Source organism: Bifidobacterium sp. UTBIF-68 (assembly GCF_006408855.1).
Lineage (GTDB): Bacteria > Actinomycetota > Actinomycetes > Actinomycetales > Bifidobacteriaceae > Bifidobacterium > Bifidobacterium reuteri.
The window spans coordinates 173,015-214,602 of the sequence record NZ_JFAN01000004.1; the positions used below are offsets into that span (position 1 = coordinate 173,015).

30 protein-coding genes and 1 pseudogene (1 of these 31 cut by a window edge) are annotated in these 41,588 nt (G+C 60.7%); 19 read left to right on the forward strand and 12 right to left on the reverse strand.

What is annotated here, in order from left to right; all coding sequences use genetic code 11:
* Together gap and ybaK are read left to right on the forward strand one after the other, a co-directional pair.
* On the forward strand, positions 1-901 hold the 3' portion of the coding sequence (gene gap, locus BW14_RS01895; protein WP_140464920.1) for a type I glyceraldehyde-3-phosphate dehydrogenase. The gene continues 158 nt to the left of window position 1, outside the view; 901 of the gene's 1,059 nt are visible here — the last part of the coding sequence; its start codon lies off the left edge, out of view; its stop codon occupies positions 899-901.
* A gap of 136 nt (positions 902-1,037) precedes the next feature.
* Positions 1,038-1,547 carry a Cys-tRNA(Pro) deacylase gene (gene ybaK, locus BW14_RS01900; RefSeq protein WP_140489166.1) on the forward strand — a complete coding sequence of 170 codons (510 nt, stop codon included), beginning with the start codon at positions 1,038-1,040 and terminating at the stop codon, positions 1,545-1,547.
* A 100-nt stretch (positions 1,548-1,647) separates the two neighbouring features.
* Here the strand turns inward: ybaK and BW14_RS01905 are convergent, their stop codons facing one another.
* Positions 1,648-2,652 (reverse strand): 4-hydroxy-3-methylbut-2-enyl diphosphate reductase, encoded by a 1,005-nt coding sequence (locus BW14_RS01905; protein WP_044088813.1) that lies wholly within the window; start codon positions 2,650-2,652, stop codon positions 1,648-1,650.
* Positions 2,653-2,927: 275 nt separating this feature from the next.
* On the opposite strand from BW14_RS01905, the gene BW14_RS01910 reads away from it, so the two are divergent.
* From BW14_RS01910 to BW14_RS12475, 3 genes are all read left to right on the forward strand, one after another.
* Positions 2,928-3,884: an aldose 1-epimerase family protein gene (locus BW14_RS01910; RefSeq protein ID WP_044088812.1), complete on the forward strand. Its 957-nt coding sequence runs from the start codon at positions 2,928-2,930 to the stop codon at positions 3,882-3,884.
* 209 nt (positions 3,885-4,093) lie between these two features.
* A complete protein-coding gene (locus BW14_RS01915) occupies positions 4,094-5,038 on the forward strand; it encodes an aldose 1-epimerase family protein (RefSeq protein WP_140489167.1) in 945 nt (314 codons plus the stop codon).
* 127 nt (positions 5,039-5,165) lie between these two features.
* Positions 5,166-5,240 (forward strand): 50S ribosomal protein bL37, encoded by a 75-nt coding sequence (locus BW14_RS12475; RefSeq protein WP_099327425.1) that lies wholly within the window; start codon positions 5,166-5,168, stop codon positions 5,238-5,240.
* A gap of 128 nt (positions 5,241-5,368) precedes the next feature.
* On the opposite strand, the gene BW14_RS01920 is transcribed toward BW14_RS12475, so the two are convergent.
* Entirely contained in the window at positions 5,369-5,743 is a 375-nt protein-coding gene (locus BW14_RS01920; protein WP_044088810.1) for a hypothetical protein, read from the reverse strand.
* Positions 5,743-6,408 (reverse strand): sigma-70 family RNA polymerase sigma factor, encoded by a 666-nt coding sequence (locus BW14_RS01925; RefSeq protein WP_044088809.1) that lies wholly within the window; start codon positions 6,406-6,408, stop codon positions 5,743-5,745. Before BW14_RS01925 ends, BW14_RS01920 begins: the two co-directional genes overlap by 1 nt.
* Positions 6,409-6,620: 212 nt before the next feature.
* Between BW14_RS01925 and BW14_RS01930 the strand changes: the two genes are divergently transcribed.
* From BW14_RS01930 to BW14_RS01940, 3 genes are all read left to right on the forward strand, one after another.
* Entirely contained in the window at positions 6,621-8,174 is a 1,554-nt protein-coding gene (locus BW14_RS01930; RefSeq protein WP_044088808.1) for a UDP-N-acetylmuramoyl-L-alanyl-D-glutamate--2,6-diaminopimelate ligase, read from the forward strand.
* Positions 8,175-8,238: 64 nt separating this feature from the next.
* Positions 8,239-9,243: a GNAT family N-acetyltransferase gene (locus tag BW14_RS01935; RefSeq protein ID WP_044088807.1), complete on the forward strand. Its 1,005-nt coding sequence runs from the start codon at positions 8,239-8,241 to the stop codon at positions 9,241-9,243.
* Positions 9,244-9,390: 147 nt separating this feature from the next.
* Entirely contained in the window at positions 9,391-10,392 is a 1,002-nt protein-coding gene (locus tag BW14_RS01940; protein WP_140489168.1) for a GNAT family N-acetyltransferase, read from the forward strand.
* Positions 10,393-10,431: 39 nt separating this feature from the next.
* Here BW14_RS01940 and smc read toward each other — a convergent pair whose 3' ends face one another.
* Together smc and BW14_RS01950 are read right to left on the reverse strand one after the other, a co-directional pair.
* Positions 10,432-14,064 carry a chromosome segregation protein SMC gene (smc, locus tag BW14_RS01945; protein WP_044088805.1) on the reverse strand — a complete coding sequence of 1,211 codons (3,633 nt, stop codon included), beginning with the start codon at positions 14,062-14,064 and terminating at the stop codon, positions 10,432-10,434.
* Positions 14,065-14,116: 52 nt separating this feature from the next.
* The gene (locus tag BW14_RS01950; RefSeq protein WP_181162265.1) at positions 14,117-15,760 is read right to left on the reverse strand and encodes a folylpolyglutamate synthase/dihydrofolate synthase family protein; all 1,644 of its coding nucleotides are present in this window, start codon (positions 15,758-15,760) and stop codon (positions 14,117-14,119) included.
* Between the two features lie 191 nt (positions 15,761-15,951).
* Between BW14_RS01950 and BW14_RS11840 the strand changes: the two genes are divergently transcribed.
* Positions 15,952-16,221, forward strand: a complete 270-nt coding sequence (locus BW14_RS11840) for a hypothetical protein (RefSeq protein WP_181162266.1) — start codon at positions 15,952-15,954, stop codon at positions 16,219-16,221.
* Between the two features lie 782 nt (positions 16,222-17,003).
* Positions 17,004-18,104, forward strand: a complete 1,101-nt coding sequence (locus BW14_RS01955) for a hypothetical protein (RefSeq protein WP_258186024.1) — start codon at positions 17,004-17,006, stop codon at positions 18,102-18,104.
* Between the two features lie 97 nt (positions 18,105-18,201).
* On the opposite strand, the gene BW14_RS01960 is transcribed toward BW14_RS01955, so the two are convergent.
* A complete protein-coding gene (locus tag BW14_RS01960) occupies positions 18,202-19,611 on the reverse strand; it encodes a TrkH family potassium uptake protein (protein WP_258186025.1) in 1,410 nt (469 codons plus the stop codon).
* A 165-nt stretch (positions 19,612-19,776) separates the two neighbouring features.
* Here BW14_RS01960 and BW14_RS01965 point away from each other — a divergent pair, with 165 nt between their 5' ends.
* Positions 19,777-21,372 (forward strand): aminopeptidase P family protein, encoded by a 1,596-nt coding sequence (locus BW14_RS01965; RefSeq protein ID WP_140489170.1) that lies wholly within the window; start codon positions 19,777-19,779, stop codon positions 21,370-21,372.
* A gap of 330 nt (positions 21,373-21,702) precedes the next feature.
* Positions 21,703-22,224, forward strand: coding sequence for an NUDIX domain-containing protein (locus tag BW14_RS01970; RefSeq protein WP_140489171.1), 522 nt, complete (start codon positions 21,703-21,705; stop codon positions 22,222-22,224).
* 146 nt (positions 22,225-22,370) lie between these two features.
* On the opposite strand, the gene BW14_RS01975 is transcribed toward BW14_RS01970, so the two are convergent.
* Positions 22,371-23,642 (reverse strand): N-acetylglucosamine-6-phosphate deacetylase, encoded by a 1,272-nt coding sequence (locus BW14_RS01975; protein WP_044088799.1) that lies wholly within the window; start codon positions 23,640-23,642, stop codon positions 22,371-22,373.
* Positions 23,643-24,014: 372 nt separating this feature from the next.
* On the opposite strand from BW14_RS01975, the gene BW14_RS01980 reads away from it, so the two are divergent.
* A complete protein-coding gene (locus BW14_RS01980) occupies positions 24,015-25,139 on the forward strand; it encodes an ROK family protein (RefSeq protein WP_044088798.1) in 1,125 nt (374 codons plus the stop codon).
* Between the two features lie 70 nt (positions 25,140-25,209).
* On the opposite strand, the gene BW14_RS01985 is transcribed toward BW14_RS01980, so the two are convergent.
* Positions 25,210-26,130: an ROK family protein gene (locus tag BW14_RS01985; protein ID WP_044088797.1), complete on the reverse strand. Its 921-nt coding sequence runs from the start codon at positions 26,128-26,130 to the stop codon at positions 25,210-25,212.
* A 273-nt stretch (positions 26,131-26,403) separates the two neighbouring features.
* Here BW14_RS01985 and BW14_RS01990 point away from each other — a divergent pair, with 273 nt between their 5' ends.
* The 6 genes from BW14_RS01990 to BW14_RS02015 all read left to right on the forward strand — a co-directional run bounded on the left by BW14_RS01990 (position 26,404) and on the right by BW14_RS02015 (position 33,609).
* A complete protein-coding gene (locus BW14_RS01990) occupies positions 26,404-27,618 on the forward strand; it encodes an ROK family transcriptional regulator (RefSeq protein WP_140489172.1) in 1,215 nt (404 codons plus the stop codon).
* A gap of 76 nt (positions 27,619-27,694) precedes the next feature.
* The gene (locus BW14_RS01995) at positions 27,695-28,591 is read left to right on the forward strand and encodes a carbohydrate kinase (protein WP_140489173.1); all 897 of its coding nucleotides are present in this window, start codon (positions 27,695-27,697) and stop codon (positions 28,589-28,591) included.
* Positions 28,592-28,795: 204 nt separating this feature from the next.
* Entirely contained in the window at positions 28,796-29,185 is a 390-nt protein-coding gene (locus tag BW14_RS02000) for a VOC family protein (protein ID WP_044088794.1), read from the forward strand.
* Between the two features lie 180 nt (positions 29,186-29,365).
* Positions 29,366-30,748 carry an L-fucose:H+ symporter permease gene (fucP, locus tag BW14_RS02005; protein ID WP_140489174.1) on the forward strand — a complete coding sequence of 461 codons (1,383 nt, stop codon included), beginning with the start codon at positions 29,366-29,368 and terminating at the stop codon, positions 30,746-30,748.
* 268 nt (positions 30,749-31,016) lie between these two features.
* A complete protein-coding gene (locus BW14_RS02010) occupies positions 31,017-32,315 on the forward strand; it encodes a glycoside hydrolase family 125 protein (RefSeq protein ID WP_044088793.1) in 1,299 nt (432 codons plus the stop codon).
* 58 nt (positions 32,316-32,373) lie between these two features.
* A complete protein-coding gene (locus tag BW14_RS02015) occupies positions 32,374-33,609 on the forward strand; it encodes an AGE family epimerase/isomerase (protein ID WP_140462389.1) in 1,236 nt (411 codons plus the stop codon).
* Between the two features lie 134 nt (positions 33,610-33,743).
* Here the strand turns inward: BW14_RS02015 and BW14_RS02020 are convergent, their stop codons facing one another.
* From BW14_RS02020 to BW14_RS02035, 4 genes and pseudogenes are all read right to left on the reverse strand, one after another.
* Entirely contained in the window at positions 33,744-34,871 is a 1,128-nt protein-coding gene (locus BW14_RS02020) for a LacI family DNA-binding transcriptional regulator (protein WP_044088791.1), read from the reverse strand.
* Positions 34,872-35,195: 324 nt separating this feature from the next.
* Positions 35,196-38,459 carry an Ig-like domain-containing protein gene (locus BW14_RS02025; protein WP_140489186.1) on the reverse strand — a complete coding sequence of 1,088 codons (3,264 nt, stop codon included), beginning with the start codon at positions 38,457-38,459 and terminating at the stop codon, positions 35,196-35,198.
* Between the two features lie 238 nt (positions 38,460-38,697).
* Positions 38,698-40,977: a glycoside hydrolase family 3 N-terminal domain-containing protein gene (locus tag BW14_RS02030; protein WP_223847929.1), complete on the reverse strand. Its 2,280-nt coding sequence runs from the start codon at positions 40,975-40,977 to the stop codon at positions 38,698-38,700.
* Positions 40,978-41,128: 151 nt separating this feature from the next.
* A pseudogene (locus tag BW14_RS02035) lies at positions 41,129-41,588 on the reverse strand (glycosyl hydrolase); the annotation flags it as partial.

A 41,588-nucleotide genomic window follows, 5' to 3' on the forward strand; every position in this document is an offset into this window, starting at 1 on the left:
GTACGATTCCACCCACGGCACCTTCCGTCACGACGACGGCACCCCGGTCGACGTCAAGGCCACCGAGGACTCCATCGTGGTGGACGGCAAGGAATACAAGGTGTACGCCGAGAAGGACGCCAACAACATCCCGTGGGTCAAGAACGACGGTGTCGAGTTCGTGCTCGAGTGCACCGGCTTCTACACCTCCGCCGAGAAGTCCCAGGCCCACCTGAACGCCGGCGCCAAGAAGGTTCTGATCTCCGCCCCGGCCAAGGATGACACCACCCCGACCGTCGTGTTCGGCGTGAACCACGACATCCTCAAGGCCTCCGACAACATCGTGTCCGCAGGCTCCTGCACCACCAACTCCATGGCCGCCATGGTCAAGCTGCTGGATGAGAAGTTCGGCATCCGCGCTGGCTTCATGACCACCATCCACGCCTACACCGGCACCCAGATGCTGCTGGATGGCCCGCGTGGCACCAAGTCCGGCCGCAACCTGCGCGCCGCCGGCATCAACACCATCGCCCACTCCACCGGCGCTGCCAAGGCCATCGGCAAGGTCGTTCCGTCCGTGAACGGCAAGCTGCAGGGCCACGCCCAGCGTGTCCAGGTTCCGGATGGCTCCGTCACCGAGCTGACCACCGTCCTGAACAAGGAAGTCACCGCCGACGAGATCAACGCCGCCTTCAAGGAAGCCTTCTCCGACACCGATTACTACGGCTACAACGATGAGGGCATCGTGTCCTCCGACATCCTCGGCGACACCCACGGTGGCGTGTTCGATCCGACTCAGACCGACGTGAACAACATCGACGGCCTGACCCTGGCTCGCACCGTCTCCTTCTACGACAACGAGTACGGCTTCACCTCCAACATGATCCGTACCCTGCTGTACTTCGCCGAGATCTCCGAGTGAATCATCGCGGTTGACGCCGCATAGGTTCGCAAGAGAACTTGCGTAGTGAAGCCCCCGCTTCGAGCGGGGGCTTTTTCGTATGAGCATTCGCAATAAAACACTTCGTAGTAGGACACTTCGTAGTAGAACAGGAACCATGGCAAAGAAGAACAAACATGACAAGGGCACGGGTTCCACCCCGGCGACCGTGCAGCTGGAAAAGGCCGGCGTGGCGTTCCAGCTCTACGAATACGAGCATTCCAATGATCATATGGACGATGGCTATGGCGTGGAAGCGGCCACCAAACTCGGTTTCGACGAACATCAGGTGTTCAAGACGCTGATGGCGGACACGGGCACCGAACGGGTGATAGGCGTGGTGCCGGTCAGCGGGCATATGGACCTGAAGGCCCTGGCTGCCGCCGCCGGCGCCAAGAAAGCCACCATGGCCGACCCGAAGGTGGCCATGCGTGAATCCGGCTATGTGGTCGGCGGGATTTCGCCGTTAGGACAGAAAACACATCACAAGACCGTGCTGGATGAGAGCGCGCTGCAATTCGACACCATTCTGGTCTCAGGAGGCAAACGCGGACTGTCCGTAGGCGTGAACCCGCATGATCTGCTCAAGGTCCTCAACGGTATCGCCGCCCCGATCGGCACGTGGTAGGCGCTACCGCGACCGTGAAGGCTTCCGGCCGCGAAGCTCGGACGACTGAGCCGTCAAACAGAGAGTCCAGTGGACTCTCTGTAGGCGAAGTGAGCGGGCGCTACCGCGACCGCGAAGATTGCCGTCTGAGTTCAGACGGCAATACAAAATGCATATTCTCCTTGATGGTCTCCACTGATTTCACGCCGGTGAAACCCAAATCACGTAATGCATCGATGACGCCGGACACCAGCTCTTCAGGTACTGAAGCACCGGAGGAAACACCCACGTTCTCCACATCCTGGAACCATCGGGCATCAAGTTCACCAGCATCGTCCACACGGTAGGCTCTGCCTCGACTTCCCAACCCTTCCTGGGCGACCTCCATCAACCGCACGGAATTCGAGGAATTGGCAGACCCGACGATCACCACGCAATCGGACTGCTGGGCCACGAGTTTCACCGCGGCCTGACGGTTCGATGTGGCGTAGCATATGTCGGAACTCGGCGGCTCCTCGATCCACGGGAAACGCGCTTTCAACGCCGCGATGGTATCGGCGGTCTCATCCACGCTGAGCGTGGTCTGGGAGAGCAGCACCAGCTTCGTGCCAGGCGTGAAATCCAATGATGCCACGTCATCGGCATGTTCAATGAGATGCACATGCTCCGGGCTCTCCCCTACCACACCGACCGCCTCATCGTGGCCCTTGTGACCGATATAGATGATCTCATAGCCTTCGCGCACGAACCGCAGCACCTCGCGATGCACCTTGCCCACCAGCGGGCAGGTGGCGTCCACGATGTGCATGCCGCGTTGTCTGGCTTCCGCCACGACCTCGGGCGACACGCCATGCGCGGAGAACACCACCGGAATACCCGCCGCCGCAGCTTCGTCGGGAATCTCCGCGAGCTCCTGCACGAACACCGCACCCTGGCCGGCGAGGTCCTCGACCACATGCCTGTTGTGCACAATCTGCCGGCGCACGTACACGGGAGGCAGCCCATCATCGCGGTGCAGTTTCCCCGATGACTCCGCGGCCTTGAGTATGGTCTGCACGGTCAGGATCGCACGATCCACGCCGGCGCAGAATCCACGCGGGTCGGCAAGCACCACACTTCTGGACATAATGGGGAACCTCCTGAACGTCATTACCGACTCCCAGTGTACGGCACACTCGGCGCACTCCTTCCCTGCTCTGGCATCCTGAAGGTGTCCCGCATCGCAGTTTTCCGAACCGAAGCACCGATCTTGCGCGCAATGTGATGCTCGCCACTGGCATCAGCCACGCATCAGCCACGGCAGGAACAGTTGCCGCACCGATACAGCGCAAGGATTAGACTGAACCCAGCGGTGACGAACGCCGCCGGAACAAGCCGTATCTCACTATGGGAGTGATTCCTATGACAAGCAAAACGCCACGCACGGGCAATCAGTATTCAATTCACTATGGCGACTACAGCGCCGTGATCTGTGAGCTTGGAGCGAAAATCCGTCGATTCGACTATCAGGGCACGGAGATCTTCTGCCCGTTCGGCGTGAACGACCTGACCCCCACCTGCAACGGCTACATCTTGGCGCCCTGGCCCAACCGCATCGAGAACGGCGAATACGATTTCAACGGCAAGCATTACTGCGCACCGGTCAACGAATACCATCCGGCGCCCCGCAACAACGCGAACCACGGATACGCCTACCACTACATGTGGAAGCTCGAGTCGCTGACCGACAACGCCGTGACGCTGTCGCTGCGTTTCCCGAACTTGGATGGTTACCCGTTCGATGTGACTGTCACCGTGACCTACGAGCTCGGTGAGGAAGGCCTGACCGTTGCCGTCACCGCGCGCAATGACGGCGACGAGCCAGCCCCTTGGGCCCTTGGCCTGCATCCTTGGTTGGCCAATGGAAAGCAGGGTACCACCTCGGCTGAACGTGACGCCGATTCCGCCGCATGCCGTCTGCAGATCAAGGCCGCAAGCCATGTGACGGTGAACGAGGCGCTGATCCCCACCGGCACCGAACCGGTTTCCGGCATCTACGATCTCAATGACGCCCCCACGCTCGAAGGCCGCGCCTTCGACGACGCCTGGGTGGACGTGGAACGTGCCGCGGACGGTACGACCACCACCACGTTCAGCCGTCCGGACGGCATCGAGGTGAAGCTTATCGGCGACGACACCATCAACGCCTGGCAGTGCTATACCGCCACCGGTGCACCATTCGCCGAACACCCGTATGGCATCGCCGTGGAGCCGATGACCGCCCCCGCCAACGCCTTCCGCACCGGCGACCATCTGGTGACGCTCGCCCCCGACAGCGAATACACCACTGTGGTCCGCTACGAGGTGACTCGGAAGTAGTCCGGCACGGGATTCCTCTGTAACGGCTACGGCCATGATTCCGGGGAGCCCATGAACGAACCTGTGATGCCTCCTTCCCGCAAAGAGGCAAGGAGGCATCACAAGCACACCCGTTTATCGAAATGAGACGCTTCCCCGCCGCGCCTCACAGCATGGGTGCGGTACGATTGTGAGCGGTAACAATCCACTTTCACAAAGGAGTGTGCATTATGGCTTTGAAGCCTCGCACTGGTAACCAATATGCCATCTCGTCCGGCGATTGGAGCGCCGTCGTCACGGAACTGGGCGCGAGTCTGCGTGAGCTGAAGTGGAAGGGCACGGACATCATCGTCCCCTTTGATCCGAACAAGGTCATCCCGTGCTGCAACGGCTGGGTGCTGGCCCCCTACCCGAACCGCGTGACCAATGGACAGTACACGTTCGACGGCGAGGACTACCAGATGCCGATCGACGAATTCGACCGTCAGTCCTCCTTGCACGGCTACGCCTACCGGTACATGTGGGAGCTCGAGGACCTGCAGGAATCCCACGTGACGCTCTCCTGGCGTTCCCCCGACATCGCCGGATACCCGTTCGACATCACCATCACCGCCACCTATGCGCTGGACGAGAACGGACTCACGGAGACCTTCACCGTCCACAACAATGACAACGTCAAGGCCCCGTGGGCCTTCGGCATCCACCCGTGGCTCGCCAACGGCAAGAACGCCACCGGCCCGGCGATCACCGCCGACAACGAACCGTGCCGCCTCGAACTCCACTGCGATACGCATGTCACCGTAGACGAGCACCTGCTGCCCACCGGTGAAGAACCGGTGTCCGGCATCTTCGACCTGCGCGACAACCCCACGCTGGAGGGCCGCGGCTTCGATGACGCATGGACCGATATCACCAACCGTGGCGCGGACGGCAGCACCTCCGCCGTCTTCACCCGTCCTGACGGCATCAAGGTGACCTTGACCGGCGACAAGACCATCAATTCCTGGCAGGTGTGCACCGGCAACGAAATCGGCGTGAAGCAGCGTCAGCCCGGCGTTGCCGTCGAACCGATGACCGCCTATGCCGACGCCTTCCGCACCGGCAAGGATCTGGTCGTGCTCGACCCCGGCAGCGACTACACCACAGTAATCACCTTCCAGGCCGAGCAGATCTGAGTTCGTTCGACCAAACCAGGGCACACATCGACCCTTCGGTAGACGCCACATGGACGCGCGGTTGAGAACGTCGCGCTCATGTGGCATAATTCCGTAGGCTTATTGATTTTCAGTAAAGGAGTCCATCATGGGCATGCGCGGACGTAAGCGCAGGGATCGTCGCAAGAAGGCCGCCAACCACGGCAAGCGTCCTAACACCTGATCCTTCGCGTTTCTCATAAACGCCGAAAGCCCATCTGAGCAATCAGATGGGCTTTCTTGTTATATATCGCACCAGCTATGCGTAATGCCGTCCTAACTAGCAGGCAGTTCCTTCGATGGCATCGCCAATCACCGGTCTTCGCCGCAGCAATGATCAAGCGTGGCCTTGAGCTTGGCCATCAGGCATTCCGGAGCCACATCGGGGCGCAGATAAGCGCGCAGCGCGGCGATCAGCGCCTGTTCACGGGCATCGCAGCACGTGGCCGGGTCGAAGCACTCCCCCGCAACCTGATCGGCATACGGTTCACCCGTCTGCTGGGCGGCGGATCGCTGGGATACGGTGTCCGCCGAGCATGCGCAACCGGAGGCATGGTCCCCCGAGCAGCATTGGCTCGTGGTGATATGCACTTCCGTCCTGCTGACCACTCCGTCCGAAGCACTGGTGATGGAGATATGACTGGTTTCCACATCCGGCATGACACGCCGCAGATTCCGATCGTTCATCACATCTCCTTTCCTTGTACTCCATTATGGACCGTATCCGCATGGGCATGCGGTTGTTCAGGCAACTTCGCGGATGGTGAACTTGAGCCTTTCCCCGTATCGTCCTCCACGTACCCGCGCTCACGCGCATATTCCGCCAATTCGCGTTTGAGCTGCGTACGCGCACGATTGAGTCGGCTCATAACCGTGCCGATCTTCACGCCTTGCTCATCCGCCACCTGCTGATAGGATTTGCCGTCGATAGCCGCATCGATGAACACCTGGCGGCGTTCCGGCGACAGCTTGGCGAGCGCCGCCATGATCTCCTCGGGCGCGAATGCATCCAGATACTCCTCCTCGGCGGATTTCAGCCCATCCGACGAGTGTTCGGCGGCGTCATAGATGTCCCAGTCGTCGTATTCGCCGGTGGAGTCGTTGGCCCGCTGGGGTCTGCGCTTGGATTTGGCGTATTGGTTGAAATAGGCGTTGCGTTCGATGGTGGTCATCCACGCCTCGAAGTTCGATCCCGGCTGGAAGGTGTCGAACGCCTTGAACCCTCGTTCGAAGGTGTCCTGGACAAGATCCTGAGCATCATCGGGATTGTTCGTGAGCCGCATGGCCTGACGGTATAGGGCGTTGACCGCAGGCATCGCGAGCCGTTCGAATCTGGCGCGCCTGTCCGCCATGGATTCCCCTGCGGCATGGCCTTCGGCCGTACCATGCGGCAGGCGTTGTTCCCCTTGCTTCCGAGGTGTTGCAGATGCTTGCTTCGTGCTTGTCACGATTGCTCATTGTAACCAAATCATGTGCCCATATCGTGGTTGATACTCGGTGGGTCGCCTCACACGGCGGACCGCCTGTAGAATGACTATTCGGTTAGAAACAGGGAGAACATGTTATGGCATTGACTTTGGCCACGGCCGCCGCATTGCTCGACGAGCACCATCTGCTGCGGGAGATCATCCAAACGAACCAGTGGACTGACAACGCCGAGGACATCGCCGGCGCCAGCGAACCGTTCAGCGCAATCACGTACGATACGCGCAAGGTGGCCGAGGGAACACTCCTGTGCTGCAAGGGCCGCTTCAAGGCCGAGTATCTGGCCGGCGTTGACGACGCAGGACTCGCCGCCTATGTGGCCGAAACCGAGTACTCTACCGCGACCCATGCCCCCGGGCTGATCGTCAACGATGTCCGCAAGGCGATGAGCCTGCTGTCCGCAGCGTTCTACGGCCGTCCGCAGGATGAGCTGACCGTGATTGGCATCACCGGCACCAAGGGCAAGACCACCACCGCATACTTCGTCCAGGCGGTGCTCAACGCGTATTCCGATGGCAGATGTGCATTGTTCTCATCCGTCGACAATTGCCTAGACGGCCACACCTATGTGGAATCCGATCTGACCACGCCCGAATCGATGGATGCCTTCCGCATGATGCGTGAGGCGGTCGGTAACGGCATGAAGTACCTGGTGATGGAGGTGTCCTCCCAAGCGTACAAGGTGGAACGTGTCTATGGGCTGACATTCGACGCTGGCGCGTTCCTCAACATCTCTCCCGATCACATCAGTCCAATCGAACACCCCACGTTCGAGGATTACTTCTATTGCAAGCGTCAGATCACGCGCCACTGCCACACGTTGGTGCTCGGCGCGGACTGCGCACATGCCGACCTGATTCGTCAGGACGCCTCGGCCGCCGGTGTTCCGGTCACCACATTCGCCACGCACGATATCGACGATCAGGGCACAGCAGCCGATATCACGGCACTGCCTGACACGAGCACAGGCTCCGGATATCTGGTCCGCGAACACGGGACACAGGTCGGCGATTTCTCATTGGAGCTGGAGGGCGAGTTCAATGCCGCCAATGCAGCAGCCGCCATCGCACTGACTCGGGCAGTCGGCGTGCCCGCCGATGCCAAAGCGTTCGCCGCGTTGGAACATGTACGAATCTCGGGACGTATGGAGCATTATGAGTCCGGCAATATGGTGGCGTACGTCGACTATGCACATAATTACGTGAGCACGAAGACCTTGGTCGAATTCGTCGCGAACAAGTACCATGACCGCAATCCCCGTATCGTCCTGGTCACCGGCTCGGTGGGAGACAAGGCCGTCGACCGGCGCGAAGGCATCATCAAGGGCGCGCAGGATCGTGTGGATCGGATCATCCTCACCTCGGAGGACACCGTGCACGAATCCATGACCGACATCCTCAATGAGATGAAAGGATACATTACGAATCCGCATGTCGAGTGCAGCATCGAACTCGACCGTGCCAAAGCCATCGAGGATGCCGTGGTTGATGCACGCTCCCATGCCGACAAGCTGACCGTACTGCTGGTCATCGGCAAAGGCGAGGAGCGTTGGATCAAGGTCGATGGCAGGCATGCGCCATACGAAGGCGACGATCATGTGGTCAAACGACTGTTCGGCTTGATACAGGACTGATTCAGGGACTGAGTACAGAACAATACAAGGCATACAGAGTATCCATAGAGAGAAGGAGCGACCGTTGATCGCATTGGAACACGTCACACTTGCAGCCATGGAACACGCAGCGGCACAGGCCGGCATCATCCTGCCCATCGAGCAGACTGAGGCATGGGGCAAGTATCAGGCCAAAGTTCCGGGACGCCACCCGTGGGGCGCATTCCTGATCCGCCGCGACAATGAGCTCATCGCCGTCATCTCCCTGATCGACTACGAGACCCACGGATATCATTATCTGCGTTCCCTGCACGGGCCGGCGTGGAAGACCAAGCCCAGCCAGGATGAAGAACGCGAAGTGGTGGACGCATTGGCGAAGGCTGTACATGCCAAGGATCACAAAGTGGCGTTCCTGCGCGTGGATACCTGGTTCGAGGACGGGTATTACCGCGTGCTGTCTACAGTGCCATACGATCAGACCGTCATCGTCGACCTGACCGGCGGCGACGACCAGATCCTAGCCCGCATGCGCGCCCGCGGACGCCAGAACGTGCGCAAGGCGTTGCGGGAAAGCCCCGCCGTCTGCGCCGATGAGACCGAGCAGGCCTCCCACTCATTCGACGAATACTATGACGTGATGGTCGATACCGCCAAGCGCGATGGATTCGCACCGGCACCGAAGCAGGACTACGAGGACATGCTTCAGGAACTCGGCCCCGAGCATTGCCGCCTGTTCGTCAGCCGTATCGACGGCAAGGTGGTCAATTGGTGCCTCGTCACCCTCAACGACAATCGTGCAGTGTATTACTACGGCTGCATGAGTACCGCCGTACGTCGTCTGCGTGTGCCGGACAAGATGTTCTACCATATCTTCTGCACGTTGGGCGCACAGGGCGTCCAAAGTCTCGACATGATGGGCATCGGTTCGGATTTCGCGCCATCGCTCAAGGGTTTGAACCAGTTCAAGACCAAATTCGCACCGGATATCACACCGGTGGCCGCCGGCCATGACATCCCGATCAAGCGCGGTTTCTACGGTCTGTTGCGCTTCATCCAGAAGCTGCGCAAACGCGGCAATGCCGAACACTGAGCATCGCGGATCACCAATCTGCATTCAGGCCACGTTCAGGATAGTCCCAGTGATATAGGAGACAAATCGAACCTCATACCTATGCTGGTTCTGCACAATACTGCACGGTTACATGAAACCTGCTAGGTGGTGAAGGGGTGAAGAATCATGCTCACTGTGGTCGCAACGTCATTCCAGGACATCCACGAGGAGACCGAAGGGTGCGACATCACGCTGCCCATCGAACAGACCGAGACCTGGGCCCGATATCAGGACACGATCGACGGACGCCGCTTCTGGAACGCACTGATGATCATGGATGGGGGGAACGCGCCGGTGGCCATGCTTTCCCTGATCGAATACAGGACGCATGGCTACCGGTATCTACGATCCACGCACGGTCCGGTCTGGACGGTTCTGCCTAATCCTGCACTGGAGCGCACAGTGATCAACGCGCTTGTCGAATATGTGCATCATGAGGATCCAGAAGTGGTGTTCCTGCGCATCGACACATGGACGACGGCAGGCACCAAACCGGTGCTGTCCACTGTGCCATATGACCGAACCGTCATCGTCGACCTGACCGGCGGCGACGATCAGATCCTGGCCCGCATGAAAAAGCGAGGCCGCCGCGACGTGCGCAAGGCGTTGCGAGAAAGCAGGGCGGTATGCAGGGACGAGACCACTGAGGCACTCACCGATTTCAAGGATTATTACGATGCGATGGTCGAGACTGCGCAACGTGACGGATTCACCCCAGCACCGATGAGCGATTACACGGATATGCTCAAGGCATTGGGTCCCGATCATTGCCGGCTGTTCGCCGCGCGGATCGACGGACGTGTCGTGGCATGGGCTATCGTCACCATCAATCACGATCATGCCGTGTACTACTATGCCTGCTCCCGTACTGAAATACAGAAGGATCTTGTACCCGATCAATTGCTGTATTTCTTCTGCTGTGCTCTGGGACAGTATGGTTGCACGCAGATCGATCTGATGGGCATCGGCAGCGATTTCGCACCGTCATTGCGATCATTGAACACGTTCAAGACCAAGTTCTCTGAAGATGTCGAGCCGGTAGCGCCTGCGCGGGACGTGCCGATCAGGCGCGGCTTCTACGCCGCACTCACTGCATTGCAGCATATGCGCCGCCTGCTGAACCGGTAGAGGCGATCCCAAAGGCATCTGCCGTGATCACGATATCCCCTACCGTTCGAGCTTCTGGCTGATGACCGCGGTGACGCCGTCCGCGCGCATGGTGACGCCATAGAGCGCGTCGGCGATGGACATCGTGCGCTGCTGGTGCGTGATGATGATGAGCTGCGCGTGGGTGCGCAGCTCATTGAGTGCATTGATCAGGCGAGTCAGGTTGACGTCATCGAGCGCGGCCTCCACCTCGTCCATGACGTAGAACGGACTGGGACGGGCGGTGAAGATGGCGAACAACAGCGCCAGCGCGGTCAGCGAGCGCTCACCACCCGAAAGCAGACTCAGCTGCTTGACACGTTTGCCGGCAGGACTGGCTTCGACCAGTACGCCGGTGGTCAGAAGGTCTTCCGGATTGTCCAATCGCAGTCTTCCGGTGCCGCCCGGGAACAGCGTGGCGAACACCTTCTCGAACGCCGCGGCGGTATCGTCAAACGCCGACTTGAACACGGTGATCATCGTGGAGTCGAGGTCCTTGACGAGCTGCATCAGGTCATCGCGCGACTTGACCACATCGTTGCGCTGGTCGTTGAGATACTTGTTGCGTTCCTCCAATGCCTCATATTCCTCGGTGGCCAGCGGATTGACTTTGCCGAGCGCCGCCAGGTCGCGACGGGCCTTGTCCAGCCGCTTTTTCTGTTCCGTACGGTCGTATGGCACGGTTTTGAAGCGATGGGGTTCATCCTCATGGACCGTCCCATCGGCCGGATCCGCATCCAACGGCACAGGCCTGCCCTCATCATCCAGTACAGGCACCGGCCGATCCGGACCATAGTCACGTACCAGCTCCTCAAGCGTCAGGCCCAGCTCGTCCGAAACCTTCTGCGTGAGCTGACCGTATTCCGCAGCCAGACGCTCCCGGTTCACATCCAGCACATGCTCGCGAGCGATCAGATCGGCGACTTTCGGCTCGACCGCATCGCGCTGTGAACGCAGTGCCCGGAGCTCCTGATCATGCGCTGATGCGGCGTTCTGCAAACGGTCGCGTTCCGCTGCGACCTCGTCGAGAGTACGTTCCACCATCCCGGCAACGCTGCGTGCATCGCTGGCCACAGTTTCAAGGTGTGTCGCCTGCTCGCGTCGACGCTCGTTCAACGATTCGATCCGTGCACGGCGTTCTGCGGCCTCTTTGGCGTTGTCGCGCAACAGTCCTGCCTGACGGTTCAGCGATTCGAGTTTCCTGCCCGCCTCCGTCCAGGTGATCTTGGCGGTGACCTCACGCTCCCTTGCCGCGGAAAGCTCATGCTCCAGCATTTGCTCGCGCTTGCCCAATTCATCGAAGTCGGCATGCCCGGAATCCGGTTGCTGTGCGGCGTCAAGCGCTGCGGCAAGATCGTCGAGTCTGAGTTGGTGGTCCTCACGACTCGACGCGGCATCGGCGGTTTTCCTGTCCATCTGGTCAAGCTGGCGGGCGATCGAATCGACACGGCCTTCTGCGGATCTCATCGACCGCTCGGCCTGTTGCGCTTTGAGCCGAGCTTCCGTTCGAGCGGCGGATTCGCGGTCGACCAGCCGGGCCGCCTCGTCACGTGCGGCCTTGGCTGCCTGCACTTGTTCGGCGATTGATCGGCTTTCTTCCTCCAACTGTCTTGCCTGTGCCAGCGCTTTGTCCCGTCGGGCGGCCAACGACAGGTCGGACTGAGACGACGTCGACCCTCCGGATGCCGCCACGCCATAGACGAACATCTCCCCCTTGCTGGTGACCGCACGCGTCGCCTCGCCTGATACGACAATGTATTGCGCCGTTTCGATATCAGGAACCGCCGCCACATCATCCAGCAGCAGGCGCACGGCGCGCACGACGGCTTCGGCCTGCATCCGATCGGCGGCATCCGAATTGGGAACCACCAGATCGGCCAATGACTGATAGGCCTTTGAGGCTTCACTCTTCGACCGTGTCTCGGGCTGCGGACCGGTCGCGGCGTCATCTTCCAACGCTGCGGACAACACCACCGCCTTGCCCAACTTGTCAGTACGCGCCTTTTCGAGCGCATGGAGCATGTTGCCGGCTGTCGGCACCACGATGGCGCTGGCATATTGATCGAGAGCATGCGCCACCGCGTCTTCCCATCCTTCAGTCACATGGATGAAGTCGGTAAGGCGGCCCAACGCTGAAACCTTGTCGTCCCGTTCCAAGGCTCCCGATGCGTTGCGACTGTCCAAGGTGTCGGACAAGGCATCCGCCTTGGCCTTCAGGGAGATAATCCGCGACTGGATATCCCTCTGACGGTCGGTGATCTCATTGAGACGATCACGACGTTCAGCGAGCGCGGCCCTGGCGTCATCCAACGCGGTGCCACCGTCATCGGATACTGCCTCGGTTTCATCACGCAATGCGTTCAGTTGAAGCTTCGCCTCGTCATACTGCGAAGCGAGCGCGGAACGTTGATCCGTATAATCCTTGGCACGGCTTGCCGCAAGCTGTACTGCGGATTCCTCTCGGGCGATGAGTTCCCGAAGTCTGGATATCTTCGCATCATGTTCTTGGGCTGTTTTGCGTAATTCGGTGAGTGTCTGGCGCGTCGACGCGAGTTTTCTCTCATTGTCAGCGCGTTCCTCCGTCGCCTTGTCGAACGCCAGACGGGCGTCGGACACGATTCCCGACTGAGCCTGAGCCTGAGAGTCCAATTCCTCGGCCCGTTTGTTCAGCATATCCGGGTCTTCCCCGAAATTGGCGACGATCTGCCCGGCAAGCGAGCGCGCACGTTCATCGGCAAGCTGCGCAATCGAACGCAACCGTTCACGAATCTGTGAACAATCATGCCAATACTGGTTGGCTTTGGCTATGGCGGGGCTTGATTGCGAACTCAACGCCTCGACCTGATCGATACGCACTTTGACTTGTGCGAGTTCGCGCTGCGCTTCGGCAAGCTGTTCCCGCACCTCGCCGAGTTCCTTGCGTACCGCGTCACGCTGTTCCGCCGAACGTTGGGCATCCTCACCATACAGGCGGGCCTGCGCGTCGCGCACGGTCACCTGGATGGCGTCGGCTCGTCTCGAAATGCGCGCCTGCCTACCGAGCGGCCCCATCTGACGGTGAATCTCACGCAGCAGGTCGTCGAGCCTGTTGAGGTTCGTTTCGGTGTTCGCCAGCTTGCGCAGCGCACGTTCCTTGCGCTTGCGATGCTTCAGTATTCCGGCGGCCTCCTCGATGAAGGCGCGATGCCCGGATGGGTCGGCCTTGAGAATGGCGTCCAGTCGTCCCTGTCCGACTATCACGTGCATCTGTTGGCCCAGACCGGTGTCGGAGAGCAGTTCCTGGATGTCCAGCAGCCGGCATGCCGACCCGTTGATCGCGTATTCAGAACCGCCGTTGCGGAAAATCGTGCGGGATATGGTGACTTCCGTGTAATCGATGTCCAGCATGTGGTCTGAATTGTCGATGGTCAGACTCACCTGCGCACGGCCGAGCGGCGGCCTGGAGGATGTGCCCGCAAAGATCACATCCTCCATTGACGTACCGCGCAGGTTCTTGGCACCCTGCTCCCCCATCACCCAGGTCAGCGCATCGACGATGTTCGACTTGCCGGAGCCGTTGGGGCCCACGACTGCGGTGATTCCCGGCTCGAAGCGCAGTGTGGTGGCCGATGCGAAGGATTTGAAACCGCGCAGGGTGAGTTCTTTGAGGTACATGGGTACAGACCGTTTCGCTGGACCATTGTCACATGGACGGAACCGATGGCCGTCACGCCTGATGGCGTGACTCGCCGGTGCTGCCGCCGGTCGGATCCGAGTCGGAATCCGACCCGGCAAGATGCTTCAGGCCGAGGACATCGAATACGTCGAAATCATCGGGGCTGACCGTGTCTTCGAGATTGTCGGCCGCCTCCTGGGTGGCGGCGTCCGACTGTCCGTCGACATCGGAATAAGCATCGGAATCGCCGGAGTGGGAATCATCGGGATCGACCGACGGCTGGTGGATGCGCATGGCCTGCTTCATCGTGGGGCTGGCATGCTCCTCGAGCATAGCGCGCGCGTCGCCTGCGGTCACGAAACTGCCGCAGATGAGCACACCGTGGCCGTAGCCCACGCCGAGCTCGTCTTCCGCATCGACCATGTTGACGGCGGTCTGGATGGCATCGGGCAGGTTCGGTTCCTTGACCACGCGATCGCGGCCGAAGACATCGACGGCGAGCTTCTCCAGATCATCGGCCAGCATCACACGGTCACGCCATGAGTTCTCGGTGACCACCACGGAGCTCAGGATCGGCTCGAGCACGCCAAGATACTGTTCGACCTGCTTGTCTTTCATCATGGCCACGACGCCGACCAGCTGCTTGAAGTCGTAGTTCTCCTCGATGGCCTTGCGCAGCGCCTCGGCGGCGTTCACATTGTGCCCTCCGTCGAGGATGATGGTCGGCGAGGTGCGAATCTGCTCGATGCGCCCGGGAATCCTGACCGAGCTCAGGGCCTCGGCCACCAGATCGCCATCCAGCGGACCGTTGACCGGAATCACCACTTCGGCGGCGGCGAGCGCGGCGAGCGCGTTATGCGCCTGATGCTCACCGAACTTGGCGATTGGTACACCCTCATAGGTGCCGTTCGGTGTGGTGAGTGTGGCGACCTGACCGCCGACGGCCGGCATGCGGTCGGAGACGGTCATCTCATACCCGTCGCGAACCAGTGTGGCATGGTTGCGCTGCGCCGCCTCCTCGATAATCGGCATCACGGCCTCTTCGTGCGGCTGTCGGCCGATGATCGCCGTGCAATCGGGCTTGATGATGCCGGCCTTCTCGCCGGCGATCTGCTCGACCGTGTCGCCCAGCCACTGCATATGGTCCATATCGACCGGTCCGATGATGGCGGCATCGGCATCGAGCACGTTGGTGGCGTCCCAGGTGCCGCCCATGCCCACTTCCACAATGGCCACATCCACTGGCGCATCCGCGAACTTCCAGATCGCCATGGAGGTGAGCACCTCGAAGAAGCTCATCTTCGGCTTGCCCTGCTCGGCCATCTTGGCATCCACCAAGGCCACCAGATCCTTGATCTGATCCCAGATGTCGATGAAGTCATCATCCGAAAGCTGCTGGCCGTCGATGGCGATCCTCTCGTTGATGCGTTCGAGATGCGGCGACGTGTACAGTCCGGTGCGCATGCCGTAGGCGCGGCAGATGGCTTCAGCCATGCGTGCGGTGGAGCCCTTGCCGTTGGTGCCGGTCACATGGATCACACGGAACGACTGCTCCGGGTGCCCCAACAGGTCAAGCATCAGGTTCATGCGGTCCAGATCAAGATTCGTGGTGTTGTGCTCGGGCGGACGGCTCATGATGTCCAGCTCGACGTCCCTCATCGTCTCGTTGTTCCTGTTCGGATGCTCGAATGACATACCTTCTCCGGTCCTCCACGCTTGTGCGGTCTGCTGTTTCCAAACTCCTCCATCTTAGCCGTCAGGGTGGCTTACGCCGATCATGCCATCAGCTCATGGCATATCCGCCGCCCGATACTGCCTGCCACACCTCCCGGCGCATCTTCCGGCGCGTCATGTCGGCGCATCGTGCCGGATAGTGCCGACGCATCGTGTCGTTATCTCTTATCGATTCCACCGATTCCACCGATTCCACCAATTCCACCAATTCCACCAATTCCACCGATTCCACCAATTCCACCGATTCCACCGGTTCCACCGGTTCCACCAATTCCACCGGTTCCACCAATTCCACCAATTCCAGCGACGCCAGCAGGGCAGGGACTGGCCATCTTCCTTCGGAAAACACCCCTCACCGCAGTCATCTGGCCAGTTCATGTCACGGCTCCTTCGCTGACGGGCTCTCAGTGAAGGAGCCGTGACATGAACTGGCCAGATGACTTCGCCAAGGCTTCTCATCGACGTAGAAGGGCCAGTCCTTGCCCAGCTCCCATCGCCAGACGGCTCCCAGTGAAGTCAGCCGGCCAGTACTTGCCCGCATGGCTTCACGACACAGCAGTCAAACGGCCAGTACTTGCCCAAACAACTTCGCCGCCAAGCCTCAGCAGCAGTAAGAAGGCCATATCCTGCCCATAGGCCTTCGCTGCGCAGCAGTCAAGTGGCCATTCCCTGCCCTATAAACGTCACAGCCAGCACCAGCCACAAGCCAGTGGTCTGTCTCGCAATTGGTTGAGCGGTACTGGCCCCCTCTGATGGACGTTGCCGTGAAGCAGACAGCGGAGCTGTCTGTAGGCAACGTGCGAGCCGACAGGCGAGCCAGCAGGATGCCGCGCGTGTAGCGCGTCCGTGATTGCGGGACCGGTGCCGTGAAGCAGACAGCGGAGCTGTCTGTAGGCAACGCGTGAGCCGCCAGGCGTACCAGCCAGATGCCGCGCGCAGCGTGTCCCTGATTGCGGGACGGGCTGTCAGCGAAGCTGACCGGGAGAGAAAAACCGAATCCCTCAATTATTTACGAGACAGACCACTAGCAGCACCAGTCACCAACACAGGATATACGCCCGACCGTCAAGGACAGCTAACACGCATGGCAATCCGTCGCCCCTCGGTCGTGCCTCTCGAAATCGAGACACTTCGACAATTCCTTGCGATACAGCCGATGTGGATAACTCAACATGCTTTCACGCTCCAGTCATAGACCGCGATAATGGCGGAATACCAACGATTCAGGCATCCAAGCCTTGACCACGGCGAAGCTGGAACCACAATGGTCACTCACGCTTGCCACCGCATAGCGGCACATCATACGGTCGAGTTCATGAAAACACACAAGACAGTAACGCAATTGATCCATACCGCCCAGTCACAGCAGCGATGCGCGTATTCCACTGTGCCCGCTTATCAACTGGCACTACAACGACGCGCCAAGGCAGGCGAATTGACAAACACCTACAAAGGTTCGCCAAGCCTGTATGCGGACACCACGTACTGGCTATCGCTCACGCCTCCCGAACGCACCATGCATATAGCCAAAGCGCTGGGCGACGCCCATCCGCATTGGATCTTCGGAGGATTGACCGCCGCAACAGCCTATGGTTTCGAACACCAATGGTGTCTGCATCAGGGCTCGATCTCGATCATGACGACAGGTCACGGCACCCAACAACGCCATAGTCAACTGAAACGCGTATACATGCCCAATGCCCCATCGCTTGCCGTACGAGAACCAACTACCGGACTGCTGGTGACACCGCCCGCCAACACGCTCATTGAATGCGCACGAACCTACGACTTCCGTTTTGCGTTGCCGCTCTTCGATTCGGCGCTTGCAAAAGGAGTGAGCGCAAACGACATCACCCAGGCATGCAGCACCATGTGCGTGGACTACACGCCGGTCTTCCGACTGCTCCGCCACGCCAATCCACGTAGCGAAAACGGCGGGGAATCATTGGCCCGCGGCACGATGATCGAAGAACGTTTCGCGATACCCGACATTCAGGTTCCGGTACAGGATCCGAAAAACGGTGCGGAATACCGGGTTGATTTCGTATGGCGTCTTCGCAATGGACGCATCGTGGTCGCTGAATATGACGGCTCGAGAAAGTACGTCGACCCATCGATGACCGATAGCCGAAGCATCCATGAGACAGTGGCCAAGGAACGTGAACGGGATTCAGGGCTGAAACGTGCCGGAGCAAGTGAAATAGTGCATCTGACGTACGCGGAAGTCTATGAAAAGACGCCAATGAACATGAAGCTCCTGCGCGCCGGTATCCCCCAGTTGGATGGAACGGCGGAGAATCGCTGAGGGCAATCGCCACAGGCAGCAAGGCAGGAAGACTGAAGAGAGAGCAGTGAGGGAGAGCAGTGAGGGAGAGCAGTGAGGGAGAGCAGTGCGGGAAGATTCAGCCTACGGACACGGATTCGTCCGGGTAATGGATGGCGACAGCCTCCCGGGTTTTGTTGATGGCATAGACGATGGTCATAGGGCCGATGCGTCCGAAGAACATGACGCATGCAAGGATGAGCATGGTGGCGGGGTTGTTCGCGTCCGCGACCCCTACCGTGTACCCGCCGAGGCTGAAGGCCGAGCAGGTCTCGAACAAGGCGTCGGTCAGGGAGCGACCGGTCACCTGCATCAATGCCATAGATGCGACGAACACCACGAGAGCACATGCCATCGTCATGCTGATGGCCGAACGCACAATGCGTCCGGGAATGCGCTTGCGGAATGCGGTCACCTCATCACGGCCACGGAACGTGGTGATCATGGTGAGCATCAGCACCGCGAACGTGGTCACATGGATGCCGCCCGCAGTCGAGGAGGAGCCTCCGCCGATGAACATCGAAACGCTCATATACAGCTTCGTCTCATCGCTCACCCACGGAACCCACGACAGGTCAAAACCGGAGGAGCGCGGCATCACCGCGGCGGACAGTGCACCGCGCAATCGTTCCGAAGCATCCGCATTGGCGAACAGTGCGGGATTGTTCCACTCGTCGGCCAGGAACCACAGCAGTGAGACACCGACCAGCAGGAAGGTGGTGGCCAACGTGAGCTTGGTGTGCAGGCTCCATCGACGAGGGGCGATGCGGCGGCGAATCGACCGCCCGATCTCCAGCAGCACAGGGAAACCGAGTGTGCCGAGGAATGCACTGATCATCACCGGCATGCCCACCGACCAGCTGTTGATGTACAGGCCGGAGGCATCCGGCGTGAAGCCGGTGTTATTGAACGAGGAGACCGCATAGAACAACGCCTCCCAGATCGCGGTGCGCCAACGGTATCCGGTGAATTTCAGCAGACTGGGCAGCAGCACGGCGAAGGTGACCGCCTCCATGATGAACGTGGTGGCGAACACCACGGCAAGCACGCCTTTGACTTCGCCGAGCTTGGTGACGCCGACTTCGCGCGCGGTCAGCAGCTGCTGGGAGATGTTCATTTTCCGGTTCAGGAACAAGGTGATCATGGCCGCGAACGTCATCACGCCAAGCCCGCCGAGCTGGACGCCCACGAGAATGATCGCCTGACCGAACACCGTCCAATGGGTCGCTGTGTTCTCCACCGGTATGCCGCAGGTGGAAAGGGCCGAGACCGCTGTGAACAGGGCGACCAAAGGCGATGTGGAGCCGGGCTCGCGTGAGGCTGCAGGAATGAGCAGCAATACCGTGATCAGGGCGACAAGCCCCAGAAAATATGCGATAGTGAGCAGGCCTGGATGGCTGAGCATACGCTCCGGCAGCGGCAGCCCGGCATTCGGCCGTGGCTGATGGAACCGCCCTACTCCGTCATTCGCTTTGCGCTTTGCCTCCACAATGCATCATCCTATCCGGACGCCGTACAAGGCTGAAACCATCGTCCGCCCTATACATGCGAGTGGCATATTTTGAACTGGTACCGCCGATACCGCATCCGTCGTTGCATCGCGGACTACTATGGGAGCCAATGCCATCAACAACGAACCGTACAAGGAGCGTTCATGAGTGAAGTGATCACGGACAAGGACAAGGAGTACGAGGCCGAGGAGCGCAGAAACGCGCCCGGTAACGATCAGGCCATGAGCGATCGCGTGAACAACCGATCGCTCCGTCCGCGTTCCGAAGCGTTCAAGGAGTTCATGAAGACCGGTTGGGCGGATGACGAGCCGGATATCAAGCCGCTGGAATCTTCCAAGTTCACTCCTCAGCGTCTCGAGGCGCTGGGCAAGTCATTCCCCGGAGAGCGCCTGGTAATCCCCGCAGGCCAGCCGAAGGTACGCAACAACGACTGCGATTACGCATTCCGTCCGGATACCACGTTCGCCTATTACAGCGGCCTGGGCATGGACTATGAGGCGGGCGCGGTCCTGGTGCTGAACCCCGTGGACCCGGATTCCCCCGAAGCCAAAGCGGGTCGTACCCATACTCCGGAACTGTTCGTGGCGCCGCGCGCCGACAATTCCACCACTGATTTCTTCATGAATGCACATTATGGCGAATACTGGGTAGGCCCTCGCGCCGGTCTCAAGGAAATGACCGCCATGACCGGTATCGAGACCCACGATATCGCGCAACTGGCTGACGCCCTGTCTAAGGATGTGGGCCCGGAGGCCGGTGCTGTTCGCGTGCGCGTCATCCGCGAAACTGATCCCGCGATCACATCCCTGGTGGAGTCGATTCGCGAAGCCAACGGTTCCGATGACCCGGACAAGAACTCGGCCGCTGACGACAAGCTGCACGAGTTCGCGGCCGAAGCTCGCATGGTTAAGGACTCCTATGAAATCGGCGAACTGCGCAAGGCAGTGGACGCCACCAAGCAGGGATTCGACCGGCTGCTGGCCACGCTCCCTTCCGCTCTCGACAAGCCCCGCTCCGAGCGCATCCTCGAAGGCGCTTTCAACGCGGTCTCCCGCGAACTGGGCAACACCGTAGGATACGATTCTATTGTTGCGTCAGGCCCGCACGCCCCGATTCTGCACTGGATGCGCAACACCGGCGTGGTGAAGAGCGGCGACATGCTGCTGGTCGACGCCGGAGTCGAAGTCGATTCGCTATATACTGCGGACATCACCCGCACCTTCCCCACGAATGGCAAGTTCACGGATTTGCAGAAGCGCCTGTATCAGGCGGTGCTGGATTCCCAGCAGGCCGGTTTTGAGGCAGCCAAGCCAGGAGCCACCTATTCGGATATCCATCATGCCTGCATGCGCGTGATCGCCGAGCGTCTCCATGAATGGGGTCTGCTGCCGGTCAGCGTGGAGGAGTCGCTGTCCCCCGAAGGCCAGCAACATCGCCGTTGGCTTGCATGCGGAGTGGCGCATCATCTCGGCCTTGATGTGCACGACTGTGCGCAGGCACGCTTCGAGGCCTATCAGGGAGCGCCGATTCGTCCAGGCATGGCGTTCACCATCGAACCGGGACTCTACTTCCGTGAGGATGACCTGCTCATCCCGCCGGAATACCGCGGCATCGGCATCCGCATCGAGGATGACGTGCTCATGACCGAGCACGGCCCCGAATGGATATCCGCAGGCATCCCGAAGCAGATCGACGAGGTCGAACAGTGGATGGCCGAGCGCGCCGCCGCTTCCAAGTGACGTCATGAGGCTCCCTACAGTTCATGCGTCAACAATTCGCTGACGCATGGACTACCCCTCAGACCCGCTTCACGGGCCAGCTCCCCTGACAAGGGGAGCCAAGAATAACATCAATGAACCTCTGATGCAGGATACTAGCGAGGGAGCCTTGCTGCCCTATTACTGCGAAAGGAAATGACATGCCAACTCCGGAATTCGTACTCGAACTGAGGAAAAAGATCGGCCATGCTGAGCCGTCAAACGGGCAGCCCAGTGGGCTGACCGTAGGCGAAGTGAGCGGCTGCACCACAGGCAGCCGCGAAGGATCATGGCCGATCGAAAGGATATGACATGCCAACTCCGGAATTCGTACTCGAACTGAGGAAAAAGATCGGCCATGATCTTCTATGGCTCAACGGCGTGACCGGTTATGTGCTCAACGAACAAGGACAGCTGCTGCTGGGCCGTCGTTCGGACACCGGCGAGTGGGCCATGGTCTATGGCATCAACGAGCCTGGCGAGCAGCCGGCGGACACAGTGGTGCGCGAAATCAAGGAGGAGACCGGCGTGGATGCCGTCGTCACCGATCTGGTGGCGGTCACCTCATCGGACAAGGTCATCACCTACGCCAACGGCGACAACACCATGTATATGGATCATTCGTTCCTCTGCACGGTGAAGCCGGGAGGCAATAACAAGCCATTCGTCGGCGACGAGGAAAGCCTCAACGTGGGCTGGTTCGATCTGGATGCGCTCCCCCAGCCCCTGGCCGCGAGCACAGTCGAACGACTGCAGCTGTTCAACCGCTACCTCGAGAACAAGAAGCACGGCGATGCTCACGCCCTGTTCCAGTTCGACGGCGAGCAGTACTGATAGCGGACTGATACCAGCTGCAATACCGATATCGGCTATCGGAATCGGATCTGCACTCACCAGCCAAGTCCGAAACAATGGGCTCCCCTCGCCTGAGGGGAGCCCATTGTCGTCAGCATCCCGAGGAAACCGAACTGCTTCTCCGGCTACTTGATCCGACGGCCCGCGCACCAGACGTGCTCGGTCTTCCAGGTCAGCGGATCGAGCACGTTGATATCGGCGGCGAAACCGGGCGCAATCAGGCCAATCGGTGCTCCGGTGACCTCATTGGGCCTGTCGAAGACGAAAGCCTTCGCCGGCGTCAGCGTCGCGGCCTCGACCGCAGCCACAGGACTGATGCCGAGCTCATTCACGGCACGGCTCACAGCGCCTTCAAGCAGCAGCGTGGAGCCGGCGATGGCGCCGTTGGAGACCAGTCGGGCGTGGCCGTCCACCACATTCACATCCAACTCTCCAAGCTTGTAGGCGCCATCCGGGCAATCGGTGGCGGCCATGGCATCGGTCACGAAGGCGATGCGGTGTGGAGCGAACCCGAATCCGAGCTTGACCATCGGATTCTGCACGTGGAAACCGTCATTGATCAGTTCGATGGTGACGCGCGGATCCTCCACAGCAGCCGGGATCGGGCCCGGGTTGCGATGATGCAGCCCGTTCATCGCATTGAACATATGCGTCATGATGCCCGCCCCGGCATTGAATCCCGCCTGTGCCGTCTCATAGTCGGCATCGCAGTGCCCCACAGCGGGGACCACTCCGGCGGCGGCGAACTGGCGGATGGCTCCAATGCCATGCGGCAGTTCAGGGGCGATGGTGATCTGGCGGATGCATCCGCGGCTGCCATCAGCCGCGCCGGACGCCTCGAGCATCTCATCGACGATTTCGGGAACCGGATCCTTCAGGCATTTCGGGTCATGGGCACCCTTGCGCGCCAGTGCGAGGAACGGCCCCTCCAGATGGCATCCGAGGATATCCGGACGGCCGGAAGCCATCTTGTCCCGCACGGTGCGGATGTTGCGGCAGATCACGTCGACCGGATTGGTGATCAGTGACAGCACCTGTCGGGTGGTGCCGTGCACGGCATGGCCGGTACGCGCCACATCGATGCCTTCCGGACCGTCGTCGAAGCTCTTCTCCCAAGCGCCATGCGCATGGATGTCCACATAGCCCGGAACCAGAATGCGGCCATCGGCATCCAACACTGAACCATCACCGGAGACCCCGGCAGCGGCGCAGGCTTCCGAAAAGGCGCTCTCATCGGTTCCGGTCGCCACAATGACGCCGGACGCATCGGCCACCATCCAATATCCGCTGCGTTCTCCGCGCGCATCCACTTTGCGCGCGTTGCGGACGGCAAACGCTGACGGCGCGCCTTCGAGCGCAGCGGTAACCCGTGTAACGGTCTCGGTCCTATTCGACATGTCTCCATGCTCCTTCCCTGCATATGACGCAGGCCCTCAATGCGTATCGCCCTTGGAACCGCAGCCGGCCATCTTCGACGACAGCATCCGGTACGTGTGCGATGGCAACTTCCACGTCACATTCTGCTACGCTTCGCCCCGACGCTCCAGAAGGCACGCTGGCTCCTTTTTGTTAATGTTAGTTACAATTTTGGACTTGCCTGAAACCGGTGTTTTCAGCGCATGCGCTCCTGAGATCTGAGGTAAAAACTGGTTAAACGTTAGTGAAGTTTCGTAACAGAATCAACGGTGAACGGACTTCAGCATACGGCCCTCACGCACAATACCGGAAGCCGTTGCACGGACCACATGTTCATCCAGAAGGGGGAATGCATGTCGCTCTTTGGAGTCGCCTCACCGTCACCGATCCGCCCGGCCAAGGCCTCGCCGGCAGACGTCCGGCGGAACAACCGCAGGCTCATCTTCTCGCTGCTGTTCCCCACCAACCAGTACTCGCGTGCGGAACTCGGGCGCCGCACAGGACTGAGCCGGGTCGCCGTCTCGGACGTGGTCAACCAGATGCTGGGCGAGGGGCTACTCAGGGAGACCGGGCAAGCCCCCAGCGGCGGTAAAGGCAAACGCGGCACGCTGGTCAGCGTCGACATCGACCGGCTGAACATCATCAGCCTCGACCTGGCACAGGAGCACATCCTGCACGGCGCAGTCACCAATCTTCTCGGGCAGTCACTGCGTCACGCGGAAATCACCGTGAAGGAAGACACCCAGGTCTCCATCGAGACGATCAGCGAACTCATCGAGAAGATGCTGTCAATGGCATCAGGAGAGGTCATCGGCATCGGCATCGCCTCGCCGGGCGTGGTGGACGGAGGCACCATCAGGACTTCCACGTTGCGCGGATGGCACGATTTGAATCTCGCCGAACCGCTGCTCGACACCTTCGGCATCGACGTGACCGTGACCAATGACGCCACAGCCGCGATGCTCGCCGAACGGTTCTTCGGGCAGGGGGACCCTAACATGCTGTTCGTACGCATCGACAGCGGCATAGGCTCCTCCATCCTCATCAACGACGCGCCCGTCACCGGCGAAATGCATGCGGCAGGCGAGATCGGCCATATATCGATCGATCTCGACGGTCCGCAATGCCCCTGCGGCAAGCGCGGCTGTCTGGAAACCATGATCTCAGGCAGCATCCTGAGGAAAAAGCTGGCCAACGCCAGCGAGTGCCAACGAATCGCCATCCTCAGCCAGGCCGGCAGACACCTCGGACAGGCGCTTTCCATGCCGGTCGGTCTGTTGGATATGGCGGACGTCTGTGTCTATGGATGGCCCGACATCGTCAACGACACATTCATCGACGCCACACAGTCGTACCTTGATGCCAGCACATCCTCGACATTCCATAAGCACACCATCGTGCGACGGTGCGAATGCGGCGCGGACATGACCGTCCAAGGCGAGGCGATCGCCGTACTCTCCGATTATCTCGGCTACTGAGCGTTTCACGCAATCCGCATCCGGCACAGCCCAGTCCCGCCATCACCTCAACGCCGCATGCATCCTGCCCTCAGACCGCGACCGCCGCGCCAATGGCGCCGACGGGTCGGTCCAGCGGCGCCAGCCGCAGCCGGCCCGGAAGATCCAATCCCGCCAGGAACCGGCATTGCCCCTCCCTGCGGCGCAGTTCCGAGGTAATCACCTCGACCAGGGGCTTACCGGTCTTCGCCATGCCGCCGCCGAGCACAATGACGTCCGGATCCACTGATTGAGCCACGATCTGAATCGTGTCTCCGATGGCCCGAACCACCATGTCCAGCACATCCACGGCCTTAGACTCGCGCTTCCTCGCACGTCGGATCAGGTCCGGCATCGCAGGGTCGGCCTCAGGCCATAGACGCGCCACTGCGGAACCGGAGCATACCGTTTCCAGACAGCCATACTGTCCGCACGGGCACTTGAAGCGATGCGGCTCAACGGGGATATGCCCTACCTCTCCGGCGGCTCCGCTGAATCCATGCAACACAGCACCATCCTGCACCAGACCGGCAGCAAGTCCGGTGCCGAAGTTCAGGAAAGCCACGGTGCCGGGAAGCCCCTGCGTCCCGCCAAGCACCGCAGCCGCGCCCAACGCGGCGGCGTTCACGTCGTTCTCCACATGGGTCGCGACTCCGGTACACGCTTCAACCAGCGGCCCCATGTCCAAGGAAGTCACCGACAGGTTGACGATGTTGTCCACATGCCCGGTCCGATGATCCACCCGTCCAGGGGTACCGATGCCGATGGAGGACACATGCTGGAAATCGCCACCGCACACCCGTGCGGCCGCGGACACGATGTCCTCGATTACGGCCTCGTTGCCCGGCCGTGCGGGAATCCTCGCCGACTCACACACGAGGCCGGACGCGTCCAACCGCACCGCCTCGATCTTCGTGCCACCCACATCGACGCCGATGCGGCTCCTATTCGCATTGTCGACCTGCTCAATCATGGCCTGGCTCCTTCAGCTCCCCGTTGAACCAACACTGTCATGCATACGCGCATGATTCCATGCGCAAATCCATGATCCCAGTGTGCCCCGGAGTATTGACAACATTCTTAACAAATTAGCAAACAGCACACGATTCCGCGACACGCCGAACGTTGTTAATTGATTGCGTAAATCAATTAACAACGTTAATATCTTAATTAAGTTCAGATTCAAAGCTGATGTTCGACGACGAGCGGACGTGATCACTCGCAAGGGAGCAGATAAGGAGGACCCATGGCATTCGAAGCCAAACACGCCACTTCGCAGGCCAGCGTCTCCGAGTCCAATCGCTCCCGCATCCTTCAGCATCTGTACCACCACGGCATCAGCTCCCGGGCGCAGATCGCCAAGGCACTGGATCTGACCCCCGCGGCCATCACCAAAATCACCGCGCGTCTCATCGAGGCGGGGGTCATCGAGGAGACCGGAGACATCGAAGGCTCCAAAAACCGTCGGTCCATCGGCCTGAAGCTCGATACCACCCAGTTCCATATCATCGGCGTGAAATTCGCGCGCTCGCTGGTGCAGATCGGCGTATTCGACCTTCGCGGCAACGCAATCTCCCTGGAGTCATTGCCCACCGTATACGACGACACCATCGACGACACCGCCATCATCATCCACCGCCGTCTTGCCGAACTGATCGACACCGATCCGACCATCGTGGCGATCGGCATGGCCGTGCCGGGACCATACCTGCGCAACGAGGGACGCACCGCCGTGGTATCCAGCATGCAGGGCTGGCGCAGAATCAACTTCGTGCATGAATTCGGGTCCGCCTTCCGTGTGCCGGTGTTCGTCGAGCAAGACGCCCGCGCCGGAGCATTGGCTCATTTCCTGTTCGACCCGGCAGTCAAATCCGACGAGAACCTCGCCTACTACCTCATCGGCGAAGGCGTCGGACTCGGGGTCATCGAGAACGGGCGCCTGATCAATGGCCACCTCGGCGCGGCCACGGAAATCGGGCACATCTCCATCGACATCAACGGCAAACCCTGCGACTGCGGCAACATCGGCTGCCTGGAGCGCTACTGCTCCACCCCGGCCATCCATGCCATGCTCATCGAAGAAGGCACCGTCATCCCCGAAGCCTCCGTCATGACACACACCGATGCGGCACGGGCACTGTTCGCCAAGGCCCAGGACGGCGACGCACAGGCCGTGTCGTTGGTCAAATCCATAGCACGGTATGTCGGCTACGGATGCGTCACCATCTTCAACGGCTTCAACCCCGAACACATCATCATCGGAGACATCGTGGCCGAAGCAGGCACGATGCTTCTGGATACCGTGCTCGACACGGTCAAAGAACGGTCCATCCCCGAGATCTTCACATCCACCTCCATCACGCTGTCCACACTGTCCGCGGATGCCGCCGTCTCCGGCGCGGCAGCCGTGGCGGTGACGGAATTCCTAGAGCACCCCTCGGTGTTCTTCGATGTCTCCTAGGTGCAGGATTCGCACCTCCATACGATTCTTCACATCTTCATACACATTGATCACAACCCAATGAAAGGAACCAACCATGACCACCCCAATCGTCCTCAGCCTCGGCGAGCTGCTGTGGGATATGCTGCCAACCGGCAAACGAGCGGGCGGCGCCCCCGTGAACTTCGCCTATCACGCGATGAAGAACGGTGCCGAGGGCTGGGCCATCAGCGCGGTGGGTGAGGATGAGCTTGGCGACGAGCTCGTCGCCAAGGCGGACGAAGCCGGAATCAACACCGTGATCCAGCGCAACGCCTGGCCGACCTCCACCGTCGAAGTCGCCCTGAAGAACGGCATCCCGGAGTACACCATCGTCAAGGGCGTGGCATGGGACCACATCCTGTACACCCGCCAGCTCATCGACGTGGTTTCCAAGGCGGACGCCATCTGCTTCGGCACCCTGGCGCTGCGCTCCCCCGAGACCCACGCCACCATCACCGAGCTGCTCAAGCACACCAAGCCAGGCGCGATGAAGTTCTTCGACATCAACCTGCGCGGCGACCACTACTCCAAGGAGCTCATCCAGGAGCTGCTCGGCTACGCCACCGTGTTCAAGATCAACGATGAGGAGCTGCTGCTCCTGCGCGACATGTTCGACATCCGCGGCACCTCCGGCGAGGACGCCTCCCGCTGGTTCCTCGACGAGTTCAATCTGGACTACGTGATCCTGACCGCAGGCTCCGCCTACTCCACCATCATCTCCCGCAAGGGCGAGTCCTCCACGCTGGACACCCCCCATGTCGAAGTGGTGGACACCGTCGGTGCCGGCGACTCCTTCTCCGGCACCTTCACCGCGCGCACGCTGCTGGGCGATCCGCTTGCGGTCGCACACCGCAAGGCCGTCAACACCGCGGCCTATGTGTGCACCCAGTCCGGCGCATGGCCGGCGTACCCGGAGCAGATGCCCGATTACCTCGCCGAAGTCGGCAAGTGACCGACATCCCTCCGGCACAACCAACCCAACCAATACAAAATCCATATCCCATAAAAGGATCGCGGTCCCTCTGACCTGTGATTCCATTCGATCGAGGCGGGAAACAGAACAACGTCGTTCCTTTCCCCGCCTCGTTCGAGGTCGCTCTCTTCCACTCTGGAACCTCAACGACAATCAACCCACCATCAATTCAAAGGAGAAACCATGTCCATTCGCGACACCGTCACCGGAGTCCAGCACGTCGGCATCCCCACCACCGACCTCGAAGGCACCATCGCCTATTACGAGCGCCTCGGCTTCGAATGCCTCGGCATCTACCCCAACGGCGAGGACCGCTGCACATTCCTACGTCTGAACAATCTGACGCTAGAAGTGTGGACCATGGACCCGACCCCGATGGAGAACGGCGCGATCAACCACTTCGCCCTCGACTCCACCGACATCGAAGCCTCGTTCGCCGAAGCCCAGAAGCTCGGGCTCGACTTCGTGGAAGGATCCATCCAGCACATCGACACGTTCTGGGAGCACGGCATCCGATACTTCAACGTCCTGGGCCCGAACCACGAGGTCATCGAGTTCTGCCAGATCATGTAGCAGGCCCACGACGGCGACGGCTCCGGGACCTGCACCGCCCCGGCGCTGTCGCCCGAAGCCGCATCCATACCATCACCGCATGCGAATGCCGCATCACCGCGCGCATTCGCCCATATCAATCGCCATACAGCTTCACGTCCATACACAACCAAGAGATACATAACCAAGGGATACACAATCATGGACAACACCTCATCCAAGAAAGTGGCGTGGGTGGAAAGCCCCGACGGATACCTCGACCGTACGCCAGTACTGCAGTTCGCGATGACTTCGGTGCTGTTCGCCTTCTGGGCGATCGCCTCGAGCCTCAACGACGTGCTCATCACCCAGTTCAAGGCCGTCTTCGAGCTGTCCGACATGCAGACCGCGTTCGTGCAAAGCGCGTTCTACGCCGGTTACTTCATCATCGCCATCCCCGCATCGCTGTTCATCAAGAAGACCAGCTACAAGATCGGCATCATGACCGGCCTCGCGTTCTTCGCGCTCGGCTGCTTCATCTTCTTCCCCGCCTCGCGCCTCGTGACCTACGAGGTCTTCCTGTTCGCCATCTTCGTGGAGGCCATCGGTCTGAGCTTCCTGGAGACCTCGGCCGACACCTACGCCACCTTGCTCGGCCCGAAGCGTCTGAGCACACTTCGCCTGAACGTGGCGCAGACCATGAACGCGCTCGGTCTGCTCACCGGCATCCTGCTCGGCAAGTATCTGGTGTTCCAGGACTCCAACCTGCACACCGAGATGGAGAAGCTGCGCAAGACCGATCCGCAGGCCGCCATCGACCTCGCTTCGGAGCAGCTTGGGCGCACCCTGCAGCCGTACATGGTCGTCATGGCCATCATGCTGCTGTTCATCGTGCTGTTCGCGATCGTGAAGTTCCCCAAGTGCCGTCCGCAGACCAAGTCCGGCGATGTGGCCAAGGCCACGTTGGGCGAGACCATGACATACCTCGCCCATAACGGACGCTTCTGGCAGGGCATCCTGATCCAGTTCATCTACATCGGCGCCCAGACCGGCATCTGGTCGTTCACCATCCGTCTCGCGCTCAACGTATCCGAGAAGGCGGGCGCGCCGATCACCGACCGCGACGCCGCGAACTACATGATCGTCAGCTACATCATCTTCTTCGTAGGCCGTATCTCCGCAAGCTACCTGCTGTCCAAGTTCCGCGAGACCCGCGTGCTCGCGGTGTATATGATCGCAGGCTTCGTGGTGCTCGTGGGCACGGCGTTCGTCCCCGGCATGGCGTCCGTCTGGCTCGCGGTGATCGTGAGCCTGCTGCTGGGCCCGGGCTGGCCGACGATCTACTCGCGTACGCTCAAGACCGTCGAGGACCGTCGTCACACCGAGACCGCCGGCGCCATCATTGTGATGGCATTGGTCGGCGGCGCGATCCTGCCGATGGCTCAGGGCGCGCTCTCCGACGCGACCACCATGCAGTTCTCGTTCATCCTGCCGGCCATCGAACTGCTGATCGTGGGCCTGTACTTCGTTTCCGAATTCAAGCGCGACAAGTACACCCCGGCACAGCTCAAGGAGATGACCGAAAAGGGCGAGATCGCCAACTGACCGTCATCTGCCGGCAGTTCCGGTTCCCTGATTCGGCAAACAGGTTCCCACTGCCCGGCCCCGCTATCTAGTCCCACTGTTCCAGCCCCGCCTTGGCGGGGCTTTTCTTATAGCGAGAACCATTGGCACGGCGACAGTAGGACACCAATGCGGCACCAATGCCGCGTCAACAGAAGAGTTGCGAAAACGTTGGCGTGTCAACAACTAAAGCGGTTTAGAATAATCCGTGTTCCATACGAGTATCCCCAAGACAAAGAAGTTGGATTATATGACAGATATCGCAGTACCGAAGTCGGTGCAGGACTTCATGCGTCACATCACCGACCTGTGCGGCAGCGAACATGCCGATTGGGCGGAGAACTTCAACGCCTGCTTCGCCAACACCCTGACCACCACGGTCAAGCGCCATGAGGACGGCACCACGTTCCTGCTGACCGGCGACATCCCCGCCATGTGGCTGCGCGATTCCACCGCGCAGGTCCGCCCCTATCTCGTCATCGCCAAGGACGACCCGGAGCTGGCCGACATGATCTGCGGATTGGTGCGACAGCAGTTCCGCTACATCAACATCGACCCGTATGCGAACGCCTTCAATGAGGAGCCCAACGGGCACACATGGGACCCCAACGACCAGTCGAACTTCTCCAGCCCCTGGCTGTGGGAACGCAAGTACGAGGTAGATTCCCTGTGCTATCCGATCCAGCTCGCATGGCTGCTGTACGCCAACACCGGACGAACCGACCAGTTCGACCAGGAGTTCGTGGACGGGGTCGCCAAGATCCTCGACGTGTTCGAGACCGAGCAGGACCATACACGCTCGCCGTACTTCTTCATCCGCGACACGGACATCCCCACCGAATCCTTGGACAACGACGGCCGAGGCACCCCGGTGGCCGTCACCGGCATGACCTGGTCCGGCTTCCGTCCGAGCGACGACGCCTGCACCTACCATTATCTGGTGCCGTCGAACATGTTTGTGGTCGTGGTGATGGATTACCTGGAGCGCATCTTCGGCGGCGACATCCTCGACGACCCGCAGGTCGTCTCGCGCGCCCATGCGCTGCGCGTCGCGGTGCACGACGGTATCGAAGCCTACGGCAAAACCAGGAATCGCAACGGCGAGACGATCTACGCCTTCGAGACCGACGGACTCGGACACTACAACATCATGGGCGACAGCAACGTGCCCGACCTCATGGCCGCGCCGTATCTGGGATATTGCGAGCCGGACGACCCGACCTACCTAGCCACCCGCCGCACGCTGCTGAGCGACGAGAACCCCTACTACTACGAGGGCACGTACCTCAAAGGCATCGGCTCCCCTCACACGCCGCCGAGATACGTGTGGCCGATCGCGCTGGCGGTCGAGGCGATGACCAGCGGAGACAAGGAGTACGAGGCCCATATCCTCGACCGTCTCGTGGCCACCGATGCCGGCACGCATCTGATGCATGAAGGCATCGATGTGGATGACCCGACGAAGTACACGCGCGAGTGGTTCAGCTGGTCGAATATGATGTTCTGCGAGCTGGTCATGGACTATTTCGACATCCGCGTCAAGCGGTGATCAACGACGATTCGGATTCTTGATCAGAGATAACAGGAAACAAGGAAAGGCAAAGCAAATGACCACCAATCCACGTTATGTGCTCGGTACCGAAGCCAACCGCATCTTCATGGCTTCGGAGTCCTATGAGCTGCTGAAGTTCGGCAAGGGCTTCCCCGCGCCGAACGGCGGTTCCGGCTGGCTGAACGCCGACGGCTCGCTCGACCCCGCACAGGGCGTGCAGACCTGGATCACCTGCCGCATGGCGCACGTGTATTCCATTGGATCTCTGCTTGGCTACCCGGGCGCGGACAAGCTCGTGGACGCCGCATTGAAGGGTCTGACCGGCATTCTGCATGATGACGTCAACGGCGGCTGGTATCCGCAGGTCAACGAGGACGGTTCCCCCGCCGCAGACAAGATCTGCTACACGCACGCCTTCGTGATGCTCGCCGCATCCTCCGCGCTGCTCGCGGGACGTCCGGGAGCCAAGGAGCTGCTCGACGAGGCGCTGGCCACGTTCGACAAGCGCTTCTGGGACGACGAGACCGGCCTGGCAGTGGACACCTGGAACACCGAGTTCACCGAGCTCGACCCGTACCGCGGCCTCAACGCCAACATGCACACCACCGAGGCGTTCCTCGCCGTGGCGGATGCCACCGGCGACAACAAGTACCGCGTGCGCGCCGGCCGCATCATCGACCATGTGATCGGATGGGCCAAGGCCAACGAATGGCGCATCCCCGAGCACTTCAAGTCGGACTGGTCCGTCGACCTGGAGTTCAACGACGACAAGAAGGATGACCAGTTCAAGCCGTATGGCGCCACCCCCGGTCATGGCATCGAATGGGCTCGCCTGATCTCCCAGTGGGCGTTGAGCTCCTTCGCCAACCTGGAGGGCGCGCAGCCGTACATCGAGGCCGCCGAACAGCTGTTCGCGCGCGCCGTGGCAGACGGCTGGAACGCGGACGGCACCGTGGGCCTCGCCTACACGACCGACTGGAGCGGCAAGCCCGTGGTGACCGACCGCATGCACTGGACGCTTGCCGAGGGCCTCAACACCACCGCGACCCTGTACGCCGCGACCGGCAAGGAGGAGTACTCCGACTGGTATGCCACGTTCGCACAGTACGTCGATGAGCATCTCATCGACCACGAGGGCGGCTCCTGGTTCCACCAGCTCGACAAGGACAACAAGGTCATCGGCACCGTCTGGCCCGGCAAGTCCGACCTCTACCATGCCTTCCAGTCCACGCTGATCCCGTTCCTCGACCCGGCGGTCTCCATCGCCACCGCCGTCAAGAACGCCGCCTGATAAGTTCGCGACCTATGGTGAAGCCCCTGTTCCGATTGCTCGGGACAGGGGCTTCACCATTTCGATTGGCCAACTTCGCGGCCAACTTCGCGGCCAGACTCGTGACCAGCCTCGACCGGAGTGTCAGTTGAGTGTCAGTTGATAGTGCGGGAGGTACTGTCGCGGACAACCAAACTGGGTGTCAGGATCTTGCGGTTGCCGGAGACCTTCTCCCCCGCGAATATCTTCAGCAGCAGTTTCGCGATCTTCGAGCCGTATTCGCTCGCGTCACGATGCACGGAAGTGATCGATGGATATGCGGCCTCGCATACGAAGCTGTCCTCGAAGCTGACGATCGCGGGCAGGTTGAACGGGTATCGGGGACCTGTCAGCTCACCGACACCCTGCACGGTGCGTTCGTAATTGTCCAGCACATACCATTCGGTGATGGAATGCAGACTCTCGGCGGCCAAGGTCTCGCTTTCGTAGATGAACGCGGTGGGAGGCTGCGGCGATTGCAGCAGGTTCAATGTCATTTCGGACGCCACGCTGGAATCGAAGTAGGTGTAGTCGATATGGATGTCATCAAGACCGTACTTGTTCGCGAATTGCCGGAACGCCGCCTCACGTCCGCGCGAATAGTCCAGTGAGGGGTCGCCGGAGAGGTACGCGATGCGACGATGCCCCATCTTCCGCAGATGCTCGAGGATGGTGTCCATGGTTTTCGAATCGTCGATGGACAGCGAAGGCACCAGATTGTCAGGATCCGGACCGCCGGCCAGCACTGCAGGCAGGCCCAATGCGTTCATCAGCTTCGGCCGCTGGTCATCGACGCGCAGATCGACCAGGATGACACCGTCCACTCGTTTGCGGGAGGCCCAATCCCGGTACACCGCAAGCTCCTCCTTGGCGGATGAGCATGGCCGATAGAGCAGGCCGTAGCCCTTGAGACTCAGCGAAGCCTGCACGCCGGCCATGAAGTGCAGCATGAAGGCTTCCTCGTTGAGCCCCTGCTTGAAACGCGCCGGAGCGAACCCCACGGTCATGGTCTTCGAGGAACCCAGCGCCTGCGCGGCGTATACCGGCTGCCATCCCAACTTCGCAGCGGCCTCTTTGACTCGTTTCTTGGTCTCCGCCGACACCCCTGGCCGATCGTTGATGGCGAAGGACACCGCCGTCGGCGAAATGCCAAGGGCATCGGCGATATCCTTGAGACTCACGCGCGATGAACCGGAGGATAACTGAGATGCCGGCTGCGGCACATGCTCTTGGACGGACTTCATAACTCCCCCGTTCGCTCCGACGTCGATGAGGTCATGGGTCTATGACCTGCACCCGCAACATAGCGGAAGACCAATCATATCTCCAGCAACAATAACTATAAATTGTACCGTATTGCTAAAGCGTTTTAGTATCGCATTCCAATTATTATATGCCCGACGCCTGCGCGCTGTGGCGTATGTGTGTCTCGTATGGAGACACACATACGCAGGAACGACTGACAGGCCCCACATCCGGCAAGGGAACCGGAGGACGCCTAGCATCCCGCTAGAGGGAGACCGCCCTTCGATTTCCTGTCAGACACAGGGCCTGTCAGTCACCGCGAATCACATGCGCTTGCGCACCATGACGACGGCACCGGCAATGACGAGCAGAACCACGGCACCGGCTGCGACGACAGCCACGGAGGCACCGGTATTGACCAGTTTGTCCTTGGATGTGTCAGACGTCTCGGGCTTCTTGCCTGTATCGGTCTCGTCGCTAGGCTTGTCCGGCTTGTCGTCCGTGGCTGGCACCTCCTTGAACTCGACCGTCACACCCTCGCCGATCTCGGCATCGCCGAGTTTGGCCTTGATCGTGTACTTGCCGGCCTTGGCGGACACCACGTTCAGCGTCGAGGCACCGGAGGCGTCAGTTGCGATCGAGGTGTTGCCTTCGGCTGTGGTAACCCCGTCCGGCAGCACGAAAGCGACATCCGTGCCGGTCAACGGGTTGCCGAAGGAGTCCTTGACGGCGGCGGTCACGGTACGCGTGGCCTTGCCATCCGCGGCAGCCTCGCCGTCTACGGCGGTCAGGGTGGACTTTGCGGCATCCGGCTGGGTCGGATCGGCGACGGTGCAACCCTTCGCAATCTCATCGGCCGTCGGGATCTTCACCGGCTCGGTCTTGTTGCCGCTGTAGTCCTCGACCTGCACCCACAGCTCATGGCCGGTCGCAATGCTCTGGGTGTAGGACGCCGGCTTGGTACGGCCTCGGATGATGCCGGTGATCGGCGGGGTCTGCTGTGAATAGGTGTAGGTTGCACCCAGTTCCCTGCTCTGCGCATCGCCGTTCTCGTCGGTCCACTTCTCGGTCATGTACAGGTAACGCCAATCCTGGGTTTGCGGGCGAACCAGCGTCACGCTATCGCCATCCCACGTCACCGAGCATGCCGGGTAGGGCTCGATCGTCGCATCGGCAAAGCTCCCAGTTGCGGTAGCGGCCGCACCACCGGCGTTGTCGACGGTCAGCACATAACGGGAACCATCCACAGGGGCGTTGTCAATGGTCACGTCCGTCTTGTCAGCCGAGATCTTCACCGTTTGGGAGTACGGCTGCGCGGCATAGCGCCACGAACCGGTGTCGGATGCGAGGGTGACGGTCTTCTCGCCAGACACCTGCGGGTTCGTCCAAGAGACCTTGACCTTGCCGTCCTTGCCGGGTTCGACTTTCACACCGGACACGGATGCCGCCTCGTTGAGCGGCGCTTTGGCGGCGAGCGAGCGGGAGCCGTCCGCTCCCACGGCGTACAACCTGAGGGTGCCGGTCTTGGCGGGCAGGTGCTTGACGTATAGGGTGTCGTCGTAGCGGCCGCCGAGGAACGTGTCGTCGAGGTAGAGCAGGTAGTTCTTTGTGGTCGAGTAGTCGTCGATATCCCACTTGACGGTAAGCTCGTCGGAATCGGCGTAGGCGCGTTCGACGGCGAAGCCAGTCGGAGTCGCCGGGGTATGCGCCGCCCCATCGCTCACAGTGAGTTTGCCGATGTTCACCTGATAGTTGTCGATGGGGTTTGCACCAGCCTTGACGATCAGACCGAGCGTTGCGATCTTCTTGCCCGCATACTGGGACAGGTCTGCGGTCACGGTCTTCCATCCGTCGGTCTTAGCACCGTCGGCGACATCGACCGGCACGACGGCATTGGTGTCGTCGGCGAAGATCAGCGCGAGCTGCAGCTTAGAGTCATCGGATGAGAGCTTGTTGTACGTCAGATCGATCTTGGTGCCGCCGGTGACGTCCAAGTCGGTCTTGTACAGACGCATCGTGTTGTCGCTGGACAGCTTGCCACTCAGGACGAGCGAATCGCCGCCTTCATAGGCTCCGACCTTGGCATACGTGAAGCGCGGGGCCGCCACGTAGTCGGTACCGTAGTCGAAGTCGGCCTCGAGCGGGTCGGACTTGGCATCGATCCACCACTGCCAGGTCGGCAGGATGTCCTGAAGGTTGATATTGCCCCACTGCTGGTCGCTGGTCTGCTTGCCGCCGTCGCGCCATTCGAGGCCGTGGCCAGTGTTGAATGACGTGGAGAAGACGGTTCCGCCGATGACCGAGCGTTCGGCGATCTGCGAGGCGAAGCCCTTCCATCCGTCGTCGCTCGTGCCGTCGTCAATGTATGGGTCGGCGATGTCGGTGGTATCGGCCTCACCGGTGGATGAACCGGTCCACAGACGGCGTTCGCGGTCGAATACCTGGTTCTGGTACTTGGGATAGACCTTCTTGTCATCACCCAGCTCATGGGAGACGAAGTCGGCGCCAAGTGCGGCGATGCTCACGTACGGCTTGCCGTCGGCGTCCAGATTGACGTTCATATAGTTGGCGTTCGAGGAAATGTTGTCGAATTTCTCTTTTCCTGCCTCGATGCCCGCGAACACCGACGTCTTCGGATCGATGCCGAGGCTGCTGGCATGGTCCGCCGAATCCTTGAGCATATTGCCGCTGAACCAGTAGTTCAGGAAGATGGAATCAGAGACCTTGCCCTTGGCTGCATCCTGCACCCACGGCGAGTTGGCATCGTTGAACATATTCTGGTAGCTCACATAGCCGTCCGGATAGACTGCGGAGTCATACCACTGGATATAGATGCCCTGATCGACGATCTGCTTCATGAAGTCCTGGAACGCCGGGACATCCGCGGCATCAACGTTGGATTCCTGATTGACGAAGTAGCCGTCGAATCCGTAGTATTTGGCGATCTCCACCAGCTTGTCGGCCACAGGGTAGGTGCCGTCGTCGCGTTTGCCCTGCAGCAGGTCCCGGTATGTCTGCTCGCCACGGTCGTTGCCGGAGAAGAATATTGTCGCGATGGACTTCGCGCCGTTCTTGTGGGCGGCGTTCGTGTATGCGGCGTTCGGCAGATTCAGCGTGCCGAACTCGAACCACTTCTGGGTCCAATCGGACTGGGCCTTCTCGTCATACAGACTCTTTGGTGTGTTCGCGGTCGGCTGGCCGTGCCACGTACCGTAGTAGTCGGTGTACTGCCAGTAGTTGAACAGGTACTGCGAGAACACGTTGTTGTCATGGAAGGATTCGAAGAATGCGTTGCCGTAATCGCCGGCGAGGTTGAACATCTCCGTGTCGGCGGGCAGGTTCGGGTCCTTCTGAGTCGCGGCATTGGCGGCGATGCGGGTCTGCAACGGCACACGGGAACGCAGATACTCTGAATCCTTGTCCGCTGCCGGGTTCCAGTTCAGAATATCCAGACCGGTGTAACCATGCTGATATGGCTGGTTGGCTCCTGCCGCCTGCTCGGGATGGCTGGTATCGGCATACTGGCCACCCCATGGCATCGTGTCGGTGGCACTCGCCGGAGCCGCCAATGCCGCCAGCGTCGCCATCGACAGCACTGCAGCCAAACCGCTCCGCAGCCATTTCCTGTGTTGGTTCCGGGCGGAGATACGCCCGGCTGGATCGCCTGATGACAATCTCATCTATAATCTCCTTCGTTGTTTCCTTCTATCGGGTGACAACCCGCAGCCTTGCAGGTTGCGCGGATGACGGGCCGATGGCTCGTCATCGGGGGTGTGACGCGGTTCCAGCGCATCACACCCCACATTTTCCGTAGTGCCTTTTGGCCTACTCCAGTGTCACGGTGGCTGAATCGCCCATACCCGCTTCCAACGAACAGGTCACGCGTACCTGGCCATCGCCGGCGTCCCGCAGACGTTCGGAGGGGACGTGGAACGTGATGTCGCGGCGTTCGCCCGCCTCCATCGACACGTATGTCGAGTCGACGAGCATCGCCAAACGTGGGATGCGCCGGCCGCCACTGACGTGCGCGAACAGGTTCACTGCACCGGAAGCGGCACAGGCTCCGGCCGTCGCCGTACCCCGCACGACCAACTCACCTAGATGGGATTGCGCATCCATATGCATATCATCAAACGCCACTCCTGCCATCGCCCCTGCTCCGAACCCGAAGCTGCGCAGCACAGGCTCGGCTGCGTCCTTATAGACGTGAGCGGCGCTCTGCCGGTCGTTATACCGCACCGGAATGGCCGCGGGATAGGCTGGCAGCGTCACCGGAAGACGTCCCGGAAGGCCGGCTCCATCGACAAGCACGTCAGCCACTGCCTGCGGACCATACTGGCCGGCGTATCCTGCCCAAATCGTAACCGCGGAGCGCTCCATCACGTGGGTCAGCACATGGGCTCTGCCGCAGACCGTCACGGACACGACCGGGGCTGCGGTCAATGCCGTCACTTCGTCCAGCACGTCATCCTGATGCCAAGGCAGACGGATATCGGACAGGTCCACGCCTTCACCACAGGTGGCGCCATATTCGGCAACCGCCTTCGCGGCACCATTGTCGTCGAATTCGCTATCGTAGCTGCGTTCGCTGGTGCTGCCGCAGACGAACACCACGGCCGCCGCCCGCGCCCATTCCGAAGCCGGCACATCGTTCGTTTTGGCGGCCAGAAGGACCCGATTCTCTCCGAGACGCGCAACCAGCTGCCGGTATACGCTCGATTGTTCATCGGCGGGCAGTGGCGCGGTGTAATCACCCAGGAAACATCCGAAATCGTCAGCAAACGGGCCCGCGACAATCACCGGCCCTGCCTGGGCATCGACCATCAGGGCGCGGATATCATCAAGCGAGGCAGTGGATGATGGGTCATCCAGCAATGTCATCGCCTCGCGAGCCATGCGTTTCGCCTGTTCACGCCCCTGCTGCGTGGCCTGAGCGATGGCGTTGGCGTCCGGCACGGCGATCGAGGCGGCATCGGCACCGTCTTCAGGCAGAAGACCGAACATGTCTTTGAGCTCCAGCACGCGGCGCAATGCCGTGTCGACGGCATTCGACACCTGTTCGTCATCCGCGTATTCCTCAAGGTGGGTGAATCCCTCATCCCATAGGGATACGTCGACGCCAGCGAGCAGCGCGGCGCGCCCTGCGGCGGGAATGGAGGCGGCCATGTCTTCAAGACGGTCCACGGCCAGGCCATCGGCCATCACGATGCCGTCGAATCCGAGTTGGGTCCGCAGATAATCCTTGAGCAGCCATGGATTGGCGCAGCATGGCATCGAATCGATATCGTTGTAGGCAGCCATGAAGCCCAGGGCACCGGCGCGCACACCCGCGGCGACCGGCGGCAGATGGATTTCGTGAAGGTCATGAGTGCCCAGTACGGCGGATTGCCCGTTGCGGCCGCCAACGGCCTCGCCTTGTGCAGCCAGATGCTTGAGCACTACGGCCACTCCCCCATGGCCCACCTTGGAGCGGTGTTCACCCTGCATGCCCAGCACAATGGCCTCGCACATGCGTTCAGCCATCAGCGGATCCTCACCGAAGCATTCCTCGCAGCGTCCCCATCGCGGATCTCGGGCGATGTCGAGTCCGGAGACCAGCGCGATGTGCACGCCGCTGGCGGCCAGTTCAGCCGCGGCCGCCGATTCGGCCTGCCGCACGCCCTCGGGATCGAACGTGGCGCCAAGACCGAGATTCGTCGGCAGCACGGTGCCGCCAAGCGCCTGATGGCCATGCGGCGCCTCTTCGCTCAACAGCACGCCTACGCCATGCGCACCGCGTTCGAGCACGGTGTTCTGAATAAGCGCGACCGCTTCGCCGCGCTCCTCAGGGCGGATGCCGTTGCCCCAATGCTGGCCCGACCACGGGTCGGCGCGCATCAGTCCATACAGCACTCCCAGACCGCCCCAGCGGTCAATTTCACGTTTGAGCTCATCAGTGGCCACAAGCCTGCCGGACGCATCCCGGCGCACGGTCTTCCAACCGAGCAGACGCTGGTTGAGCTGTCCAACCTTCTCACGGAAACTCATCGATGCGATCAACCGGTCAATGGACGCTCGACCGTGCCGTCCGTCCACAGCGGCCATGCCGACGTTGCTGGCAATCATATTTTCCCTTTTCTCTCCATAGTGGCAATCGACCATTCGCTACCTGCAGCATGCGACCGCACGAACACATACACGATCCATCACACTCAAGAACGGTCAGAATATACGAAACCGGCTGTGGAACACCACAGATTCCACAGCCGGCAATCTATCAGTCGACCGATTCGAACGCCGGATCGGAGACCGCAGAATAGAACCGCGCCTTGTACGGCGTCTGGTCACGATACAGTTCGTCAATGCCGCGGCTTTCGAGTTCCTTGGCATCGGCCGCGACTGTGGAGGTGACGATGGTCGGGCGTTTGCCTGCCACCTCCAGCTTCATCCACATGTCGCAGATGGAACCTCCAGGCCCCAAGGTACTGCGGTCGATGGGATTGCCCTGCTCGTCCACGTCCACCACCACGGCGACGGACTTGGATTGCGCCGGCTTGGCATCGCGGTACTGCTTGGCGATGTCGCCGAATTCACGGCCGATAGGCTTGAGCTTGCCGTGCTCGTCGAACAGACCGAGCGAGTATTCGAGCTGCGGGAAGTCCGCCATGTCGGACGGTACGTCGTGCGAGCACCACCATGTGACGCCCCACAGGTTCGAGCAGTCGAGCGCCTTTTCA

Bases quoted from the DNA above. Each gene is read 5' to 3' on its own strand.
- ybaK (WP_140489166.1), top strand. From the start codon at position 1,038: ATGGCAAAGAAGAACAAACATGACAAGGGCACGGGTTCCACCCCGGCG.
- BW14_RS01905 (WP_044088813.1), bottom strand. From the start codon at position 2,652: ATGTCCAGAAGTGTGGTGCTTGCCGACCCGCGTGGATTCTGCGCCGGC.
- BW14_RS01910 (WP_044088812.1), top strand. From the start codon at position 2,928: ATGACAAGCAAAACGCCACGCACGGGCAATCAGTATTCAATTCACTAT.
- BW14_RS01915 (WP_140489167.1), top strand. From the start codon at position 4,094: ATGGCTTTGAAGCCTCGCACTGGTAACCAATATGCCATCTCGTCCGGC.
- BW14_RS01920 (WP_044088810.1), bottom strand. From the start codon at position 5,743: ATGAACGATCGGAATCTGCGGCGTGTCATGCCGGATGTGGAAACCAGT.
- BW14_RS01925 (WP_044088809.1), bottom strand. From the start codon at position 6,408: ATGGCGGACAGGCGCGCCAGATTCGAACGGCTCGCGATGCCTGCGGTC.
- BW14_RS01930 (WP_044088808.1), top strand. From the start codon at position 6,621: ATGGCATTGACTTTGGCCACGGCCGCCGCATTGCTCGACGAGCACCAT.
- BW14_RS01940 (WP_140489168.1), top strand. From the start codon at position 9,391: ATGCTCACTGTGGTCGCAACGTCATTCCAGGACATCCACGAGGAGACC.
- smc (WP_044088805.1), bottom strand. From the start codon at position 14,064: ATGTACCTCAAAGAACTCACCCTGCGCGGTTTCAAATCCTTCGCATCG.
- BW14_RS01950 (WP_181162265.1), bottom strand. From the start codon at position 15,760: ATGTCATTCGAGCATCCGAACAGGAACAACGAGACGATGAGGGACGTC.
- BW14_RS01955 (WP_258186024.1), top strand. From the start codon at position 17,004: ATGGCGGAATACCAACGATTCAGGCATCCAAGCCTTGACCACGGCGAA.
- BW14_RS01965 (WP_140489170.1), top strand. From the start codon at position 19,777: ATGAGTGAAGTGATCACGGACAAGGACAAGGAGTACGAGGCCGAGGAG.
- BW14_RS01970 (WP_140489171.1), top strand. From the start codon at position 21,703: ATGCCAACTCCGGAATTCGTACTCGAACTGAGGAAAAAGATCGGCCAT.
- BW14_RS01975 (WP_044088799.1), bottom strand. From the start codon at position 23,642: ATGTCGAATAGGACCGAGACCGTTACACGGGTTACCGCTGCGCTCGAA.
- BW14_RS01980 (WP_044088798.1), top strand. From the start codon at position 24,015: ATGTCGCTCTTTGGAGTCGCCTCACCGTCACCGATCCGCCCGGCCAAG.
- BW14_RS01985 (WP_044088797.1), bottom strand. From the start codon at position 26,130: ATGATTGAGCAGGTCGACAATGCGAATAGGAGCCGCATCGGCGTCGAT.
- BW14_RS01990 (WP_140489172.1), top strand. From the start codon at position 26,404: ATGGCATTCGAAGCCAAACACGCCACTTCGCAGGCCAGCGTCTCCGAG.
- BW14_RS01995 (WP_140489173.1), top strand. From the start codon at position 27,695: ATGACCACCCCAATCGTCCTCAGCCTCGGCGAGCTGCTGTGGGATATG.
- BW14_RS02000 (WP_044088794.1), top strand. From the start codon at position 28,796: ATGTCCATTCGCGACACCGTCACCGGAGTCCAGCACGTCGGCATCCCC.
- fucP (WP_140489174.1), top strand. From the start codon at position 29,366: ATGGACAACACCTCATCCAAGAAAGTGGCGTGGGTGGAAAGCCCCGAC.
- BW14_RS02010 (WP_044088793.1), top strand. From the start codon at position 31,017: ATGACAGATATCGCAGTACCGAAGTCGGTGCAGGACTTCATGCGTCAC.
- BW14_RS02015 (WP_140462389.1), top strand. From the start codon at position 32,374: ATGACCACCAATCCACGTTATGTGCTCGGTACCGAAGCCAACCGCATC.
- BW14_RS02020 (WP_044088791.1), bottom strand. From the start codon at position 34,871: ATGAAGTCCGTCCAAGAGCATGTGCCGCAGCCGGCATCTCAGTTATCC.
- BW14_RS02025 (WP_140489186.1), bottom strand. From the start codon at position 38,459: ATGGCGACGCTGGCGGCATTGGCGGCTCCGGCGAGTGCCACCGACACG.
- BW14_RS02030 (WP_223847929.1), bottom strand. From the start codon at position 40,977: ATGATTGCCAGCAACGTCGGCATGGCCGCTGTGGACGGACGGCACGGT.